We start from the raw sequence: 54,451 nt of genomic DNA, 5'->3' as shown, positions 1-54,451 counted from the left end.
ACGGCGCGCCGCATGGCGCGCCAGGGCTTTGACGCCGGCATCCCCGTGATCTGCGTCGGCAACTACCATGTCGGCGGTGCCGGCAAGACGCCGACCGTGCTGGCGCTGACCAAGCTCCTGCGCGAGCTCGGTGAGACCCCGGTGGTGCTCAGCCGCGGCTATGGCGGAAGCCTGAAGGGGCCGGTGATGGTCGACCGGATGCGCCACACCGCTGCCGACGTCGGCGACGAGCCGCTGATGATGGCGCGCGAGGTCCCCGTCGTGGTCGCGCGCGATCGCCTCGACGGCGTCGCGCTGGCGAAGTCGCAAGGGGCCACCGTGATCCTGATGGACGACGGCTTCCAGAACCCGAGCCTGCTCAAGGACGCCTCGCTGATTGTGATCGACAGCGAGCGCGGCGTCGGCAACGGCATGGTGTTTCCCGCCGGTCCCTTGCGCGCGCCACTGCAGGCACAGCTCGCGCGCACCGATGCGCTGGTCCTGATCGGCGACGGCCGTGCCGCGAACGATGTCGCGGCCGAGCTTGCCAAGCGCGACAAGCCGGAGCTGCGCGCGCGGCTGAAGGCGGATGCGGCCTTGCTCGCGCAGCTCCTTGGCAAGCGGGTTTTCGCCTTCGCCGGCATCGGCGATCCCGAGCGCTTCTTCCGCAGCTTGCGCGCCAGCGGCGTCGACGTCGCGCGCGCGCGTTCCTTCGCCGATCACCACATGTTCTCGGAGAACGAGCTCGCCGCACTTGCGGCTGAGGCCCAGCGCGAGCAGCTCACGCTGGTGACCACGGAGAAAGATCTCGCGCGCTTGCGCGGCCGTGCGGGCGTGCCAACAGGCATCGTGCCGTTCGCCGTGCAACTCGAGTTCGACGATCCGGTAAAGCTGCGGCAGCTGATCAGCGATCATCTGTACAAGGCGCGCGAGCGGCGGTTCAGCACGCGTTGATCTCGTGCGTTAAAGCATGATCCGGAAAAGTGCGCAGCGGTTTTCCGAAAAGATCATGCTCAAACAACAACCTAAAGCGCGATGACGATTCATCCTAATCTCATCGTGCGTTAGGCAAGCGTCTCTGCCGTAGCCCCAAAGCGAAGTGTAACGGTCGACGAATTCTCTTCCGCACGTTTGGGACTTGATGTAGCCTTTCACGAGAGCCGTCACCGGGACGTGCCGAACTCCCGGCAATCATCGACGGCGTTTATGCCCACGGCGGGCACTATCTTCATCATTTCAGATGCGACGGCCGCAACGACGAGTTCGGGGCGGCATCGAAAGTTATTTCCAAGAGTCACAGAGGAGAACATGCCATGCATTTTTGCCTCACCGGACAATACACACAACGCTCTCTCACGGCCATTTTGGAAAATCCCACGACCGATCGCCAGGAGGCGGCTCGAAAGCTCATCGAAGCGGCCGGCGGTAGGCTGATCTCGATGTACAGCGTTGCAACCGACGGCCCCGGCGTTTTGGTGATTTTCGACGTGCCTGACCCGAGTGCCGCTCCCGCCATTTCCGGCCTGACCGTCGCGGCGGGCACCCTGCAGAACGTGAAACTGACTCGGCTGTTCACGCAGGACGAGATCAAGCAGGTCCGCCAGAACGCGGCAAAGCTGCGTTCTTCGTATACCCCGCCTGGAAGCTGACATCCGGGTCCGAAGCGAAGCCGCCGCAGCACCAAGCGGCGGCAAAGCTCACGTCACAGCAACAATCAAATCTGCAAGCCGAGAAGGGCCTTTCGGCGTCCATTGACTGACAATGAGATGCGGCGCGTGCCGCGTTCGACGCCATACGCCGATCGAACTTGCTTGCCAGCGGCATCGGCAACGGTCTGGATCGCGGTGCAGCATTCAGTCATGCTCACCACGCCCCGATGGCGATCAATCCAATAATGGTCAGGCATGAGGCGCAGGCTACCATCACAGTATAGCATTCGGGTGTATTCATCGCTGCCTCCCAAGCTGCAATTTGCTTGGTCATCGCTACGCGGGAGAGATCGTGGTCCTGGAGCCGCTTCAATTCGACATGCCGCAATCGGTCTTGCGCTGCGCGTCCGTCCTCTCATCATCACCCTGGTCCGCAGGCGGATAGTGCGCTTCGAGAGCTTCAGAGCGTTTGGCTGAGATCAGAAGCTGTTTCCGCATTTCAGCGAGGCGGGCGCGGCAATATTCACGATAGAGCATGTCGAATATGGTGGGCATGATACACCCCCATCGCTTGACCCTGATTTACAGATATTCCACCGCGAATTTTCGAGGTGATCGTAGCCCGCCAGATGGCTCTTCGATATGAGCCCGTTCACAGACTGCGCCAATTCCAAAGCTCGATCGCCGTTTGGCTGACTTGATTGTCTGCGCGATAAAAAGAGCAGGGCTAATTACCTAACACGCAATATAGCAGCCCTTTGTTTCACCAAGACTTCGTCAAACAACTTAAGAGCGCCGATCTGCAACAAAGAATCCAACTACAGCGCGAAATGACAAACTACGGAGTGCAAGCACCGTTCGATGCAACGTCGGATCGGAACGACGGAAAATCATTTCGGCTGCGGGAGCAGCGCGCACACGCGGCGAGCCGCGTACAAGGTGCGCGAACGGCGGTTCAGCGCACGATGATTCCGTAGGCGGCAAGGCGACCCACCCACGGCCTCAACTCGGAAAGCATGCCCGGGCGGTCAGCGTCACCGGGGAGAGATTGAGAATCTCCGGAAACGTAAATGCATAACTCGCGCTTACCTCGTTGCCGCATGCTGACGTGGAAAAGGTGAATGTGTCCGCAGGGAGCGTGAGGCCGAACGCCTGCTGGGCAGCGTAGCTCGTTATGGCGCTGCTGCTTGGGCAGAGCGTGCTGTTGACGGTTGCGCAACGCGCCGCCATTTCGCTCCCATGCTGGATCCCCAGCTGAGTCCAGAACAGCAGCCCGCATTCGATGATCCCAAATATGAACAGGAAGAACGCGGGAGCGGTCAGCGCAAATTCCAGCGCCGACGCGCCCCGATTGTCGTGCCACAATGCCGTGAGTTTCACTGCAGCCTCGCAGTGGACTGCGCGCTATAAGTATATGTGGCCGCCACGATCTGGTAATCGATGAGCGTATAGTAGGTCGCTCGCGCCGAGACCGTCGTATATGTTCCAGCCTGCGCGCCGCCGGTGCAGGTCGTCCCGCAAGTGACAGCGCTAACTCCCCCGCTCGTTGGGCATCCGCAAAATTGGACCGGCGGAGGCGAAGCAGTGATGTCCGTGGCGTTGGTGGCGCTCGTTACGGCGTTCGAAATGCCGCTCGTGTCAAAGCCGCGCGCAATTGCGTATTGCGCTCCCGCTTGTGCGGCATTTTCGACCTGCATCTTGCGATAGAGTGCAAGCCCAATGTCTGTCACCGACACGACCATCAGAGACAGTATCGGGATCAAGATGCCGAATTCGGCGGCCGCGACGCCGCGTTTGTCGCCGATAGCGGCGCGCACGTGCCCCATCAGAGAATCGAGCAATCGAGGGCGGCGCCTGGATGAGAAGTTCTGCATTTGCATCGGTCCAAACCTCATTCGATGAGCTGCGCGGTTTGCGAACCTATCGTCGCGGTGCCGAGCGCGGTACAATTGACCTGGAGGTTCGACGTGCCGCTGAACGTCAGCGTATCCGCGATGATTTTGGTGCAGGATGTGCTCGTGCCGTTGCCGCCACTGAAGCTGAGATTGGCCTTTGGCAGGTAGATGGCACCGCCGAAGTTTTGCGTGCTGCCGCCGGTGAGATTGAAAGCAGTTCCGGCTGGCATATTGCGATCGCCGTACATGACGATGCCTTTCGTGGCGCCGCTGGTCGGCGCCGTCAGGTCGACGGTCGCGTTGCTGCCGATTGAAGCGGTGCCCCAGTTGCTTCCCGAGCCGGTAAACACAAGGGTTACGCCGCTGCCCGTGATGGTGGCGTTTCCAGCGACGCTCAAGCTTGCCCCGTCCAGATAATAGATGCCTGGATTGAGGTTCAGGACTGCGCCGGCATTGACCGTAATGCTGCCCGTGTAGCAGCCGGGGTCGAGCGAGGTTGTTTTTCCATTGGAGTTGACCACTATCTTGCCGTTGGTGCAACTCGGCTTCGCGGGGGGAGAGACGTTGGCGTAGGGGTCGGCGACGGGCGATATGTGCGTCTTGACACCGTTGGTCGCCGTGATGCTGCTGGCGCCGGAGACGTCGCCAACCACTCCGACCTGATTTGCAGCGACCGTGGCGCTGCCGGCAACGTTGAGCGAGGGGCTTGCACTCGAGTTGCTGTAAAGGTTGCATTTGATCAAGTTGAGCTGGTTGCCGCCGCTGACGTTGACAGCAGGACTTGCGCTCGAGTTGAGCGCAAGTACGCAGCCTGTCCCGGAATTGGGCAGGGCGACAGAGCGTGCGGTTATGAGGACAGGATCCGAGCCGAACAAGGCTGATAGCAGCCGCTGTTGCGGTTGACTCACGATGACTTCGATGGCCTGCGAATTCGATGCATGATTGCCTGTCTTCGGCGGCTGGTTCACCGCGACCGTGACGTTGTTCGCCCCGTTCGCGTAACCGTAGTTTGCCGTAACCGCTTTGGCTTCGGACGAGGGGTCGGTCCCTGCACTCGCCGCTGTCGCAGCGCTGACCGCGCCAGAGTCAGCCGCGCTCTGCATGTTCTTGTGTTTGTAGTACCACCAGCCCACTTCCGTGCCGAGCCCTGCTGTGCCGACCAGGACCGGCATCAGCAGCGCCGAAATGATCACATAACTGCCCGACTGATCTCGGGCGAATCGTTGAAGCAGGCTAACCGCCCGCTCGCGCCGACGAGCATGTCGCTCTGGGCTCAATGGTGCATCGAACGAACGGCTGCAAAGTCTCCGGCGGTCCATGTGTGTCCTGCCCGCTTGCCACTTTTTCCCGTGGCAATGTGCGGCAGACCGACTTAAACCGGCCCCAACGGAAACGAGACAATTTTAAACATCGGCTGGCATTCAGCCGGCATTCATGGCCGCGCTCCTATCGATATATCTCCGATCAGGAGAATTCGATGAAACTGCGGTCCGCGATCATTGCCGTCAGCCTCACCTGTCTGCCGGTTTTGCCCGCCCTTGCTCAGACCCCCTCGCCGCCGCCTGCGGCCGCTCCGGCAAATCCGACAAGTGCGGTTCCAGTTCCCGCGACCAAGCGCGTCACGTGCCTCGCCACGACGCAAAACCTGAAGGGACAGGATAAACGCGACCAGCTGCAGCTCTGCATGGCGCAGGCGCGGTTCGATTGCCTCAAGCAGGCGATCGATCAGAAGATCGTCGGCGAGGCCCGCAAGACTTTCATCAAGACCTGCGTGGGCGCGGATGGCACCGAGCAACAATAGCCGCGCGGGCGCGGCCTCACGCCTGCGGCTTCGGCGCGCCGGGGAAATGCCGCTGGAGCACGGCGGCAGGCGTGGCGTAGGCTTCTTGCAGATCCACGCTCCAATATTTCAATTCGTCGAGCGGGATGCGCGTGTCGGTGATCGCGCAGCGCACATAGGTCCCCGGCGAGATCACGCGGAAATCGCCGTCGAGATATTGCACCTGCGCTTCGCCATGGCCCGAGGGGCCGAACTTGTTCAGCACGGTCGAAAGTCTCCGTGGAAGGCCTCTCCGTGGAAAATCCTTGGAGGGCACGATGTGTCGGGCTGCATGTAGCATAGATAGGGTGGCTTGTCCGCCCGGTAAACCCACTGGTTTGTGATGTTTTGGCGCCGTTTCCGCGTGGTAGTGCTTGGGCGAAGGGTCTTGACGCCGAGTCCGATGCGCCTTCGACTGACCGCCTTGTTCCTGACGCTCCTGATGTCGGCCGCGCACGCCGCGCCTGTGCCGCAGCAGGTCGACATCCCGCTGTCGTCGGGTGTCCTGCATGCGCAGCTCTACAAGCCCGAGGGCGAGGGGCCGTTTCCGGCCGTGATCGCGCTGCACGGCTGCGGCGGGCTCAGTGGCCATTCCGATTCCGTCCTGCCACGCTATCGCGATTGGGCCGAGCGGCTGCTGAGGGCCGGCAATGCCGTGCTGCTGCCTGACAGCTACGGCTCGCGCGAGCTCGGGCCGCAGTGTCGCGTCAAGGAGATGCACGTCAAGGCGCGGCGCGAACGCGTGACCGACATCGCGGCGTCACGCGCCTGGCTAATGAAGCAGAGCTGGGTGGCGCGCGACCGCGTCAGCCTGATCGGCTGGGCCAACGGCGCCAGCGCGCTGCTGTGGGCCGTGCGGCCACAGAGCGCGGCGCGCGATTTGGGCCCGGATTTTCGCGCCGCGGTCGCCTTCTATCCCGATTGCCGGATCTCCGCCGGCCTCGGCTGGAGCACGCGGGTGCCGACCTTGGTGCTGATCGGCGCCGATGACGACGTGTCGTCGCCGCCGGCCTGCCGCCAGATGGTGGATGGCGCGCGCGGCCGCAGCGCGCTCGCGCGCATCGTGGTCTATCCCGGCGCCTATCATGATTTCGACCGCGCCAACACGCCGCTGCACGCAGCTGCCGGCGGCACCGACGTGGCCGCGCCCGAGCACGGCCATCTCGGCACCGATGCGCAGGCGCGTGCGGAGTCGCAGAAGGACGTCGCGGAATGGCTGGCGCGGTGAGGATGGTGCCGTAGATCGTAGCTCGGACTTGTCCCGCCGTAGCTCGGTAGAGCGAAGGCGGAAGCGGGGCTGGCCGAGGAACAACGTCAGGCGGACAGCCCCGCATCGACCACCGCCCTGCACGGACCATGATGGCCGACCGGGAATCTACGGATCGCGCGTGGCGCCGGTTTCAGCATGTCGCGACGCCATCATTCGACCACGATGTCGATTAAACGCAATCAGTATGCGCAACCGCATCGTCCTGCTCTCCTCCGCCGTGATCGTCTTCACCGTCGCGATCTTCCTGTATGAAGCCCACGCCGGCGCGCCACAGTTCGCGCCGGAACATTGCGGCTTCTGGACCACGATCGACGCGGGATTGTCCTGCCGGTAAGGCGGACTGCCGCCGCAGTCGTCATTCCGAGCGTAGCGACTTGTCCGCCGAAGCTTCAGCGAAGGTGGAAGCAATCCAGAATCTTTCCGCAGAAGGACCCTGGATTGCTTCGTCGCAAGGGCTCCTCGCAATGACGAGGTTGTGGCTACACTCGCCTCCACACACGCGCTGTCATCGCCCGGCTTGCCGCCTTCGCTGAAGCTTCGGCGGCCAAGCACCCTTGTGGCCCCGGCGTAGCCTTGGCGGAGCCGGGACCGGGCGATCCAGTACGCCGAGACGTCTGTGGTTCACCGAGAAGCCGCGGCGTACTGGATTCCTCGCCTGCGCGGGGAATGACACCGAGGGTGGAGCGCCGCCCTCGCGCCTCAGAACAAGCTGCCCTGATCCACCGGCTTGGCCACGCGCTTCGGCGCGGGTTTTGCGTCTTGCGCGGCCGGCTTTGGCTGTGAGGGCGCACGCTTCGCCGTCGGTGCCGGGCGGTCCGCATCCGCAGTCGCGGCCACACGGCCATCGGCAAACTCGATCTCGAGCCGCGCATTCGGCCCGACGCTGTCGGCCGCATGCAGGGGGTGGCCGGCTTCATCGCGCACCAATGCAAAGCCGCGCGCGAGCACGCTGCGATAGGACAGCGCGGAGAGCAGCTTGCCGCTGTTCTCGACACGCGCATCGAGCCGTTGCAGCAGCGTGACAAGCGCGCGTTGCGCGCGCTCGGCGAGCCGATGCGTGTGCTCGCGCTGGCGGAGAATCGCGTTGCGCTGCGCCTGTGCGTTGGAAAGCTTTGAGGCGCGCAAGCGAACCTCGAGCCCGGCAAAGTGGTCGCGCCGCCGCCGCAGCAGCGAGCGCGCGGACAGGCCGAGCCGCTCGCCGCACACGGTGAGGCGGTGATCGGCCTGCGCGATCTGGCCGTGCAGCACCCGCAGCGTCAGCTTGGCGCTGGCGGCGGTGAACCTGCGGAAATGCGCATGCGTGTTGGCTTTGAGGCAGCGGGGCAGGGATGCGCCCGCCGAATCCAGCCGCTGCCGCGGGATCGCCAGCAAGTCGCCGGCCGCCGGCAGCGCGCGCGCGGCCGCGCGCAACTCGTTGCGCCGGCTTTCTTGGCCGCGCTGCCAGCAGGCGCGAGTGCGCCGTCCGAGATCGGCGACCTCGACGAAGAGGTCGCTGCGCACCGGCACCGCCATCTCGGCCGCCGCCGTCGGCGTAGGCGCGCGCTTATCGGCGACGAAATCGATCAGCGTGATGTCGGTCTCGTGCCCGACCGCCGAGATCAGCGGGATCATGCTGTCGCTAGCCGCGCGCACCACGATCTCCTCGTTGAACGACCAGAGATCTTCCAGCGAGCCGCCGCCGCGCGCGACGATCAACACATCGGGCCGCGGAATCTTGCCGCCCTCGGGCAGCGCGTTGAAGCCGCGGATCGCGGCCGCGACCTGCTCGGCCGAGCCTTCGCCCTGCACCTTGACCGGCCACACCAGCACGCGGCGGGGAAAGCGGTCCTCCAGCCGATGCAGGATGTCGCGGATGACGGCGCCGGTCGGCGAGGTGACGACGCCGATCACCTCCGGCAGCCAGGGCAAGAGCTGCTTGCGCGCCTGGTCGAACAGGCCTTCGGCGGCAAGCTTCTTCTTGCGCTCCTCCATCAGCGCCATCAGCGCGCCGATGCCGGCCGGCTCCAGCGCCTCGATCACGATCTGGTATTTCGAGGAGCCTGGATAGGTGGTGAGCTTGCCGGTGGCGATCACCTCGAGCCCCTCCTGGGGCTTGAAGCGCATGCGGCCGTGCACGCCCTTCCAGATCACCGCCTCGATCTTGGCGCTGTCGTCCTTGAGCGCGAAATAGCAATGGCCGGAGGAATGCGGCCCGCGAAAGCCGGAGATTTCGCCGCGGACCCGGACATGGCCAAAGGCGTCCTCGACCGTCCGCTTCAGGGACAGCGAGAGCTCGGAGACGGTGAATTCGGGCGCGTTGAGCAATTGTTCCGCAGGCGGCATCGGCAAACGATTCGGCATTTTGGGGTCAGACCCGACGTTAAGGATTTTCGCGCCGCGGCGCCAATCCCAGGATTGATTGGAAGAGTACTCTGTAATATAGAGTTCTCTATTGCTTGATGAGTTTAGGGAGATGAGCCATGGCGATCCGGCTGCTGCGCGGCGTTTTGACCGGCCTGAAATGGGCGTTGTGTGCGCTCGGCGGCGTGGCGCTGATCCTGGGCGCCATGATCGCAACGCCGCTGGAGCGGCCGCCTGAGATGCGATCGGTCTCGGATTCAGCCAAGGGCATCGACTGGTCCACGTTGCCACCGCTCGAACGTTTTCAGGCCCGCGATGGCACCTGGATCGGTTATCGCCACTATGCGCCGAAAGGCCCGGAGACGGGCCGCGGCGCGATCTTCATCCATGGCTCCTCCGGCTCCAGCGGCACCGTCAATCACGCGCTGACCCATGCGATCGCCGCGCGCGGGGTGGAGACCTGGGCACTGGACATCCGCGGCCATGGCGGCTCCGGCACGCGCGGCGACATCGGCTATGTCGGCCAACTCGAGGACGACCTCGTCGACTTCGTCGCTCATGTCCGCAGGAACGCGCCTGATCTGCCGCTGACCCTGATCGGCCATTCCGCCGGCGCCGGCTTCTCGCTGCGCGTCGCGGCCACGCCGATCATGCAGGACATGTTCGTCCGCACCGTGCTGCTCGCGCCCTATCTCGGCTATGACGCGCCGACCAACAAGCCGCATTCCGGGGGCTGGGCCAATGCCGATATGCCGCGCTTATTCGGGCTTGCCGCGCTGCGCAAGCTCGGCATCGATTGCTGCGCGCAGCTGCCGGTGCTCGCCCTGGCGGTGCCGCCGGCCTCGGCGAAGTACCTCGTCTCCACCTATTCCGACCGCCTGATGCGCAATTTCGCGACGCGTGGCTATCGCATCGATCTTCCGGCGACGACACGTCCGATCACGATCTTCGGCGCCGCCGAGGACGAGATGATGATCTCGGACAAATATGCCGAGACGGTTCAGGCCATCAAGCCGTCGATCGACGTCAAGATCATCGACGGTATCAACCACATGGGCATCGTCACCAATCCGAAAGCGGTCTCCGCGATCGCCGAGGACGTGGCGACGCGCGGTGCGGCGGGGAGCTGACCATGATCGCGCATTTGACGCCCACAGGTGCAATTCATGCCGTGCTGGCGACGCTGTGTCTCGTTGCCGGGCTAGTTCAGTTTCTGCGCCCGAAGCGCGGTGCAGGCCATCGCGCGCGCGGCTACTTCTACGTCTACGCCATGCTGGCCTCGGACGCCGCGACCTTGCTGGTCTATCGGTTCACCGGCCATTTCAACGCGTTCCATGTCGCCGCGATCGTGAACTTCACCCTGATCGTCCTGGCGATCATTCCGCTGCTGCGCACGCCGCGACCGGCGAACTGGCGAAGGACTCATTATAACTTCATCGCCTGGTCCTATGCCTCCCCTGTCTCGGCGGCAATCACGAACATCGCGGCGCGGTTGCTGCCTGTGACCACGCGGGAGCAGGTCGCATTGATTGCGCTCGTCGCGTCGCTTGTGACCATGATGATCGCGTACATCCTGATCCGGAAGCATCGGCCCCCAGTGGAGGCACCAGCGATGTCCACCGGGCTGGTCGAGCAGAGCGGAGCGCCATCGTGATCGACAGCAAGCAGGCTTCCGAAGCGCTGAACGATATCGACGACACCGTCCGCCGCGTGCGGCAGTCGCAGATCTACGAGGTCTCCAGTCTCGCCCTGCTGATGTGGGGCGTGCTGGCGTTCGTCGGCAACATCTCGGGCTGGCTCTGGCCGCGCTACGGGCTCTACTTCTGGTTTGCAGTGTACGGGGTGTCGGCCATAGGCCTGATCGCTCTCGGTGCGTATCACCGTTCGAAGAGCCGCATTCGCGTGTTCGACGGCCGCTATTTTCTGACGTTTGGGTTGATCGCCGCCTTTGGCATTTTCTGCTGCTATTTCGGTCATTTCACGCCGCGCCAGCAGACGGTGTTCTGGCCGATCTACATCATGCTGTTCTACATGATGGCAGGGGTCTGGTTCGGCTATGCATTCCTGGTGATCGGAGCGACCATCATTGCACTGACGCTGATCGGATATGCCTACATCCCCGGCATATCGCTGCTGCTGTGGATGGCGGCCGTCAATGGCGGCGGGCTGACCCTCGGCGGCCTCTGGATGCGGCGGAGCTAGAATTGGCCGCGCTCGACGACATCATCCACCAGCCGCTGCGCCTGAAGATCATGGCGGCGCTGAACGCGCTGCCGCAGTCGACCGGCCTGGAGTTCGCGCGGCTGAAGAAGCTCACCGGCGCCACCGACGGCAATCTCGGCGCACATATCGAGACCTTGGCCAAGGCCGGTTACGTCTCGGTGGAAAAGGCCTTCGTCGGCAAGAAGCCGCAGACCACGGTCACCGCCACCGCCGCCGGCCGCGGCGCCTTCGCGCGGCATGTGGCGATTTTGCAGGAGATCATCGCGGGGAAGCAGGTTTAATCTCTGCGGTGCCGATTGTTGCGCCCTCTCCCCTTGTGGGAGAGGGCATGACGCCGGGCGCCCAGGGCTCGCTTGGGTGAGGGGTTTATCTCCGCGGATGGAGACCCCTCATCCGTCTCGCCGCTACGCGGCGAGCCACCTTCTCCCACAAGGGGAGAAGGGACCGCAGCGGAGTATGCCGCGCGCTCGGAATGGCGGGGAGTTTGGGCCGTTTCCCCTTGAGACCCGCCGCGATTCGTGCGACCTCCGCGGCCAGCAAACCCCTTATCCTGAGCCTTCGATGCACATTCTCCTGCTCGGTTCCGGCGGCCGCGAACATGCTCTGGCATGGAAGATCGCGGCCTCCCCTCTGGTGACCAAATTCTGGTGCGCGCCCGGCAATGCCGGCATCGCGCGGGAGGCGGAGTGCGTGGCGCTCGATATCGCCGATCATGCGGCCGTGATCGACTTCTGCAAGACAAACGCGGTTGAGCTCGTGGTGGTCGGGCCGGAAACGCCGCTGGCGGCCGGCATCGTCGATGACCTCACCGCCGCCGGCATCAAGGCGTTCGGGCCGAGCAAGGTGGCGGCCCAGCTCGAAAGCTCCAAGGGTTTCACCAAGGCGCTCTGCACCGAATTCGGCATTCCGACCGGCGCCTACAAGCGCTTCACCGATGCCAATGAGGCGCGCGCCTATATCCAGAGCCAGGGCGCGCCGATCGTGGTCAAGGCCGACGGTCTTGCCGCCGGCAAGGGCGTCGTGGTCGCCAAGACCGTGCGCGAGGCGGAGGACGCTATCGCCATGATGTTCGAGGGCGCGTTCGGCGAGGCCGGCGCTGAAGTCGTGATCGAGGAGTTTCTGCCGGGTCGCGAGATCAGCTTCTTCGCGCTGTGCGACGGCGAGACGGCGATCCCGCTGGCCTCGGCCCAGGACCACAAGCGCGTGTTCGACCATGACGTCGGCCCGAACACCGGCGGCATGGGCGCCTATTCGCCGACGCCACTGGTGACGCCTGCGATCCACGACGCGATCATGGCCAAGATCATCCTGCCGACGGTTGCCGGCATGAAGCAGCGCGGCACGCCGTTCCGCGGCGTGCTCTATGCTGGCATCATGCTGACGACGCAGGGCCCGAAACTGTTCGAGTTCAACGTGCGCTTCGGCGATCCCGAGTGCCAGGTCCTGATGCTGCGCATGATGTCGGACATCGTGCCGGCTTTCCTTGCAGCCTGTGACGGCGAGTTGAAGCATTTCGATCTGCGCTGGCATCCGGAATCCGCGCTCACCGTGGTGATGGCGGCGAAGGGCTATCCCGGCGACTACCAGAAGGGCACGCGCATCGGCGGGCTCGATGACGCCGCCAAGGTCGACACCGTCGAGATCTTCCACGCCGGCACGGTCGCGAAGGACGGCGCCATCCTCGCCAATGGCGGCCGCGTGCTCAATGTCTGCGCGCTCGGCAAGACCGTGACCGAGGCGCAAGGCCGTGCCTATCAGGCCGTCGACCGCATCGACTGGCCGGAAGGCTTCTGCCGCCGCGACATCGGCTGGCAGGCGGTGGAAGCGGAGAAGGCCAGGAATTAACGCGACTGGCTCGCGACCCCGGGCGATGCGCAAAGCGCACCAGTCCGAAAATCTCGAAGCTTGGTGTCACCGCGCCGCCACATCGATATTCCAGAATGTGCAATCGGCTGTTGGGGTTAGCAGCCCCGCCGATAATACCGCTACTGTGCATGGGGTTGTTTTCGACATTTTTGCTGTGTCGGGCCGGCTCCGGGACTGACCCATAAGGATGCAGAAAGATGTCCGATCTCGCCGACCTCTATCCGGGCTTTGCCGCCGAATGGATCGACACTTCCTTCGGCCGCATCTTCGCCCGCGTCGGCGGCAGCGGGCCGCCGCTGCTCCTGCTGCACGGCTTCTCCGAGACCCATGTGATGTGGCACCAGGTGGCGCCGCAGCTGGCCGATAGGTTCACGCTGATCATTGCCGATCTGCCGGGCTATGGCTGGTCCGACATACCCGCGAGCGATGCGCTGCATATCCCCTACAGCAAGCGCGCCATGGCCAAGGCCATGGTCGAGGTGATGGAGCGGCTCGGCCACGTGCATTTCGCGCTCGCCGGCCACGACCGCGGCGGCCGCGTCTCCTACCGCCTCGCGCTCGACCATCCCGGCCGGCTGTCGCGCCTAGCCGTGCTCGATATCCTGCCGACCTACAATTACTGGGAGCGGATGAACCGCGCCTACGCGCTGAAAATCTATCACTGGACCTTCCTGGCGCAGCCCTATCCGCTGCCCGAGACCCTTATCGCGAGCAATGGCGAGTTCTTCCTGCGCTTCAAGATGGCAAGCCAGACCAAGTCGAAGACGTTGGACGCGATCGACGAGCGCGCGCTCGAGCACTACCTTGCCCCGTTCCGCGATCCCGCCCGGGTGCATGCGATGTGCGAGGACTATCGCGCCGGCGCTTATTTCGACTACGACCTCGACAAGGCCGATTTCGAGGCCGGCAAGAAGATCACCGTTCCCATGCTGGCGCTGTGGGGCAATGCCGGCATCGCCCAGGCCGCCGCCACCCCGCTCGACACCTGGAAGGAATGGGCCACGAATGTCGTGGGTATGCCGGTGGATTCCGGCCACTTCCTCACCGAGGAGAACCCGGACGTCACCGCGAGCGCGTTGCGCGAGTTTTTCATAGCTTGAGAGCCGCGCTGTGTGCCCAGCACTCAACTGTCATCGTCCGCGAAGGCGGACGATCCAGTACGCCGCGGCGGCTACGATGAATCTCGATGTCTCTGGAATACTGGATTCCCCGCCTTCGCGGGGAATGACGGCGGAGTCCGGGGCCACCTACCGCCGCTCGCGAAAGAACTCCCGCAGCAGCCGCGCCGCCTCGCTCTCGCCGACGCCGGAATAGACCTCCGGCGCGTGATGGCAGGTTGGGGAAGCAAAGAACCGCACGCCGGACTCGACCGCGCCGCCCTTGGGGTCGGCGGCGCCGTAATAGAGCCGCCTCACCCTTGCAAAGGAGATCGCGCCCGCACACATGGTGCATGGTTCGAGCGTCACGTAGAGGTCGCAGTCGACGAGGCGCTCGCTGCCGATCTTCTTCGCCGCCTCGCGCAGCGCGATGATCTCGGCATGGGCCGTGGGGTCGTAGTCGGTCAGCGTCCGGTTCGCCGCGGTGGCGATGACCTCGTAATTGCGGACCACGACGCACCCGATCGGAACTTCGCCCGATTTTCCGGCATTTTCGGCCGTCCTAAGCGCCAAATCCATGAAAGAAGGGGCTTTCATGCCTCGTATCATCGCCAGAAACCTGCTACTAGCTCCGCCTTCAGCAAGAGTGGATACCGATTTTGCCTGAGCATGCGGCTCGGAACGAGCGCGCACAATGCTCATCGCGCCACCCCTAAGTGAGATTATTCATGCCCCGCGACAGCGACAAAGACAACGATTCCCGGGGCCGGCGTGATCGTGGCCCGTCCAAGGGCCGCACCGGCAAGCCCCGGGGGCCGGACAAGAAATTCGCCAAGCGCGGCTTCGAGGGCAAGCGCGATCGCGACAGCCGCCCGCCCCGCGAGGGTCGTGAGGGCCGTCCGTTCCGCCGCCGCGAGGAGGGCGATGCGCCGCGCCGTGATTTCAGCGACCGTCCGCGCTTCAAGCGCGACGACCGCGGCGGAGAGGGCCGCGGCGAGCGCAGCTTCAAGCCGCGGAGTGACCGGCCGTTCAAGCCGCGCGGCGACCGTCCGAAGTTCGATCGTGATGAGCGCGCGCCGCGCGGTGAGCGGTCGGAGCGGCGGTTCGAAGACCGCAAGTTTTCGCGCGGCGACTCCGACCGGCCGCGCAAGGATTTTGGCCGCGACCGCGACTTCCGGGATAGCAAGCGCAGCTTTGGCGACCGTCCGAGAGATCGTGGCGAGCGAGGCGATTCAAAGCCGTGGCAGAAGCGCGACGATCGTCCGCGCGGTGACCGGCCGCACAAGAGCTTCGACAAGGATTTCGGCGGCCGTGATCGTGGCGATGAAAAGCCCTGGCGTCAGCGCGACGACCGTCGTGAAGGTGGCCGTGGCGACGACCGTCCGCGTTTCTCCCGGCGCCGCGACGAGGGCGATGATCGCCCGCGTTTCTCGCGTCCGCGCGAGGAGCGGTCCGGTGACGATCGTCCGCGCTTCAATCGCTCGCGCGAAAGGCGGCCGGAAGGCCGCATGGACTGGCAGGAGCATCCCCGCAGCGAGGGTCGCTTCCGCGACCGGCCGCGCCGCGACAACGAGGACGACAGCAGGATTTTCGAGAAGCGCCCCGCCTTCGGCGGCCGCGGCGCCTATCGCGAGCGCGATCGCGATTTCGAGGGTCGTCCGCGCCGTGAAGACGCGCCAAAGCCGAAGAAGGCCGGCGAGCGCATTGCAAAAGTGCTGGCGCGCGCGGGCCTCGCTTCGCGGCGCGATGCCGAGGAATTGGTCACGCAGGGCCGCGTCACCGTCAACGGCCGGGTGATCAATTCGCCGGCGCTCGACGTCACCCAGAACGACGTCGTCGCTGTCGACGGCAAGCCGTTGCCGCCGCGCGAGCGCACGCGGCTGTTCCTCTATCACAAGCCGCGCGGGTTGATGACAACACATGACGACCCCGAGGGTCGTCCGACCGTGTTCGACAATCTTCCCGAAGGTCTGCCGCGCCTGATCAGCGTCGGCCGGCTCGACTTCAACACCGAGGGCTTGTTGCTGCTCACCAATGACGGCGGCCTCGCCCGTACGCTCGAGCTGCCGGACACCGGCTGGCTGCGCCGCTACCGCGTCCGCGCTCATGGCGACGTCACCCAGGCGCAGCTCGACGAGCTCAAGGGTGGCATCGAGGTCGAGGGCGTCAAATACGGTCCGATCGAAGCGACGCTGGAGCGCGATCAGGGCGCCAATGTCTGGCTGGTGTTCGCGATCCGCGAGGGCAAGAACCGCGAAGTGCGCAATGTCTGCGCCCATCTGGGGCTCGAGGTGAACCGGCTGATCCGCGTCTCCTATGGCCCGTTCCAGCTCGGCGAGATTCCGGAAGGCCAGGTCGAGGAGATCAAGTCGCGCGTGCTGCGCGAGCAACTCGGCGACAAGGTCATCGAGAAGTCGGGCGCCGAGTTCGACGTGCCCGCGAAATCCGCCGCGCGCGAGGGCGATGCGCCGAAGAAGCCGATGAAGCGCGCCGTCATCAACGACCGCAAGGGCCGCCGCGTGCTGGTGCAGCGTACCGGCAGCGAGGAGGCGCGCGAGCGCAACGAGTTGGAAGCGAACGGCTACGGCCCGCCGCGCCGTCCCAAGCGCGGCTATCACGGCAAACGCGACCTGACGCCGCGGGAGGATTAACTTGCGCGTGGTCGGCGGTCGTTTGAAGGGGCGCAATCTCGCCTCACCGTCTTCGCGCGACATCCGCCCGACGGCGGACCGCCTGCGCGAATCCGTGTTCAACATCCTCGTGCACGCCTATGGCGATCCGATCGAGGACGCGCGCGTGCTCGATCTCTTCGCCGGCACCGGTGCGCTCGGCATCGAGGCGTCGTCACGCGGGGCGAAGTTCACGTTGTTCGTCGACAATGGGGCCGAAGCGCGAGCATTGCTGCGCAACAATGTCGAGTCGCTGGGCCTCGGCGGCGTAACCAAGGTCTATCGCCGCGATGCAACCGACCTCGGCCCCGCGCATCCCGTCGAGCCGTTCTCGCTGGTGTTCCTCGATCCGCCCTATGGCAAGGGTTTTGCGGAGAAGGCGCTCGCGAGCTTGCGCGACGGCGGTTGGCTCACGCCGGGCGCACTGCTGGTGGTGGAAGAGGCGAAGGCCGCGCAGTTCGTGACGCCGGAGGGTTTTGAGGAATTGGAGCGGCGGGCTTATGACGACACGGAGTTCGTGTTTCTGAGGAAGCCGTAGTCTCGCTGCCGTAGGGTGGGCAAAGGCGCGCTCTTCGCGCGCCGTGCCCACCGCTTCTATTGCTCTCGTGGAAAGATCGTGGGCACGGCGCTTTGCGCCTTTGCCCACCCTACGGCACCGTCACCTCCGCCCGAACAGCTTCTCCACATCGCTCAGCTTCAGCTCGACATAGGTCGGGCGGCCGTGATTGCACTGGCCGGAGTTCGGGGTGTCCTCCATCTCGCGGAGCAGGGCGTTCATCTCCTCCGGCCGCAGCCGGCGGCCGGCGCGGATCGAGCCATGGCAGGCCATGGTGGCGGCGACATGCATCAGGCGGCGCTCCAGCGGCAAGGCCTCGTCCCACTCGGCCATGTGCTCGGCGAGATCGCGGAGCAGCCCGCCTGCATTGGTCCTGCCCAGCAGCGACGGCGTCTCGCGCACCGCGACCGCGCCGGGGCCGAAGGACTCGATCGCGAGACCGAACGATGCCAGCTCCCCGCTGCGATCGAGCAGGCGCTCCACCGTGGCCTCGTCCATCTCGACGATCTCGGGGATCAGCAGGATCTGCCGCTGCACGCCGTTCGCCGCCAGCGAGGCCTTCAGCCGTTCATAGACAATGCGCTCGTGCGCGGCATGCTGGTCGACGATGATCAACCCGTCGCGAGTTTGCGAGACGATGTAGGTCTCGTGGATCTGCGTGCGTGCTGCGCCGAGCGGGCGGTCGATGAGATCGCCGGCGGGTTGCGTCTCGATCCGCACGTCCGCACTGGGCGCACCGACATCGAAGGCGGCCTGGGCGGGCTCGGCGAAGGCGGGTGCTGCTGAACCTTCGAACGACGGCAGTGTCCCAACCGGGACCGATGGCGATTGGCGCCAGTCCCAACTGGCAGGCCGTTGTGGCGTGAAGGCAGGGCGGAACGAGGACAAGGCGGCGCCGCCGCTGTTGGCCGCCGTGCGCCGTCCCTCGCGCGCAAGCCCTTCCTTCAATCCATGCACGATCAGCGCGCGCACCAGACCCGCGTTGCGGAAACGTACCTCGGTCTTGGCCGGATGCACGTTGGCGTCGACCTCGCGTGGATCGAGCGTGACGAACAGCGCCACCACGGGATGGCGGTCGCGCGGCAGATAGTCGGAATAGGCCGCGCGCACCGCGCCGAGGATCAGCTTGTCGCGCACCGGACGGCCGTTGACGAAGAGATATTGCCCGAGCGCGTTGGCTTTGGTCAGCGCAGGTGCGGCGGCATAGCCGGCGACGACGACGCCCTCGCGCTCGGCATGGACCTCGATGGCGTGGCTGCGAAACTCCGCGCCCAGGATATCGCCGAGCCGCGTCAGGCGTCCCGCCGCGCCGGGCAGCGCCGCGGCCCAGGTCACCGGCGCGCGCTCTTCGCCCGCGAGCGTGAAGGCGATATCGGGCCGCGCCATCGCGAGGCGCCGGACCACTTCGCGAATGGCCTCGGCCTCGGTGCGGTCGGTCTTCAGGAATTTCAGCCGCGCCGGCGTCGCGTAGAAGAGATCGTTGACCTCGACCCGCGTGCCATGCGCCAGCGCCGCCGGCATGATCTCGGACTTCTCGCCGCCTTCGACAGTCAACGCCCACGCGTGCGGCTCGCTGGCGTGCCGCGTCGTGATGGAGAGGCGCGCGACCGACCCGATCGAGGGCAGCGCCTCACCACGGAATCCGAGGGTGCGGATCTGGAGCAGGTCCTCATCGTCGAGCTTGGAGGTGGCGTGGCGCTCGACTGCGAGTGCGAGATCCTTTGCAGTCATGCCGCCGCCGTCATCGGTGATGCCGATCCGCCTGCGCCCGCCACCGTCGGTGAAGACGTCGATGCGGCTCGCGCCGGCATCGATCGCGTTTTCGACGAGCTCCTTGACCACGCTCGCCGGACGTTCGACCACCTCGCCGGCGGCGATGCGGTTGACGACTTGCTCTGGAAGCTGGCGGACGGGCATGAACTCGATCTTGAGGCTCGAACGGGGATTCGCAGACGACGCTATTCTAGGCCGTGTTGCGTCAAAAGCATGGGCTGGGCAATACCGGAGTGACGGGTTGGGGAAGAGGGCTCACTATCACATTGAAGACATTGGCCGTTCGAGAAAATTCCGCAACCGGGATGAACGCATCTCCGGCCACCGTCCTGATTGTGAGGTGCCAGGGAGCGGTGTAGCATCGTGAAAAAATGGCAACAGGACGGGAGGACGCCATGTGCCATCTCTTCGCGCACCAGCCCCAACGCGACTACGAATCACAGACCCGTTCTCTAAGGATCGGCGGGCACTGCACCTCGATCCGGCTGGAAATGGCGTTCTGGGACACGCTGGAGGAGATCGCGGCCAAGGAGAGCATGAGCCTCGGCAAGTTCCTGACGACACTCTACAACGAGGTGCTCGACCATCATGGCGAGGTCAACAATTTCGCCTCGCTGCTGCGTTGCTCGTGTCTGATCTACCGCTCCCGGAGCATGGTGCCGGAGTTCAAGGCCACGGTGGAGCCGATTCTCGACGCGGCGGAATAGACGTTCCAACAAAAGTGCGTAGGCCGGATGGAGCGAAGCGCAATCCAGGATTCGAGCCACAGGTGAAAGCGGCCCCGGATTGCGCTGCGCTCCATCCGGGCTACGGGACTACAATACTCCCTCTGGCGTCATTGCGAGGAGCTCTTGCGACGAAGCAATCCAGACTGTCGCTGCGGAAAGATCCTGGATTGCTTCGCTGCGCTCGCAATGACGGCGAGGGCGCCCGGCCTCAAATCTCCTTCTTCTGCATCGCGCCGGCGATGTAGTCGGCCTGCCGGATGGCCAGCGCGACGATGGTCAGCGTCGGGTTGCAGGCCGCGCCGCTGGTGAACTGGCTGCCGTCGGAGACGAACAGGTTCTTGATGTCGTGGCTCTGACCAAACTTGTTGACCACCCCGTCCCGCGGTTTCTCGCTCATCCGGTTGGTGCCAAGATTGTGCGTGCTCGGATAGGGCGGCGTCGGATAGGTCACGGTGGCGCCGACGGCGTCGTAGACTGCAGCGCCTTGCTTGTAGGCGTGGGCCCGCATTGCGACGTCGTTGGGATGATCGTCGAAATGCACGCTCGCGACCGGCTGCCCGAACTTGTCCTTCACGACAGGGTCGAGCGTGATGCGGTTGGTCTCCTGCGGCATGTCCTCGCCGACCAGCCACATGCCGGCCATCCTGGGATAACCGTCGAGTGCTGAGGTGAACGGGCGGCCCCAGGCGCCGGGATTGAGGAACGCCGCCATGAAGGGCAGGCCGATCGACAGCGTCTCCATCTCGTAGCCGCCGACGAATCCGCGCTTCGGATTGTTAGCGGCCTCATCGCGGATGATGCCGGCCATGGTGGTGCCGCGATACATGTGCACCGACTTTTCGAACACGGCGTAGACGCTGCCGGTCATGTGGCGCATGTAGTTGCGGCCGACTTGGCCGCTCGAATTGGCGAGACCATCGGGGAACATGGTCGAGGCGCTGTTGAGCAGCAACCGCGGGCTTTCGATCGAATTGCCGGCCACCGCGACGATGCGCGCCTTCTGGCGCTGCATGGCGCCATTTTCGTCGGCGTAGACGACGCCGGTCACCTTGCCGCTCGCATCGTGCTCGATCTTGACCACCATGCTGCCGGGGCGGACTTCGAGATTGCCGGTCGCCTCGCCCTTCGGGATCTCGGTGTAGAGCGTCGACCATTTCGCGCCGGATTTGCAGCCCTGGAAGCAGAAGCCGATCTGCTGGCAGGAGCCGCGCCCGTCGCGCGGCTGGCTGTTGATCGCCATGTTGCCGGTGTGCACGGTCTTGTAGCCGAGCTTTTTCGCGCCGGCCTCCAGCACCTTGAAGTTATTGTTGCCGGGAAGCCCGGGAATTCCGTTGGTGCGGGTCACGCCCATCTTGTTCTCGGCCTTGGCGTACCACGGCTCCATCTCCGCGAGCGTGACCGGCCAGTCCAGCAGATTCGCGCCGGGAATGTTGCCATAGGTGCTCTTCACCTTGAACTCGTGCTCGTCGAAACGCAGCGAGGCGCCGGCCCAATGCACGGTGGAGCCGCCGACTGCCTTGACGATCCAGGCGGGAAGACCCGAAAAATCCTTGGCGACGCGCCATGTGCCTGACGTCGTGCGCGCATCGGTCCAGGCGAGCTGCGAGAAGCTCTCCCATTCGTCGTTGATGAAGTCGTGGTTCTCGATGCGGGGACCTGCCTCGAGAATGACGACCTTGACGCCCTTCTGCGCGAGCTCGTTGCCCAGCGTGCCGCCGCCGGCGCCGGAGCCGACGATCACCACAACGCTGGAGTCGTTCAGATCGAATTTTGCCATATGCGTTCTCCTGAACCGTTGGGTGACGTTAAGCCTTCGGCAGCCAGTCGATGTCGGCAAAGCCGCGGTTGATGTATCCGCCATGCTCGGCCGAGGAGCCCTCGTAGCCGAACCGCGGCCAGACCTCTTTCTGGTTGTAAAGCGAGACGACGAGGTCGCCGCGCACCTTCTGGAAGAACTCGCTCTGCTCGATCTCCTTCAGCAGCACCACGCGGTCGGCTTCCCAGGGCACCTCGGCGTAAGCCACCTTGTGGCGATCGCGCGCGTTCTGGTCGAGCCGCGCGATGCCGTCGCTGATCAGCGTCTTGACGGCGGGATCCTTGGCCGCCTTGCCGTCCCACGGCCTGATTGCGGTGATGTAGTAGCTGTCGCCGAGCACATCGTGCGGATAGATGTCGCGTGCGACCTTCAGCAGTGTCTTCATTGTCGCAGGCGACAGCGTGCTCGCTTCATCTGCCCAGGCATTGTCGATGCTGACACCGACGCTGCTCGCGACGGCCGCAACCGGTACGGCGGTTGCCGCGCCCTTGAGAAAGACGCGGCGGCTGTGCTTGCTTCGACGGTCGACTTCTCTCATGGCATGTCCTCCTTCAATTCTTGTGATTGGGATTATCGTGATTTGGTCAATTGAAACGGCCGCCCCGCTGGATCACCTCGATCTTGTAGCCATCGGGATCGTTGACGAAGAAGAAGCGCGCCAGCGTCCTGCCGTCGTGCTTGAAATCGCGTAAGGGGCCCGGCGCGAGCTGCTCGCGCTCGAAGCGGGCATGTTCGGCGTCGAGGTCTTCGACCACGACGGCGAGATGGCCGTAGCCGTCACCGAGCTGGTACGGCTCCTTGCGATCGAAATTCACCGTCAGCTCGACCTCGAAAGGTGAGGAGGGATGACGCAGATAGATCAGGGCGAAATCCGCGAATTTCAGATGGTCGACGACCTCTAAGCCGAAGGCGCGCCTGTAGAAGTCGAGCGATCGTGCTTCGTCGCGCACACGGATCATGGAATGGACGGGCTTTGCCATTCAGTTCTGCTCCTTGAGATAAGTGATGATGGCAGCGCGCGTCTCCGGCATTGCCTGCCGGTAGGCCATGACCACGCCGGGGACGACCGCCTGAGGATTGGCCAGCCAGGCGTCGAGCTTTGCTTCGTCCCAGGCGAAGTCGACCTTCGCGAGACTCTCCGAGTAGCGAAAGCCATCGAGCTTGCCGGCGGGCCGGCCCACGATCTTGACCAGAGGCGGACCCTGCCGCATCGGCTCCGACAGGCTGATGGTGTGGCACACTGCGCATTGCTGCTTGAAGAGTGTCGCGCCATCCAGCGGTCTTGCCGCCGGCAATGGCATCTGCGCGTCGGCAACCCGCATCATCAGCACCATCGCGGTGCACAATCCCAGCACGACTGCGCGCATCGCCAAGAGCTCGCCCCATCCACTTCGAAGTCAGCGTGCGCAAACTCTAGGCGGCGTCAGAGATGCGGTGGTAGTAGCGGGCTGTTTCGCTGCAAACGGGGGCTCGCGCGTGGCGTGTGTTCCGCGCTGCCGCATATGAGGAGCACAATTCCGCGAAACCGCCCAGAAATCCCTAAACGATGACCACACGACGCAGGTTGCATCACAGCCGCGCCGTTCAAACTCTCTTTGCGATGAACTGGTCCGGTGCAGGCGAGCGGCGCAGGGATGCCGCCGTGCCGTTCATCGCGAAAAAATCCAGGAGAAATGGATGAAGTTGGTGAAGACCTCTGCAATCGCATGCGCTCTCTCGGCTCTCATTGCGACGCCTGTTCTCGCGCAAGGTACGTCATCTGGCGTCAAGCCCGGAGGCACCGTGCAAAGCAAACCCATGCAGGGCGGCACGGTGGGCAGCGAGGATGATGATGTCGGCGCGCAGCAGGGGGCTGCCGGCGAGAAGGCCGGCATGAAGTCGACCAAGGGTAAGGGTACCGCCGGAACCACTGGCAGCGCGACGCGTAAGGGCACGGCCGACGATGCGGCTACGGGCGGTGCTGCGACCGGCAAGCGCTACTGACGACTATCCTTGAAACAGCAAATCTCCGGTCGCCCTGCGGCCGGAGATTTTTTTCGGTGCCTCAAGCACGATGCGATTGGGATGAATCGCAATCGCACCTTTCGGTCATTGTTTTGAGCATGACCTTATCGGAAGGCCGCCTTTCCGGATCATGCTCTAATCGTCGAAACCGCGCCCGCGCTTCGCCTTGATGTCGCTGCGGCGCTTCTTGCCTTCGAGCCGGCGCTGCTTGGACGCGAAGGTCGGCCGTGTCGCGCGTCGTGGGATCGGGCGTACCATCGCCTCGCGCAACATTTCGACCAGCCGGTCGATGGCATCCTGCCGATTGCGCTCCTGGGTGCGGAAGCGCTGGGCGTGGATCACGATCACGCCGTCCTTGGTCATGCGCTGTCCGGCGATGCGGGCAAGCCGGATGGCGGCATCCTCCGGCAGGGTCAGCTTGCGCGTGTCGAAGCGCAGTTGCGCTGAAGTCGCGACCTTGTTGACGTTCTGTCCGCCGGGCCCGGAGGCGCGGACAAAGCCGATCTCGATGTCGTCCTCGTCGATGACGAGATCGCGGGATATCCGCAGCATGATGGCACCATTCGTGACGTCCGGACATATCGCGAACGTCTACGTTCGGCAATGGTGCATCGTGGAAACGCAAATGGCGGGGACCCGGCTCCGCCATGGCTTCGCCGGGCGGCGAAGCCGCAGGCGGAGACGGCGAGCCCGGCCATTTCAGGAGACGCTTTATCGGATCGTCAGTTCGACTTCGTCGCCGGTACCGCCACCGGCTGCGCGGCGGCCTGCGGGGCGCGGCCGACGATGACGGTGAGGAGGCCCTGATCCCACAGGCGCTTCGCGGCGGCCTTGGCGTCGTCCAGCGTCACCGCATCGACAATGGCGTTGCGCTTCTCGATATAGTCGATCGGCAGCTTGTCCTGCTGATACTGCAACAGCGCCTGCGCCAGCTTGGAGGAGGTGTCGAGCGCCAACATCTGCGAGCCCTTGAGGTAGGACTTGGCCTCGTCGAGCTCCTTCTGTGTCGGGCCCTCCTCGGCGATGCGGCGGACTTCCTTCTCGATGGCGTCGATGGTGTCGCCGGCGCGGTCGGCGCGCGTGCCGGTATTGCCGATGAACAGCGCCGAATGCTCCATCCACAGCAGCGATTCGTACACGGAATAGGCCAGCCCGCGCTTCTCGCGGACCTCGCGATAGAGCCGGGAGGACAATCCACCGCCGCCGAGGATGTGGTTGACGACATAGGCCGCCATGAAGTTGGGATCGCTGCGCTTCACGCCGGGGCCACCGAAGGTGATCACGGTCTGCGGCACGTCGAGCGTCACGAAGGCGCGTTGCGGCGGCTTTGCGGCCTCGACGTCGGGGACCGGCGTGAGATTGGCCTTGGCGGGGAGGCTACCAAAGGTGTGGTCGAGCAGCTTGCCGAGCGTGGCCGGATCGATGTCGCCGACGACCGCGATCTTCAGCCCATCCTTGGCGAGCACGCGGCCGACATAATCCTTCAAGTCGGCGACCGCGATGGTCGGCACGCTATCGAGGTTGCCGTTGGTCTGCCGGCCGTACGGGTGATCGCCGAAGGCGACCTCGAGGAACTTGCGGCTCGCCAGCGATGTCGGATTGGTGGTCTCGCGGCGCAGTCCCGAGATGACCTGCGAGCGGATGCGCTCGACATCGGCGGTGTCGAAATGCGGCGAGGTCAAAGCCATCCGTAGCAGGTCGAAGGCCTCGTCCTTGTTGTCGCGCAACATGCGCAGGCTGCCGCGGAGGGTGTCGCGGGTGGCGTTGAAGGAGAGCTCGATGGCGCGGCGGTCGAGCCGTTCATGGAAGGTCTTGGAGTCGAGATCGCCGGAGCCCTCGTCGAGGAGGTCGCCGACGAGGTTGGCGACGCCCGATTTGTCCTTGGGATCCTGCGCCGAGCCGCCGGCGAAGGAATATTCCATGGCGATCAGCGGCACGGTTGCGTCCTGCACGAACCAGGCTTCGATGCCGCCCGGAGAGGTCAGATGCTGGATCTTTGCGGCTGCATGCGACGGCGAGACCGCGGCCAGTGCGAGGGCCGCGCCGGTAACGAAGGACAGCGCGAAGTGACGCGCGCGAAGGAAGGGATAGGTCACGAACGCTTCTCCTCGCGCTTGGCGGTGGCGGTGTCCTTGATCAGATAGCCCGTCACCGAGCGCTTCTTTTCGAGCCATTTCTGCGCAACGGCGCGAACCTGCTCGGCAGTGACCGCGCGGATGCGGTCGGGCCAGCTCCTGATGTCCTCGATCGACAGGCCCGTGGTCAGCGCGCCGCCATACCAGCGCGCCAGCACTGCCTGGTTGTCCTGGGCATAGATCGCTTCCGCAATGAGCTGGGTCTTGACCCGCTCCAGATCCTCGGCGCGGATCGGGTTCTGCGCGACATTGGCGATGACGCCGTCGACCGCCTGCTCGACCTCTGCGAAGCTGACGCCGGGTTTCGGTGCGGCCGAGATCGCGAACTGGGTCGGGTCGAGCGAGATGCTCGAATAGCTGGCGTTGGCCGAGACCGCGAGCGGCTTGTCGACGACGAGGGCGCGGTAGAGATAGGAATTACTGCCGCTGCCCATCAGCTGCGCGAGCACGTCGAGGGCCGCGCTCTCGCCGGCTGCGGCCGTGGTCGCCGAGGGCACGAGATAATAGCGCCGCATGTTCGGCTGCTCGACCCGCGGATCGGCCAGCGTGACGGTGCGCGGTGCGGCCGGCTCCGGCTCCTGCGGACGAATGCGCCGCGCCGGGATGGCGGGCTGCGCCGGGATGGCGGCGAAATTGCGCTCGACCAGCGGGCGGATTTCAGCGGCGTCGACGTCGCCGGCGATCACCAGGATCGCATTGTTCGGCGCGTAGAAGCGGCGGTAGAAGGCGAGCGCATCCTCGCGATCGAGTTTCTCGATCTCCTGGTGCCAGCCGATCACCGGCCGGCCGTAAGGGTGGTTGAGATAGAGCGCGGCCATGATCTGCTCGTTCAGCCGTGCGTCCGGATTGTTGGCGACGCGCATGTTGTACTCTTCGAGCACGACGTCGCGCTCGGGCAGCACGTTCTCGTCCTTGAGGATGAGGCCGGTCATGCGATCGGCCTCGAACTCCATCATGGTCGGCAACTGCTCGCGCGGAACGCGCTGGTAGTAATTGGTGTAGTCGACCGAGGTCGAGGCGTTCTCGTTGCCGCCGACGCGGAGCACGGTCTGCGAGAATTCGCCGACGGGATGCTTCGAGGTGCCCTTGAACATCAGGTGCTCGAGGAAGTGGGCGAGGCCGGATTTGCCTGGCGTCTCGTCGGCCGAGCCGACCTTGTACCAGATCATCTCCGTGACCACGGGCGTGCGGTGATCCGCGATCACCACGACCTGCATGCCGTTGCTGAGCGTGAAGCTGGCGGGCGGGGCCGATGTTACCGTGGTCTGGGCGAGGGACGCGCCGGCTGTCAGGACACTCGTCGAAAGCAGCGCGGCAAGGAGGCAGGCAGCCGATCGGTAAGAGGACATCATGATCCCTAGTGAAAGGCCGAGATCCGGATGTCCGGCTCGGAAGCACGGCATGCTACACCGTGCGGCTGAGGCTTCGCGTCACGAAGCAGAGAACTCAACGCGGAGGCAAGTTACTGATAAGCAATTTAGGAACCACGTCCGGCGTGCACGAGCCGCCGGCGCAGGGTGCGGTTCTGTCAGGATGTCGCGGCGCGACAGGAACGTTATTGTTCCTTCTCCTTGCCGGACATGATGTCGAAATAGGTCCGTCGCGACTTGTCAGGCCCGGCGCCATAGGCGTAGTTCGGCGACGGCGTCTGATAGCCCGGCGGGGGCTCGACCAGCGATTGGCGCGGCGGCTCGCTAACGAATTTCTTCTCTTCGGAGCTGTTGCCGCCCTTCATCATGTTCCACAGACCACCGCTGTATCCGAGCTCGGCGGGGCTGAGTGACGGGTTGCCGTTGGTACCCGGCTGGATGGGATCATTGCTGGTGCGGGGGGCCGCGGCGACCTCACCCGCTTTCATCTCAGCGGGGGTCAGGGGCCGGGCGGCCTGCCAGTTCTCCGTCGCCTTGGTGGCTTTCTTGCGCGCGGCAATCGCTTCCTTGCGGCGCTTCTCGTCGGGGTCCTTCGGCCAGTTCGGCGCATTCGTGGCCTGGGTGGCGACCGGCGGCGGCAGGTCGAGCTTGGGCGGCACGACCAGCGGCGAACGCTCGCGGTACTCGATGCCGGGCTTCTCCATGCTCTTGGCGCCGAGGCCGGACATCAGATTGTCGATGAGCTTCTCTTCGAAGGTCATGTCGTCTTCCTCGTCGTCGTCACCGGCGCGGGCGGCGCCGGTCGACATGACGAGACCGATGCCGAGCGCGACAGCGGACAATTTCAATGCCCGCCAGAACCCCCATTTGGGGTCTCGAACCATTGAACCGCTGGTCTTCGAGCTGCGCATCACCATACCTGTTCCATATTGTGGCAGATTGCCGCTCGCACGCGGCCTGACCCCTTGCAAAAACGGATTCCACCTGCCGGTCGTATCGGCCGGGATCAGGGCGCTTTTGCGGCGGGTGCCCCCAGGAAGGAATCATACAATACCGCCGCCACCCCAGCAACGATGGCCACGTCGGCGAGGTTAAACACGTACCAATTATAGGTATGTCCGCCGATTTCGATGTGAAACAGGGCGAAATCCACCACCGCGCCATAGGCCAGGCGGTCGATGCCATTGCCGATGGCGCCCCCGATGATCAAGCCTAGCGCGATGGTCGCGAGAAGGGTGTGGGAGCGGGCCATCCAGATCGCCAGCGCGACCACCGCGATAGCTTTGACGGCCATCAGCGCGAGCTGCGCCGCCTGGCCGTCGTTCTGGAGCCAGCCGAAGCTGATGCCGATGTTCCACGCCAGCACCAGATCGAAGAACGGTGTCACCCGCACCACGTCGCGATGAGCGAGGTCGAACACGTTCAGCAACCAAAGTTTGGAGGCCTGGTCGAGGACGAGTGTGACCAGGGCGGAGGTGATGCCGGCGCGGAGCGGGGTCATGCCGGGATGCCTGCCGTTAGCACCGGTGTCGTCCCGGCGAAGGCCGGGACCCATACCCCGAGGCAGCGGTTGTTTGAAAGACTCGGAGTCATCAGCCTTCGCGACGATTAGCTGCGGTGGTTATGGGTCCCGGCCCCCGTGCGCAATTGCGCACTAGGCCGGGACGACGGCTTGTTAAATCCCCACCCCCAGCGCCTTCCATTCGCGCAGCGCCCGAGCGTCCCGCGGGGTGACGTCGGGGTATTCGGGGTCTTCGCCCACCGTCGGTGAGATCTTCCAGGAGCGGGCGCATTTGGTGCCGACCGCCTTCTCGACGACGACTGCGACGCCGGGCACGGCATCGAGACGGAACGCGGAAGCCGGCGCCTCGCCCTCACGCACCTCGTAGTTCGAGGTGATGCAGACTTCGGCGAGATCGACGTCGAACAGCGTCGCCAGCATGGCCCGGTCGGCGACATAGATCACCGGCGAGGCCTCCAGCGACGAGCCGATATTCTTGGCGGCGCGTTCGAGCTCGAGCGCGCCGGTGACGACGCGGCGCACGTTGCGGATCGTCTCCCACTTCGCCGCGAGCTTGTCGTCGCGCAAGGCTTCGAGATCGTGCGGGAACAGCGTCAGATGCACGGACGGCTCGGCGTCGGGCCGGTACATGCGCCAGCCTTCCTCCGCGGTGAAGCTGAGGATCGGGGCCAGCCATTTCAGGATCGAGGCGCACAACAGGTCGATGGTTGTCAGCGCCGCCTTGCGCGTCAGCGAAGAGGGCGGATCGCAATAGAGCGTGTCCTTGCGGATGTCGAAATAGAACGCCGACAGCTCACTGTTGAGGAAGGCGGACAGGACAGCGACCGCCGTCTTGAAATCGAACTCCCGATAGGCCTTGTCGATAGCGGCAGCGCGGATCGCGAGCTCGTGCAGCATCAGCCGCTCGAGCTCGGGCATGTCGGCAGGGGCGACCGCGTCGGCCGGCTTATAGTGATGCAGCGTGCCGAGCATCCAGCGCACGGTGTTGCGCAGCTTGCGATAGGTCTCGACGGTGTTCTTCAGGATTTCGGGGCCGATGCGCTGGTCGTCGGTGTAGTCGCAAGATGCGACCCAAAGCCGCAAAATGTCGGCACCGGATTCCTTGATGACGGCCTGCGGCTCGATCGTGTTGCCGAGCGACTTCGACATCTTGCGGCCGTCCTCGGCCTGGGTGAAGCCGTGGGTCAGCACGATGTCGTAAGGAGCCCGACCGCGCGTGCCGCAGCTCTCCAGCAGCGAGGAGTGGAACCAGCCACGATGCTGGTCCGAGCCTTCGAGATACATCACCGTGTCGGTGCCGCCATCGACCTTGCGCTTGATGCCGGCGAGGCCCGGGAAATGCACGGGGTCTTCGAGCACGAAGGCGTGCGTCGAGCCAGAATCGAACCAGACGTCGAGAATGTCGTCGACCTTTTGCCAGTCTTCATTCGCGCGGGACCCGAGGAAGCGCTCGCGCGCTCCCTTCGCATACCAGGCGTCCGCGCCTTCCTTCTCGAAAGCTTCACCAATGCGCGTATTGACGGCCTCGTCCTGGAGGATCTCGGCCGATCCGTCGCCCTTCTCCCGTACGAACACGGCGATCGGCACGCCCCAGGCGCGCTGGCGCGAGATCACCCAGTCCGGGCGGGCCTCGATCATGCCGTTGATGCGGTTCTCGCCCGACGGCGGCACCCATTGCGTCACCGAGATCGCATGCAGCGCGCGCGCGCGGAGCGTGTCGCCGGACTTGGTCTTGCCGTCAGCGGCAACGTCCTTGTCCATCGCGATGAACCATTGCGGCGTGTTGCGGAAGATCACCGGCTTCTTGGAACGCCAGGAGTGCGGATATTGATGCTTCAGCCGACCGCGCGCGAGCAGCATGCCTCTTTCGACGAGCGCCTTGATCACGGCCTCGTTGGCGTCGCCCTTCTCGCCCTTGTCGTTGATGACGCGCTTGCCGGCAAAGCCCGGCGCATGATCGGTGTAGGCGCCGTTCTCGTCGACGGTATAGGGGATTGCCGTGTTGATGCCGCGCGCATCGAGATCTCGCGCCTGCGCCATCCACGCGTCGAAGTCCTCGCGACCATGGCCGGGTGCCGTGTGTACGAAGCCGGTGCCGGTGTCGTCCGTGACGTGGTCGCCGGGCAGCAGCGGCACGATGAAGTCGTAGCCGCCGGCGAGGCCCTTCAGCGGATGGGCACATTCGATCGCGTCCATGGTGTCGCCGGGGACCTCGCGGACCTTCTCATAGGCCGTCACGCGCGCCTGCTTGAAGACTTCTTCAGCGAGCGCGTCGGCGAGGATGAGGAGATCGCCGGTCTTGGCCCAATTGTCGGCGGGTGCCTCGGTCACCTTGTACAGGCCATAGCCAATCTTCGGCGAGAACGAGATGGCGCGGTTACCCGGCAGCGTCCATGGTGTCGTGGTCCAGATCACCACGCTTGCGGAGGCGAGCGCGCCGTGCGCGGGCGAGGTCACCGGAAACTTCACCCACACCGTATCGGAGGTGTAGTCCTCGTATTCGACCTCGGCTTCGGCCAGCGCGGTCTTCTCGACCACGCTCCACATCACCGGCTTGGAGCCGCGATAGAGCGTGCCGTTGGCGGCGAACTTCATCAGCTCGCGCGCGATCTGGGCTTCGGCCGGAAAGCTCATGGTGGCGTAGGGATGGTCCCAATCGCCGATCACGCCAAGGCGCTTGAACTCCTCGCGCTGCACGCCGAGCCAGTGCGTGGCATAGGCGCGACATTCCTTGCGGAAGTCGATCATTGCGGCAGAGTCGCGGAAGTCGGGCTTCTGCTTGCCCTTCTTGCGATAGTGCTCTTCCTCGACCTTCCACTCGATCGGCAGGCCGTGGCAGTCCCAGCCCGGCACGTAGTTGGAATCGAAGCCGAGCATCTGCTGGCTCTTGGTGACGAGATCCTTCAGGATCTTGTTCAGCGCCGTGCCGATATGGATGTTGCCGTTGGCATAGGGCGGGCCGTCATGCAGGACGAACTTGGCGCGACCCTTGGCGCTCTCGCGCAGCTTCTCGTAGAGGCCGATCTCGTACCAGCGCTTGAGGATCTCCGGCTCGCGCTGCGGCAGGCCGGCGCGCATCGGGAATTCGGTCTGCGGCAGGAACAGGGTTTTCGAATAGTCTTTGACTTCAGACTTTTGGGACTTCTGCGGCTTTTCGGACATGAGGCTGACTGGCTCGGAAGGGGCGCGGGAAAACGGATAGCGATAAGGAATCGCGGGGGTGAAACGACAACATCCCGGTCTTGCGCCGAGCCGAAGGCTCAGGCGGAAGCCGGGCCGCTAATCGCTATGATGCGCCGCGCAAACATGGGCTCTCCATAGCAGCCGGGCGGGGGAAGCGCAAAGGTTCGGGTGGCCCGGTTTCCGGCTCAATCGATCGCGCCAAGCTTCGGAAACGCGTCCGGGGCGGCGGCCAGCATGGCGCGGGCGCGGGCGGAATCGTCGTCCATCTGGCGGATCAGGGCCTCCAGACTGTCGAATTTCAGCTCTTCGCGGATGAAGCCGACGAAGGCGCAGTCGAGCGCCTGCCCGTAGAGATCGCCCTTGAAGTCGAACAGGAAGATTTCCAGCAGCGGCGCGCCATTGTCGAAAGTCGGTCGTCGGCCGAAGCTTGCCACGCCGTCGAGGCGCTCGGCGCCGCGGCCGACCCGCACGGCGTAGATGCCGTGCTTCAGGCCGCAATTGGCGTCCAGACGGATGTTGGCGGTGGGATAGCCAAGGTCGCGGCCGCGCTTCTCACCGTGGATCACCTCGCCGGTGATGAACCAGGGGGCTCCCAGCATGGTGGTGGCTTCGTCGAGCTGGCCCTCGGCGAGGGCGATCCGGATCGCGCTGGAGGAGACCGGCCGCTCGTCGATATCGACATGGGGCTGCACGTCGACCTCGATGCCGAGCCGGGGCGCCTCGTTGACCAGCAGGCTCGGCGAGCCGACGCGACCTTTGCCGAAATGAAAGTCGTATCCGACGGCGATGCCGCTGACGCCGAGGCGCCCGATCAGGTCATGGTGAATGAAGTCTTGCGCGCTGGTTCCGGCGCGCGCCTTGTCGAAAGTCATGACCACGGCGCCGGCAAGGCCGGTGCCGGCCAAAAGTCGCAGTTTGGCCGGCTCATCCGTCAGGCGGAATTGCGGGGTGTTGGGGCTGAAAAACCGCCGCGGATGGGGTTCGAAGGTCAATGCCAGCGCAGGACGGCCATGCGCCCGGCCCATTTCCAGGGCGGCCGCGATCACGGCGCGGTGACCGAGATGGACGCCGTCGAAATTGCCCATGGCGACCACAGCACCCCTCGGAATCGCAGAGTCCGGCGTGGTGTCGCGGATGACGGTAAAATGCGGAGCCATCAGGGGAATTCTCGAAGCGGCAGGACCGGTCGGGACCGTGGCTCGACCGGCCCGACGAAGTCAAGCGGGGGGAGCCGGGACATTGAACACGATTTCAGTCCTTTAGAGGCGTCCGCAGTTAACGCGCTGTTTAACGCCTTGATGCTAGTCCTTTGGCGTGGAACTGCCGGGCTCCCGGCCTGGCAGGTCCGATCGTAATATTCCTGGGTTTGCGTTGGGGGAGTCGAGATGGCGGTTGATTTGTCGATGCCGGTTCTGGTGGTGGATGACTACAGCACCATGATCCGTATCATCAGGAATCTGCTGAAGCAGCTTGGCTTCGAGAATATCGACGATGCCAGCGACGGTTCGGCAGCGCTGAACAAGATGCGCGGCAAGAAGTACGGGCTCGTGATCTCCGACTGGAACATGGAGCCGATGACGGGTTACGACCTCCTGCGCGAAGTGCGCGCGGATCCGAACCTCGCCACCACGCCCTTCATCATGATCACGGCTGAGTCCAAGACCGAGAACGTGATCGCGGCCAAGAAGGCCGGCGTGAACAATTACATCGTCAAGCCGTTCAACGCGGCGACGCTGAAGACCAAGATCGAGGCGGTCTTCCCGGACATGGCGAGCGCGTAAGGGCGCCTGGCCTGAAAACAGTCATCCATTGAGATCGTCGTGCCCGGGCTTGTCCCGGGCATCCACGTTCAGGGACATGCGAAGGACGGCGTGGATGGCCGGGTCAAGCCCGGCCATGACGAGGTCTGGAGCCCTGCAATTCGTCCAAGCTCGTGGTCGTGTCACCACTTCAATTCGCGCATCAGCGCCTTCGGCGGATGGCCGAACAATTCCATCACGGATGCCGGGTCGAGCTGGTCGAGACCCTCGAACTCCTCGGCATGGATGCCGCGGGTGACGAACAGGCAGTCGATGCCGAACTCGCGCGCGCCGGTGAGATCGGTGCGGACGGAATCGCCGATCGCCAAGACCTTTTTGCGATCAATTTGGTGGCCCTGGCGTTCGCCGGCGAGCGCCATCGCGCGCTCATAGATCGGCCGGTGCGGCTTGCCGTAGAAGATCACCTCGCCCCCGAGCTCACGGTAGAGCTCGGCGATGGCGCCGGCGCAATAGATCAGCCGGTCGCCGCGTTCGACCACGATGTCGGGGTTGGCGCAGACCAGCGTCAGCTTGCGCTCGCGCGCCTTCAGCATCATGCCGCGATAGTCTTCCGCCGTCTCGGTCTCGTCGTCATAGAGGCCGGTGCAGACGATGTAATCGGCTTCCTCCAGCGGCGCGGTCGTCGCATCGAGGCCACGGTAGATCGAGTTGTCGCGCTCGGGGCCGAGCCAGAACATCTTGCGGCCGGGATGCTCGGCGACATAGAGCCGCGTCAGGTCGCCCGACGAGACGATCGCGTCATAGGTCTCGTCCGCGACACCGAGCTTGCGCAATTGCCGCTGCACGGAGTCGGCCGGGCGCGGTGCGTTGGTGATCAGGATCACCGTGCCGCCGCGGCTGCGATAGGTATGCAGCGCCTCGCAGGCCTCGGGGAAGGATTCGAGACCGTTATGGACCACGCCCCAGATGTCGCTGAGCACGACGTCAACGCCACCCACGAGCTCGCGCAGGCTTTCGGCAAAATGCAACGTGGTCATGATGCGCGCGGCCAATCAGATGCGGCGCGCGAGCGCCGCGTTGCCGGTGATGCGTTGTGGCGGAGGCGCTGAAGACGTTGCGCCTGAGCTGGGTGTGCCGGAGCCATTGGATCCCTGGATGTCCTGCGCCTGGGTCGGCGAGGCCCCGCCGGTAGCAGATGCCCCTTCCGGCCGCAATGGCCGGGGCGGTGCGAACAGAAAGCCCTGGCCGAACCGCACGTCATAATCGAGCAGGTCGACCACCGCGCGCTCGCCCTCGATCCGCTCGGCGATCAGGTCTATGCCGAAGCGGCCGAGCAGATCGGAGAGGTCGGACGGATGGATGTCCGAGGCCGAGGCCTGCTTCGGATCGAGCAGCAGCGTGGCCGGCACCTTGATGAAGCGCACGCCGCGGTCGGCGAGCTCGCGCGGCTCGATGCGCAAATCCGTGACATGGTCGATCGAGAAGCGGTAGCCGCGCTGGGCGAGTGCGGCGAGATTCTCGGTCTCGGCCGGGCCGAGGTTGCGGAAGGTCGACTGCTTGAACTCCAGCACCAGCGAGGGCGCCAGCGCCCGGTTGGCTTCGAGGAAGTCGAGGCATTGCGCGAAGGTGGTGGAATTGCCGAGCGTGGAGGCCGCGACATTGCAGAACACGCCGACATCCTTGTTGCGCACCATCAGGCGCCGCAGCACCTGCACACAGCGCAGCATCACCATATTGTCGATGCGCCCGATCAGCCCGGAGGCTTCCGCGATGCTGATGAACTCCTCGGCGGCGATCAGCTGGTCGCGCTCATCGCGCAGGCGCGTCACCGCCTCGTAGAACCGCACCTTGCGCTGCGGCAGCGTCACCATCGGCTGGAGGAAGATGTCGATGCGGTTCTCGTCGATCGCGTTGCGCAGCGTCGCCAGCAATTGGGTCTGGTTGCGGCCGTTGGCGACCTGGGTCGGGACCGCCTGTGCGGGCCGCGGCTGCGCTGCGGGAGGCGGGGGCGCCACGGGCAACGGTGACGGGGCAGCCGGCCGCTCGTCGATCGTCGCGATCAGATCGAGCGGCGCCACCGGATCCTGCCTCTCGACCGGGCTTGCGGCTGATACCGGAGCGGCAGCCAGCAGGTCCTCATGCGCCGAGACGGTGGTCGCGAGCTGCCTGACCAGTCCGCCGAGCTCGTTGATCTCGCCGACCACCGACTGGATGCGGTCGGAATTGGTCGAATTGGACGAGGCGATGCGTCCCTCGACCGCCGCAAGCCGGCGGCCGAACTCGGCCACCTGACGGGCGAGGTCGGCGGTGCCGCGCGAGAGGTCGGCGATCTGGCCGCCGACGTCGCTGCGGTCGCGCAGCCGCATCGACACCGCGTTGTAGAGGATCAGGAAGGTCAGCGCGGTCAGCGCCACGATCGCGGACTCGGTTCCGCTGATGCCGGCGACCGAATAGAGCACCAGCCCCAGCGAGGCCGCGACCAGAACCATGCAGATGGCGATGAAGATCGTCGAAATGCGAATCATGCCGCGCGTTACGCCTCAAGAGCTGACTGTCTTACCCGGGAAAACACGGGCCGCCGTCCGACCCGTCACGCCTCATGCTCCCCCCAAGCAGCATGACCTTAACATCATTGTTGATTCGAGGGGATAGCAGCCTCCAGCACGCGCGTTCAGGACCGTCATGGCCTCAGGCCGGCGCGGCGGCGCCGACCGTATCGGCCGAGACGGCTTCGCGGCTGCCGAGCGGCTTCGGCCGCCCGGTGGTCGTGTCGCGCAGGGTCTGCCGTTCGATCTCCGAGTTCAGCTCGGCTCCGAACATGATCACGATCGCCGACATCCACATCCACATCATCAGACCGATCGCCGCACCGAGCGAGCCGTAGGTCGCGTTGTAATTGGCGAATTCCGAGAGATACCAGGAGAGCAGTGCCGAGCCGGCGATCCAGAGGATGGCCGCCATCACCGCGCCGAGGCTCAGCCATTGCCAGCGCGGCGCATCGCGGCTGGGCGCAAACCGGTAGAGGATGGCGAGCGCAACGAGCAGGATCAGGAACAGCAGCGGCCATCGTGCCAGCGCCACGATCAATTTGCTTTCAGGCGCCAGGCCGAGGTGATTGAGCACGAGCGGGAGGGCGACGACGGCAGCCACCATCAGCAACAGCGCCATGATGCCGCCGACCGTGAAGGCCAGCGACACCATGTTCAGCCGGACGAAGCTTCGCTTCTCGCGCTCCTCATAGGCGACGTTGAGTGCGTCGAAGATCGCCTTGACGCCGGCATTGGCGCTCCAGATCGCGAGCACAAGGCCGAACAGGAAGGTGGCACCCAGCGCCGTGCTGCCCTTCGACACCACGCGCCCGACCTGTTCCTCGACGATCTGGAAGGTGCCTTCGGGAAGCATCATCGCCAGCTTCTGGAGGTTATCGCTGATCGTGGAGGGATCGGCGAACAGCCCGTAGGACGAGACCAGCGCGGTCACGGCCGGAAAGATCGCGAGCAGCCCGAAGAACACGACGCCGCCCGCTGTGGCGAGCAGGCGATCCTCGTCGATGCGCTGATAGGTGCGCCAGAAGATATCCTTCCAGCCAGCCCAGGGGATCGTGAGGGGGCTCTTCGCGCGGCGGCCATGGCCGGGCTGCACGGCTGCGCGCCCCGGGTCGGTTTCCGGTGAATTCGCCTCGCCTTTGCGATGGTCCTGCGGGGGCCCCGAGCGGACCAGGCCGGAGTCCTGGAAGTAGCGCTCGGCGGTGAGCACGAACACGGCCGTGGCCGCCACCAGCAACCAGCTGTCCATCTGCTCGGAGCGCCGCACCAGCATTCACGTCTCCAGACCGTGCCTATGGCGCCGCCGGCGTGCGGCCGTCAGCCCGACCAGGCCGACGGCTGCGAGCATCAGGCCCAGTTGCACGGGACGGTTGGCGCGGTTCGACCAGACTTTGCTGCCATGACCGCGTTCGCCGGGCGCAAGCGGCACGAGGGGGATCGTCGTTGCGACCTCCTTCACGGCCTCCTTGACCGTTCCACGAGGAATCCGCGGGGTGGTGATCGCAACGCGCACGCGGCTCGCAAGCGGCACGACCGGCTTGGCCGGCCGCTTCATCATCGTCATGGCGATGCCGGCACAGACCGCCGCCAGCACCAGCAGCACTGCACCGACAGCACCGAAACTCCAGAATTGCCCGTAGGTGATCTCAACCCAGCGATACAGGGCGATCAGACCGACAAAGAGGGCCGCGATGACGAACAGCCCGGCCACCGCAAACAGGCCGGTTGCAACCGCGTAGGACGTCGCCCGTCCGGTGGCCTGGCTGGTGCGGTCGCGCAAGTACGATTGCGTGGCTCGCTTGAGATGGTTGAGCTTGAGCGCCACGCCGGCGCGCAGCAATTCGCCCGATGGCGCGAGCATGCGGACATCCTCCGAGAGCCACGAAATTCGTCGGGGGATGAACGTGGCGGAATTTGACTTGTTCCGAGGGAGCGGGCCCGCCGTAGAGGATCAGCCGAGATCGGCGGCTGCGATCCAGAACACTTCGGCCTCGGAGTCTTCGGTGTCCAGCCAGAGCAACGGCAGTTCCGGAAAGGCCTCGTCGACCAACTCGCGGCCGCGCCCGATCTCGCAGATCAACCCGCCATCCGGCGTCAGGTGATCGGGCGCCTCGCGCAGGATGCGGCGCACCACGTCGAGGCCGTCAGCGCCGCCGTCGAAGGCGAGTTTTGGTTCGGCCCGGCACTCCGGCGGCAGCGCGGCCATGCCTTCGGCATCGACATAGGGCGGATTGGTGATGATCAGGTCATAGCGTGCATCGCCGAGCGGGGCGAACAGGTCGCCGCGATACAGGCTGATCCGGTCCCCGAGCCCGTATTCGCCGACATTCCGCGTGGCGACCTCGATCGCGCCCTTGGAGATGTCGACGGCATCGACCGCAGCGTTCGGAAAATGATGCGCGGCGAGGATGGCGAGGCATCCCGATCCCGTGCAGAGATCGAGCACGCGCTCGACGGCGGTGGGATCGTCGATCAGCGATCCGGCAGCGCCGTCGCTGCCGAAATGCGAATCCAGCAGCTCGCCGATGAAGGAGCGCGGAACGATGACGCGCTCGTCGACATAGAAGGGCAGGCCGCGCATGTAGATCTTGTTGACGAGATAGGCGGCCGGTTTGCGCGTGGTGACGCGCCGATGGATGAGATCGAGGATCGTCTTGCCCTCGGCGACCGTGACGCGCGCCTTGGCAAAAATCTCGAACTGTTCGGGATTGAGATGCAGCGCCTCGCTGACCAGGAAGGCCGCCTCGGCAACCGGATCGGTCGTGCCGTGGGCAAAGGCGAGCTCGGCTTCGACAAAGCGGCTCACCGCATAGCGGACGAAATCGAGCAGCGTGAGAAGCTCACCCGCACCGACCTTCGCAAGTCTTGGCGCGGCGCGGCCGCGCGCGGTCTTTTTGGATGCTCTTGCCATCAGGATCGGGTCCAGCGCGCGGCGGCTTCGTCGTCACGCGCCTGGGCCTCGACCCAGCCGGCGCCGGCTTCGCTCTCTTCCTTCTTCCAGAACGGCGCGCTTGTCTTGAGATAATCCATCAGGAACTCGGCCGCTTGGAACGCGGCCTGGCGGTGTTGCGAGGCGGTCAGCACCAGCACGATGTTCTGGCCGGGCATGAAGCGGCCGACACGGTGAATCACCGTGACGCCGTTCAGCGGCCAGCGCGAAATCGCCTCGTCGACGTGACGCTTGATCTCTTCTTCCGCCATGCCCGGATAATGTTCGAGCGTGAGCGCGGCGATCTTCGCGCTGTCCTCGTCGGCTCGGCAGATGCCGGAGAAGCTCACGACCGCGCCGATGTCGGTACGGCTCTTGGTCAGGATCGCGATCTCGCGCGCAATGTCGAAATCATCCTCCTGGATGCGGATGGTGACGGGGCAGGTGGTGACAGCGGAGGTCATGGCCTAGCCGCCGGTCATCGGCGGGAAGAACGCGATCTCGCGGGCGCCCGCGATCGCGGTGTCCTGCTTGACATGGGCATGATCGATCGCGGCGCGGATCACCTTCGGCTTCTCGAAGGCGTAGGCATAGGCCTCGCTCCGGCCGGACAGCCAGGCGATCAGCTCCTCGATGGTGCGCACCGTCGCGGGCGGCTCGATCATCTCCTCGGCCTTGCCGACGCGCTCGCGCACCCAGGCGAAATACTTCACCTTCATCCCTCGTCCTCCTTGATGAGGTGATGGATGCCGGCACGGAAATAGTCGTAGCCGGTGTACATGGTGAGGATCGCCGAAGCCCACAGCAGCGCCAGTCCGATCATCGACACCACCGGCACCACCTCATCGCCGGCCGGGCCTGCGAGCAGGAAGCCGATGGCGACGAGCTGAACCGTGGTCTTCCATTTGGCGAGCTTGGTCACGGGCACGCTGACGCGCAGCGCGGCGAGGTATTCGCGCAGGCCCGAGACCAGGATCTCGCGGCACAGGATCACGATGGCAGCCCACAGCGACCAGCCATGGATGATGCCATCGGCGGCCAGCATCAGCAGGCACGAGGCGACCAGCAGCTTGTCGGCGATCGGGTCGAGCATCCGGCCGAACGCCGATTGCTGATTCCAGATTCGCGCATAATAGCCGTCGAGGTAATCCGTCACCGCGGCGCCGATGAAGATGGCCACAGCCACCCAGCGCAGCCATAGCGGCCCGTCCACGATCGACTGCGCGTAAATGCATCCGACCACGACCGGGATCGCGGCGATCCGGCCGTAGGTCAGGATGTTGGGAAGGGACATCGAGCGCCTGGTTGCCCCTCGTGTCGTTGCGATGTTCATCCGTCCTACCAATACCGCTGGTGCCTGAACGTCAACCGTTCCGCTCCTCAAATGAGGCGCGGACGCAACGATCATATGACCGCGGTCCCCCTTTAGTTCATCCCGGCTGGGGATGGAAATACTCGAAAATCCTGCGGGCGCTCTCGGCGCTTACCCCCGGAACCTTGCCGAGATCGGTGATCGAGGCACGTTCGATCTCCTTCAGGGTTCCGAAATGATGCAGCAAGGCACGTTTGCGTGACGGGCCGATGCCCGGGATCTCCTGCAAACCGGCCTCGCGGATGTCCTTCTTGCGCAGCTTGCGGTGCGAGCCGATGACGAAGCGGTGGGCCTCGTCGCGCAGGCGCTGGATGAAATAGAGCACGGGATCGCGCGGCTCCAGCTTGATCGCCTCGCGCTCCGGCATGAACAGGGTCTCGCGGCCCGCATCCCGGTCCGGCCCTTTCGCGACCGACATCAGCGACACCTGGGTCAGGCCGAGATTGGCAAAGATCTCGCGGACGGCGTTGAGCTGGCCGCGGCCGCCGTCGATGATGACGAGGTCGGGCCATTGCGGGAAATCGTCGTCCTTGGCCTTGGTCACGCCCTCCTCGGGCGGATTGATCAGGCGCTTGAAGCGTCGCTCCAGCACCTCGCGCATCATGGCGTAGTCGTCGCCGGGCGTCAGTCCTTCCGACTTGATGTTGAACTTGCGGTACTGGTTCTTCACGAAGCCGTCCTGGCCGGCGACGATCATGGCGCCGACCGCGTTGGTGCCCTGGATGTGGCTGTTGTCGTAGACCTCGATGCGCTTGGGCACGTGTGGCAGGTTCAGCGTCGCGGCCATGGCCTCGAGCAGGCGGCTCTGCGTTGCGGTGTCCGCGAGCTTGCGGCCGAGTGCCTCGCGCGCATTGGTGAGCGCGTGGGTGACGAGCTCCTTCTTCTCGCCGCGCTTGGGAGCGGTGACCTCGACCTTGTGGCCGGCCTTGATCGACAGCGCATTGGCGAGCAGCTCGCTCTCCTCGATCTCGTGCGAGAGCAGGATGTTCTTTGGCGGCGGCTTGTCGTCGTAGAACTGGGCGAGGAAGGAGCCGAGCACTTCCTCCGGGGTAAATGTCTTTTCCGCACGCGGAAAATAAGCGCGGTTGCCCCAGTTCTGTCCGGTGCGGAAGAAGAACACCTCGACGCAGGAGAAGCCGCCCTCCTGGTGGATGGCGAACACGTCGGCTTCCTCGACCGTGCGCGGATTGATGCCCTGCTGCGACTGGATCGCCGACAGCGCAGCGAGGCGGTCGCGGTAGAGCGCGGCGCGCTCGAATTCGAGCTCGCCGGAGGCCTTCTCCATCTCGCCGGCGAGCTCCTGCTTCACCGCATGGCTCTTGCCGGAGAGGAAGTCGGTCGCCTCGCGCACCAGCGTCGTATAGCCGGGAAAGTCGATCTCGCGGGTGCAGGGGCCGGCACAGCGGCGGATCTGGTAGAGCAGGCAGGGCCGGGTACGGCTCTCGAAGAACGAATCGGTGCAGGAGCGGATCAGGAACGCGCGCTGCAGTGCGGTGATGGTGCGGTTCACGGCGCCCGCCGAGGCGAACGGGCCGAAATAGCGGCCGGGCCGCGTCTGCGCGCCGCGGTGCTTCAGGATCTGGGGCGCCCAATGGTCGCCGGTGATCAGGATGTAGGGAAACGACTTGTCGTCGCGCAGCTGCACGTTGAAGCGCGGCCGCAGCTGCTTGATGAGATTGGCCTCCAGCAGCAGTGCTTCCGTCTCGGTGTTGGTCGAGACGATCTCCACGGTCACCGTGGCGGCGATCATGCGCAGGATGCGCGCCGGCTGCGGCGCACTCTGGCGCGCGTAATTGGACAGGCGCTTTTTGACGTTCTTAGCCTTGCCGACATAGAGCACGTCCGCATTCGCATTGAGCATGCGATAGACGCCGGCCGAGGTGGGGGCGAGCCGGACCGCGCGCTCGATCGCCTCATGACCCGTCGCCAGCGGGCCCTCGCCGACCGCGCCGCTCTCTTCCAGGATATCCGGCAGCCGCGCATCGTCTTCGTCGTCGCCGCTCGCTGTCGCGGGATCGAGGTCGGGTGGCGCCATTTCCGCTTCCCGGGGCGGGGCGTCCGGCGCGGTGACGCGCACCGGCTTGCGCGCGCGTGCGTCGTCCGGGTTGTCGGGGGAATCGTGAACCATGGTGCGAATTTAGGCGCTGGGGGTGCCGATTTGAAGTTCCGGCGGTGGCGCACGCACAGGATGGCGGGCGCAGTTCCCGGTAACGCTTGCTTAAGCCTGTTAACAGCGCGGTAACCCGGCTTAACAGCCCTTTAACTTAGAACTCTCGATAAATCCTACGCGAAAAAGTGGTGGTTCCGTAACCATGCGGTCTGGCCTTGCGCGGCAGCGCAGGCATCGCGGGGGACGGCAGTTGCGTTGGAGTGTGTGATGAAGGGGCTCGTTGTGGGCGCAGCCGCGTTGGCTGCAGCCGGCTGGACAGCTTCGGCAGGGGCCGCCGATCTCAATTACGGGCAGCGCGCGCCCTATACAGTCAATCAGCCGCTCAATGCGTATAGCTGGGCCGGTCCTTATCTAGGTGGCAACATCGGCTACGAATGGGGCTCGGTCGACAACAATCCCTCAAAGCCCTCCGGTTTCGTCGGCGGCGTGCAGGCCGGCTATAATTTCCAGAACGGCCCTTGGGTGTTCGGCGTCGAGGGCGACATTCAGGCCGCCGGTGCCGATGATACCTTCGCGCCGTGGAAGTTCTCCAATCCGTGGTTCGGCACCCTGCGCGGCCGCGCCGGCTATGCCTTCAGCAACGTGCTGTTCTACGGCACCGCGGGCCTCGCCTTCGGCGAGCTGCGCGCGCAGACCTTCGGCTGGACGGAGTCGCACACCACCGCCGGCTGGACCATCGGTGCCGGCGCGGAAGTCGGCCTTGCGCCGAACTGGAGTGCCAAGCTCGAGTATCTCTACATCGACCTGTCGACGAGTCAGTTCGCAATTACGGGCGTGTCAAACGGCTATAGCGCCAGCGTTGTCCGCGCAGGCGTGAACTATCACTTCTGATAGCTGAAGAAGAAAATACCGGACCAACCTCCCGGCCGCTCGCGGCCGGGATTTTTTTTAAGCCAGGCTCGCTAGGAGAGGATGACCAAATTGACCGCCTTCGGTCCCTTCCCCTTCTTGTCCGGTTCGACTTCGAACGTAATACGCTGTCCTTCGGCAAGGTCCTTCAGTCCCGCCCGCTCCACCGCGGTGATGTGAACGAAGACGTCGCGGCCGCCGTCGTCGGGCTTGATGAAGCCGTAGCCGCGCTCACCGTTGAAGAACTTGACCGTTCCCGTCATGGCCATCGGGAAACTCCCCCTCATTGCTCCTCCGCCGCGACGCAGACTCACGTCACGACATGACCGGACCTTACGAAGCCCGGGAGCTGGCCATCCTTGGGCGGACCTCATCGGTCCGGCCGGATCTTTCTTAGGCCTTCACTCCGCCGCAACCATTCGCGGAAGCGGAACGTAAAGCCAGTCACGGCAACAGCATAATACGGTTCTTCGCAGATTGACTACCGCTCCTGCATATTTTTCCCAAGAATGCCGGAGTGTTACGGCCTCGGCAGCTCCAATCGGAATCTGGCAGCGCCGCCCTGGCCGAGCGGCATTTCGAGCTCCGGCAGGATCGTCTTGAGCTCGCCGTGCAGCGTGTAGGGCGGGTTGACGATCAGAAGACCGGCGGAGGTGAGGGCGGCACCATCGAGCTGCGGCGCCACACTGAATTCGAGGCGCAGGCATTTTCCGGGCGGCTTTGCTGCGGCTGCGAGCCGAGCCACCATTTGAGCCAGTGTGTCCGTGGCGCGCCGGTTCTTGGCCGGATACCAGATTACGTAGATACCGGTCGGCCATTTCGCGAAAGCCGTCGCGAAGGCCTCGCCGAGCCGCTCGAATTCGTCCTTGGCCTCGAACGGCGGGTCGATCAGCACGAGGCCGCGGCGCTCCTTCGGTGGCACGAAGGCCGGCAGTGCCATCCAGCCGTCGAGATCGACCACGCGCGCCTGTTCGTCGCGGCGCAGCACGTCGATCAGCGCCTTGCATGCCTTCGGCTCGAGCTCGCAGGCGACGAGGCGGTCCTGCGGCCTGAGCAGGCCGCGCGCGATCAGCGGCGAGCCCGGATAGGCCTTGAGCTCTCCCTTCGGATTGAAGGCGCGGACGATGTCGAGATAGGGCTTGGTCAGCGCCGCGGTCTCGTTCGACAGGCGCGCCTGCATCAGCCGTGCAATGCCGGTCAGCCACTCGCCGCCGCGGCGTGCCTCGTCGCTGCCGAGGTCGTAGAGACCGGCGCCGGCATGGGTGTCGATGACGCGGAACGCCGCCGGCTTGTCCTGCAAATAAGTGAGGATGCGCGCCAGCACGATGTGCTTGATGACATCGGCGAAGTTACCGGCGTGGAAGGCGTGGCGGTAGTTCATGGGATCGGACTATGTTGTCTCGCGCGATCCCAACCCCTTGTCATTGTGAGCGCAGCGAAGCAATCCAGAATCTAACTCCGGAGGCAGTCTGGATTGCTTCGTCGCCAGCGCAAAATTGCTTCACAATTTTGTCGCGGGCTCCTCGCAATGACCGGAACTATCCACCCCTGATCGGCGGCATCGTCACCTGGTCGCGGCGGCAGGCGCGGCGTTCGATCTCGTCGCAGGCGCGGAATTGCAGGTCCTTGCTGAGGCAGATGCGGACCTCGGAGAGCCGGGTCCGGTTGCAGGTGACCGAGATGGCGGCATCGCTGAGGCCGGGGTTGGCCTTGATGAACGCGTCCTCGATCTCCGCCGGCGCCACGGTCTTGGCCTGCGACAGATCGAGATATTCGGCCGGGATCTTGATCGCGGCGCGCGCCTTGCGGATCGTCTCGAAATAGCTGCGGCCCTCGAGCCCGGAGCAGGTGCCGTGCTTGTCCCATTCGTTGAAGATCAGGCCCGGCGCCGGCATCAGGTCGAGCATCGAGGAGACGATGCTGCGGTTCAGCCGCGGTGCCGGCCGCTGGCAATATTCGGGGAAGCCGCTTTCATATTGCGGCCACAGCCCATGCACCACGAAGGCATAGGGGCGTCCGCTGCACTGCATCTGTGAGCGGCCGCCGCGCTCGGCCGCTTCCTCGCAGAAGGAGGGCGACCATGACAGCGACAGCACGTAGAAATCGAACTCGCCTGGCGCGTTCTGCCGCTTGTCCTGGGCCTTTGCGTCACCGGCGAACGAGGCCAGCCCCGCGGCAAGGATCAGGGAAAGGGTCAGCGAGATCACCAGGCGGGAGAACGAATGCAATCTGGAATGAAACATGGCGACGCCCCTCAACTAGACTGTGCAAGGAAGCCTAGCAGGCGATAAGAACATTTCAAGAACAAAATTCAGGCGACCGCCATTCAGCCGCCAGTTCGACCCGAATCAGGGCTTTGCGGCGCGGCAGGCCGGATTATAGGCCCAGTTGCGGTCGACACCGACGACGCACCATTCGACGCCATTGCCGTAGCCGGCGAAGCCGCCATCCTCGATGATCGAGAAATGCACCTTGCGCACCTTGCCGTCATTGAGCAGGGCATCACCGGTGCAATAGCGGCGCGGGATGTTGTCGGACTGCCAGGGGCGGAACGCGATTTCGCGAACGGCGGAGAAGCCGGTGATTTTCAGCGAGGAATTCCAGAACGAGCTTTCTTTTTCCCAGAACTGGTTGGCGATCGTCGGCAGCGCCTTGTCGCAATCGGCGACGGCGCCGTCGTAGCGCGGTCCGCTGAGCCAGAAATTCAGCTCCAGCGGATTGGCGGCCCTGGCCTCACCGAGCGACAGCGCCCCGAACATGAGGCCGAGCACGGCGGCAAAGCGGAGCGATTTCAGGGAGGGGGCGCGCATGGTCAATCCGGACAGCTAAAGTCTTGCGAAGGTCGGACGGTGCCGCGAAGGCCGGGAGAGGTCAAGTGCAGCGCGGCAACACTTCGCCAGGAGTTGACCATATCGTCGCAGCCGGCAGGTCTTCCGTTCTTTTCACTTCCAGTCCGGCACCGTAAACTGGGGCCAGCCAATTGGAGTGACGGGAATGCGAATCATTGCGGCCGCGGGCCTTCTTGCCTTGGGTATGATGGCGAGCCAGTCGGCGCGCGCCGATATCCTTCCAGTGCCGCCGTTCAAGGGCAACGACACCGGCGGCATCATCGCCTATTCGATGGCGACCCAGGCCGATGCGCGACAGGTCGCGGTCGATCATTGCGCGCGCTACGGCAAGGTCGTCAAATTCCTCGCGGTGCAGGCCTATGAGGGCGGCTACATCTCGTTCTCCTGCCGCTGGGTGCCCTATGGCGCCGCCGAGCGGCCGATCCGCACGCTCTACTGAGGCGTTGTCGTAACGCCCAAAGCTCTCAAGCCGGGAGTCTTCCACATGACGCGCAAACTCGCTTTGCTCGGCTCGGTCGCTTGTCTCGTGCTGTCGGCAGGCGCAGCCGGCGCCGACGATCTGCCGATGCGCAAGGCCGGGCTATGGGAAATGAAGCTGGTCACGACTGGCTCGCCCGTGCCCGAGATGACGATGCAGCACTGCACCGACGAGACCGTCGATAAGGAGATGAGCAACAACGTCTCCCCGATGGCAAAGCAGATCTGCGCCAAGCAGGAGATTAAGAAAACGGCGACCGGCTATGTCAGCGATTCCGAATGCAGCGTCGCCGGCGTCAGCACGTCCTCGCATGCCGAGATCACAGGCGATTTCAATTCAGCCTACACCGTGAAGACCACCTCGCACGCGCAAGGCGGCGTCGCCGGCGCGGCCGGTCGCGATAGCACCATGACGCTGCAAGCCAAATGGCTCGGAGCCTGCAAGCCGGACCAGAAGCCCGGCGATATCGTGATGCCCGGCGGCTTCAAGATGAACGTGCGCGATGTCGATAAGCTGAAGGCGCTGCTGCCGAAGTAGGCGAGATCGTAGCCCGGATTACGCTTGCAGCGAAATCCGGGACCAACTCGTCGCTGTGGGTATAGGGTTGCGCTCTATCCTGCTGGCTTCTAGCCCTTCGGCAAAGTCATACTTCGGCGTCGAGGCTCGCAACGAATCGTTTGAAGTCTTGCAAGCCAGCATCCTTCGTGCCTTCGAGCAGCTCAACGCTTTCCCTCGCTCTCGCTGACAGCTCATCCGTTCGGCCAAGAAGCTTGGCCAGCCCCACGATGTGCTTTGCGCGAGAAAGGTGGATTGGGCTGTGCAGGGCCGCGCTACTCAGTAGTTCATAGGCGCCTTCCAGGGTCGACGCCCTGTCGAGATACGGAATGCCAATTTCCTTGAGTGCTGCAACAAGACGATCTGCCACTGGCTCAACGTCCGCGGACGATGTCACATTCCAGCGCATCTGATCCTGTCCCGAGATGTTTCCGAGTTCTGCGCCCAAAGAGTATGTTTGAAGCTTTTCCGACTTGCTGAGCATTGCGTTGTTCGCATTGATCATAATTTCAAGTTTATCAAACCTGACCGCAACATCGGCAACGATATCAAAGTCATCGCGGTGATCAATGAACGCCAAGTGTAGGCTCGATCTTCCTTGGGAGAATGGGCACCAATATGCCTGTTGCTTCGGCTTATATTTGTATCCAAGCTCGCCAACGCGGACACCGACCGCGTCCAGCAATGCGCGTCTCAACTCTTTCATCAACACACCTGCTCGGGAGAAGACATGCTTACCGGAAGACGTAGGATAGGCAGAACGAAGCAAAACTCATCCTGCGAATCCCCCGCTACACCGGAATCCGCACGCTCGCCCGCAATCCACCCATCGGGCTGTCGCCGAGCGTGATGTCGCCGCCATGGGAGCGGGCGATGTCGCGGGCGATCGCAAGACCAAGACCGGTACCGCCTTCGTCCTGATTGCGGGCGTTGTCCAGCCGCAGGAACGGCTTGAACACCTCTTCGCGCAAATGCGCGGGAATGCCGGGGCCGTCGTCGTCGACAGTGACGGTGAGATAACGGTGATCGCGCTGGCCGGTGATGGCAATGGCCTTGCCGTAGCGCGCGGCGTTGGTGACGAGGTTGGCGAGGCAGCGCTTGAACGAGGCCGGCTTCACCGTCACCACCGGCAGGCCGTGGAACGCCACGGTCGCGGTATGGCCGTGCCGTTCGGCGTCGCTGCGCAATTCTTCCAGGGCCTGGGCCATGTCGGTTGGCTGCGACTGCTCGCCGGAATCGCCGCGGGCAAAGGCCAGGTAATCCTCCAGCATCATCGACATCTCGTCGACGTCCTTGCGCATGCCCTCGAGCTCGGGACTGTCGCCGATCAGCGCCAGCTCGAGCTTGAAGCGGGTCAGGATGGTGCGCAGGTCGTGGCTGACGCCGGCGAGCATCGCGGTGCGCTGCTCCATCGTGCGCTCGATGCGCGATTTCATCTCGAGGAAGGCGACGGAGGCGCGCCGCACCTCGCGCGCGCCGCGCGGTCTGAAGTTCGGCGCCTCGCGGCCCTTGCCAAAGCTTTCGGCGGCATCGGCGAGCCGCAGGATCGGCTTGATCTGGTTGCGCAGGAACAGCACGGCGACGATCAGCAGGATCGAGGACGTACCGACCATCCAGAACAGGAATATCTCCGAGTTCGATGCATAGGCGGCGCTGCGCTGTGCGAACACGCGCATCACGGCATCGTCGAGCTGGATGCGGATCTCGACGAGGTTGGAGCGGCCGACGGTGTCGATCCAGAACGAACGCCCGATCTGGCGGCCGAGCTGCACCGACAGCGTCTGGTCGAGCAGCGAGAAGAACGGCTTCGGTCCCGGCGGCGGCATGTCGCCGGCGGGCAGGAAATCGACGACGAGGCCCAGCCGCTGCTGGGCGATGCGGCGGATCTGGTCGCGATCTTTGTCCTGCGGATAGCCCTTGTAGACGTCGATCAGCGCGGCGATGTCCTGCACCACTGCGGCCGACAGGCGGCGCGTCACCGTGTTCCAGTGCCGCTCCATGAACACGAAGGCGACGACCGATTGCAGGATCACCATCGGCACGATCATGATCAGCAGCGCGCGAGCGTAGAGGCCGGTCGGCATCCAGCCCTTGAACGCGTTGCCCATCCAGCCATTGGCGGCGGAGACGCGGCCGGCGGCGCTCTTCAGAAGCGTCAGGCCGGTATCGATCGTGCTCATCGGTCGCGCTTCACTGCGATTTAAGGCGAGGCCACCAGCCGGTAGCCGATGCCGCGTACCGCCTGGAGGAACAGTGGATTGGCGGGATCGGTCTCGATCTTGCGCCTGAGGCGGTTGATCTGCACGTCGACGGCGCGCTCGTTGACGCTGCCATTGCCGGTGAGCGCGCTGCGCGGCACGGTCTCGCCCGGCGTCTCCGAGAGGATGCGCAGCATCTCGCGCTCGCGGTCGGTGAGGTGAATGACCTCATCGCCCTGGCGCAGCTCGCCGCGATCGAGATGGTAGACATAGGGGCCGAAGGCGATCTTCTCCACCGCCGCGGCCTGCTGCGGCGGCGCGGTGCGCTTGAGGATGTTGTTGATGCGCAGCGCGAGCTCGCGCGGCTCGAACGGTTTTGCGACATAGTCATCGGCGCCGATTTGCAGGCCCTCGATGCGCGCTTCTGCCTCGTGCCGCGCCGTCAGCATCACGATCGGCACCGAGGACGAGGTGCGGATGAAACGGGCGAGCTCGAACCCGGTCTCGCCGGGCATCATGACGTCGAGGATCAACAGATCGAAATGCAGACCGGTGAGCTTGGCGCGCGCATCGCTGGCGCTGGCGGCGGTCGAAACGCGGTAGCCTTCGCTGGCGAGGAAGCGCGAGAGCAGATCGCGGATGCGGCGGTCGTCATCGACCAGCAGCAGATGCGGGGCATCGTCGGCGGGTTGCACCGGTGGGCGGGCGAGCGTGGCAGCGAGCGGCACGGTCACTCCTTGGCGTCTTGGTTGACGGAAGCGAAGATCGTCTCGAGCACCTTGTCCGGATCATCGCGATCGATCATCGCGCGCAGGAAGCGCTTGACGGTCTCGGCATCCTGCGGACCCATCTCGGCGAGCGCCTTGGTGATCCGCGTGGTCTGGAGCCCGGCAAGCTTCTGCACCAGCGCTTCGCCCTTCGGCGTCGCGTAGAGCAGGCGCTGGCGACGGTCATTGTCGCCGGTCTTCTGCACGATGTAGCCCTCGTCGAGAAGCTGCTTGAGCACACGGCCGAGCGACTGTTTTGTGATGCGCAGGACGTCGAGGAGATCGGCGACCTTGAGGCCGGGATAGCGATAGACAAAGTGCATGACCCGGTGATGGGCCCGGCCGAAGCCGAAGGCTTCCAGCTCCTGGTCGGGATCGCCCACGAAATCGCGATAGGCGAAGAACAGCAGCTCGATGATATCCCAGCGCAAATTGCCTCCATCCCCTGCGGCCGGCCGAGGCTCGGCGGCATCTTGAGAGGGATTTACGAAATTTATGTCAGGCATATTGACGTATCTTGGGTTCAATGTTACAAAACGATCGACCCGCACGAAATTTTAGATCGTTTCGCGACGGGCAGCGTCGAAGCAGGAACGGCGGAAAGAGCCGGACAGGCGACGACGGGCGATCAGATCTACCGTGCGATTGTCGAGCGGCATTTCGGCAAAACATACTGGACTTCCGCCTTCGGCAAAAGCATGTCCTCGGCGACATGCTGGCCACGGGAAACCGGCCGTAACAAGGCTGGCGGTGGTCCAGACAGACACCTAATGAAGCCAGCCGGCCCCGAGCAGGGGCAGGCGGTGCCAGAACAGCGCCGATACCGGCAGCGGGAGCCAAGGACATGAGTATGACATTCGACATCCAGCCCGCATCCAATCCGACTCCAGAGAAGGACCGCATCGCCAAGCTGGTGGACCCCGGGTTCGGGCGGGTCTTCACCGATCACATGGCGATCGTTCGCTACAACCAGGCCAAGGGCGGCTGGTACGAGGCCAGAATCGAGGCGCGCGCCAACTTCCAGCTCGATCCTGCCGGCGCGGTCCTGCATTACGCCCAGGAAATTTTCGAGGGCCTGAAGGCCTACAAGCGCGACGACGGCGGCGTGAACCTGTTCCGCCCCGATGCCAATGCGCGGCGCTTCAAGGATTCGGCCGACCGCATGGCGATGGCGCAATTGCCCGAGGACGTCTTCATCGAGGCGGTCGAGCAGGTCGTGCGCATCGACCGCGCCTGGATGCCGGGCGGCGAGGGCAGTCTTTACTTGCGCCCCTTCATGATCGCGAGCGAGACCTTCCTCGGCGTCAAGCCGTCCTCCGAATACATCTTCGCGGTCATCGCCTCGCCGGTCGGCTCCTATTTCAAGGGCGGACCTGCGCCGGTGTCGATCTGGGTTTCGGAGAACTACACGCGCGCAGCCATCGGCGGCACCGGCGCGGTGAAGTGCGGCGGCAATTATGCCGCGAGCCTGCGCGCCCAGGCCGAAGCGATCCAGCATGGTTGCGATCAGGTCGTGTTCCTCGATGCGGTCGAGCGCCGCTACATCGAGGAGCTCGGCGGCATGAACGTGTTCTTCGTGTTCGACGACGGCTCGCTGTCGACGCCGCCGCTCGGCACCATCCTGCCCGGCATCACCCGCGACTCCATCATCACGCTCGCCCGCGATGCTGGAAAGACGGTGCGCGAGGAGCCCTATTCGCTCGACCAGTGGCGCAAGGACGCCGCAAGCGGCAGGTTGAAAGAAGCCTTTGCCTGCGGCACCGCGGCCGTGATCTCGCCGATCGGCAAGGTGCGCTCGGTCAGCGGCGATTTCGACATCAGCGGCGGCGCGGCCGGCCCCGTCGCCATGGGCCTGCGCAAGCAGCTCGTCGACATCCAGTACGGCCGCACCAACGATCCGCACAATTGGATCCGCAAGGTGTTTTGAGGCGGAGTACTCGGCTGCGCTCTTCCTTCTCCCCTTGTGGGAGAAGGTGGCGCGCGAAGCGCGCCGGATGAGGGGTCTGCTTCCGCGGATAGAACCCCTCACCCGTCTCGCCGCTAGCGCGGCGAGCCACCCTCTCCCGCAAGGGGAGAGGGGAAAAGCCAGCGGTTGCCGCACCGCGCGTCGGCTGGTAAACGCCGCGGATGGCCGAGAAACCCAAAAAACCCCAGAAGCTGAAGGCGCGCCTGCCGCGCGGGCTCGAGGATCGCGATCCCGCCGCGATCCGGGCGACGCGCGAGATGGTCGAGAAGATCCGCGCCGTCTACGAGCTCTATGGCTTCGAACCGGTGGAGACGCCGGCGATGGAATTCACCGACGCGCTCGGCAAATTCCTGCCCGACCAGGACCGCCCGAACGAGGGCGTGTTCTCGTTCCAGGACGACGACGAGCAGTGGATCAGCCTGCGTTACGATTTGACCGCGCCGCTCGCCCGCTATGTCGCCGAGAATTTCGACACGCTGCCAAAACCCTATCGCAGCTACCGTGCCGGCTACGTGTTTCGCAACGAGAAGCCCGGCCCCGGACGCTTCCGCCAGTTCATGCAGTTCGATGCCGACACGGTCGGCTCCGCGACGCCGGCGGCGGACGCCGAGATCTGCATGATGGCGGCGGACACGATGGAAGCGCTCGGGATTGCGCGCGGCTCCTATGTCGTGAAGGTGAACAACCGAAAAGTGCTGGATGGGGTTCTCGAAGAAATTGGGCTCGGTGGGGATGAGAACGCCGGTCGTCGGCTAACGGTCCTGAGAGCTATCGATAAATACGATCGGCTCGGTGCTGAGGGCGTGGAGCTTCTGCTCGGATCAGGCAGAAAAGACGAGAGTGGCGATTTCACGAAGGGTGCTGGTCTAGATAAGCACCAAATACAGAAGGTCTTGGTGTTTACGCTCTTGCAGAGCGGACAGATGACCGAATTGGAGCATGTTGGGCAGGGGACATTTGTCGAAAGCAACAAGGGTGTGCTCGACGGCATGATGACCCACTTCGGGGCAAATGAAACGTCCCGGGCGGGTGTCGAAGAACTCCGAATGATTTCGGAACTGGTTGAGGCCGCCGGCTATGGTCGAAATCGCATCAGCATCGATCCCTCCGTCGTGCGCGGCCTCGAATATTACACCGGCCCGGTCTATGAGGTCGAACTCCTGCTCGACACCAAGGACGAAAAGGGCCGCCCGGTGCGCTTTGGCTCGGTCGGTGGTGGCGGACGTTATGACGGTCTCGTCTCGCGCTTTCGCGGCGAGCCGGTGCCGGCGACCGGTTTCTCGATCGGCGTGTCTCGCTTGCAGGCCGCGCTGACGTTGCTCGGCAAGCTCGACACGCGGCCGGAGTTCGGCCCCGTCGTCGTCACCGTGTTCGACCGAGATCGCGTCGCCGACTATCAGAAGATGGTCGCATCCTTGCGCACTGCCGGCATCCGCGCCGAGCTCTATCTCGGCAATCCCAAGAACATGGGCAATCAGCTCAAATATGCCGATCGCCGCAACGCGCCCTGCGTCATCATCCAGGGCTCGGATGAAAAGGCGCGCGGCGAGGTGCAGATCAAGGATCTGATCGAGGGTGCCAAGGCCGCCGCCGCGATCGCCTCCAACCAGGAATGGCGCGAGAGCCGCCCGGCGCAGTTCTCGTGCAGCGAGGCCGATCTCGTCGCCAAGGTGCGCGAGGTCTTGGCGCGCCATGACGTGAGCTGGGGCTAGCCATTCGCTGACGCCGTCATGCCTGGGCTTGTCCCGGGCAGCCACGTCTTGTTTGATGGCGGCCGTCAATGGCCGGTGTTCGGCCGCAAGGGAGAGAAAAATGCCTGAGATCACCATCAGCATGGCCGAAGGCCGCACCGACGAGCAGAAGGCCGGCATGATGCGCGACATCACCCAGGCGCTGGTGAAAAATCTCGGCGTCGACGCCGATGCCGTCGTCATCCAGATCAACGAAGCCCCGCTGCGCCATAAGATGAAGGGCGGCAAGACCTTCGTGGAGCGCGCGGCGGCTGCGAAGAAGTAGCCGACGCTGCGGCTCGTAGTGCAGCCGCAGCTACAATCACAACCGTCGTCCCCGGGCATGTGCCGGTTGGGGGACAGGGCCGGGACGCACACGGGGTTTTTG

Annotated in this window: 60 protein-coding genes (1 of these 60 cut by a window edge); 23 read left to right on the top strand and 37 right to left on the bottom strand. The window is 64.6% G+C overall.

The window, feature by feature from the left end; genetic code table 11:
• Positions 1-933 carry the 3' portion of a tetraacyldisaccharide 4'-kinase gene (lpxK, locus tag AAE027_RS26015; RefSeq protein ID WP_370986341.1) on the top strand. Its footprint begins 84 nt before the window's first position, so 933 of the gene's 1,017 nt are visible here — the last part of the coding sequence; its start codon lies off the left edge, out of view; its stop codon occupies positions 931-933.
• Between the two features lie 359 nt (positions 934-1,292).
• Positions 1,293-1,628 (top strand): GYD domain-containing protein, encoded by a 336-nt coding sequence (locus AAE027_RS26010; RefSeq protein WP_128946400.1) that lies wholly within the window; start codon positions 1,293-1,295, stop codon positions 1,626-1,628.
• Positions 1,629-1,693: 65 nt separating this feature from the next.
• On the opposite strand, the gene AAE027_RS26005 is transcribed toward AAE027_RS26010, so the two are convergent.
• From AAE027_RS26005 to AAE027_RS25985, 5 genes are all read right to left on the bottom strand, one after another.
• Positions 1,694-1,885: a hypothetical protein gene (locus AAE027_RS26005; RefSeq protein WP_370986340.1), complete on the bottom strand. Its 192-nt coding sequence runs from the start codon at positions 1,883-1,885 to the stop codon at positions 1,694-1,696.
• 112 nt (positions 1,886-1,997) lie between these two features.
• The gene (locus AAE027_RS26000; RefSeq protein WP_370986339.1) at positions 1,998-2,183 is read right to left on the bottom strand and encodes a hypothetical protein; all 186 of its coding nucleotides are present in this window, start codon (positions 2,181-2,183) and stop codon (positions 1,998-2,000) included.
• Between the two features lie 447 nt (positions 2,184-2,630).
• Positions 2,631-3,008 (bottom strand): TadE/TadG family type IV pilus assembly protein, encoded by a 378-nt coding sequence (locus tag AAE027_RS25995; protein WP_245471468.1) that lies wholly within the window; start codon positions 3,006-3,008, stop codon positions 2,631-2,633.
• Positions 3,005-3,508, bottom strand: a complete 504-nt coding sequence (locus AAE027_RS25990) for a TadE/TadG family type IV pilus assembly protein (protein ID WP_370986338.1) — start codon at positions 3,506-3,508, stop codon at positions 3,005-3,007. Before AAE027_RS25990 ends, AAE027_RS25995 begins: the two co-directional genes overlap by 4 nt.
• An 11-nt stretch (positions 3,509-3,519) precedes the next feature.
• Positions 3,520-4,716 carry a pilus assembly protein TadG-related protein gene (locus AAE027_RS25985; protein ID WP_370986337.1) on the bottom strand — a complete coding sequence of 399 codons (1,197 nt, stop codon included), beginning with the start codon at positions 4,714-4,716 and terminating at the stop codon, positions 3,520-3,522.
• A gap of 284 nt (positions 4,717-5,000) precedes the next feature.
• Here AAE027_RS25985 and AAE027_RS25980 point away from each other — a divergent pair, with 284 nt between their 5' ends.
• Positions 5,001-5,324 (top strand): hypothetical protein, encoded by a 324-nt coding sequence (locus tag AAE027_RS25980; RefSeq protein ID WP_091886897.1) that lies wholly within the window; start codon positions 5,001-5,003, stop codon positions 5,322-5,324.
• A 16-nt stretch (positions 5,325-5,340) separates the two neighbouring features.
• Here the strand turns inward: AAE027_RS25980 and AAE027_RS25975 are convergent, their stop codons facing one another.
• Positions 5,341-5,568 carry a DUF2093 domain-containing protein gene (locus AAE027_RS25975; RefSeq protein WP_195800562.1) on the bottom strand — a complete coding sequence of 76 codons (228 nt, stop codon included), beginning with the start codon at positions 5,566-5,568 and terminating at the stop codon, positions 5,341-5,343.
• A gap of 177 nt (positions 5,569-5,745) precedes the next feature.
• Between AAE027_RS25975 and AAE027_RS25970 the strand changes: the two genes are divergently transcribed.
• Together AAE027_RS25970 and AAE027_RS25965 are read left to right on the top strand one after the other, a co-directional pair.
• Positions 5,746-6,570, top strand: a complete 825-nt coding sequence (locus AAE027_RS25970; RefSeq protein ID WP_249759560.1) for a dienelactone hydrolase family protein — start codon at positions 5,746-5,748, stop codon at positions 6,568-6,570.
• 226 nt (positions 6,571-6,796) lie between these two features.
• Positions 6,797-6,946, top strand: coding sequence for a hypothetical protein (locus AAE027_RS25965; RefSeq protein ID WP_370986336.1), 150 nt, complete (start codon positions 6,797-6,799; stop codon positions 6,944-6,946).
• 365 nt (positions 6,947-7,311) lie between these two features.
• Here the strand turns inward: AAE027_RS25965 and xseA are convergent, their stop codons facing one another.
• Positions 7,312-8,934 (bottom strand): exodeoxyribonuclease VII large subunit, encoded by a 1,623-nt coding sequence (gene xseA, locus AAE027_RS25960; protein WP_370986516.1) that lies wholly within the window; start codon positions 8,932-8,934, stop codon positions 7,312-7,314.
• Between the two features lie 137 nt (positions 8,935-9,071).
• Between xseA and AAE027_RS25955 the strand changes: the two genes are divergently transcribed.
• The 6 genes from AAE027_RS25955 (at position 9,072) to AAE027_RS25930 (ending at position 14,141) form a co-directional block, all read left to right on the top strand.
• Complete coding sequence (locus AAE027_RS25955; RefSeq protein WP_370986335.1) at positions 9,072-10,082, top strand: alpha/beta hydrolase; 1,011 nt, start codon at positions 9,072-9,074, stop codon at positions 10,080-10,082.
• Between the two features lie 2 nt (positions 10,083-10,084).
• Positions 10,085-10,606, top strand: a complete 522-nt coding sequence (locus AAE027_RS25950) for a DUF2306 domain-containing protein (RefSeq protein ID WP_370986334.1) — start codon at positions 10,085-10,087, stop codon at positions 10,604-10,606.
• The gene (locus AAE027_RS25945) at positions 10,603-11,154 is read left to right on the top strand and encodes a hypothetical protein (RefSeq protein ID WP_370986333.1); all 552 of its coding nucleotides are present in this window, start codon (positions 10,603-10,605) and stop codon (positions 11,152-11,154) included. Before AAE027_RS25950 ends, AAE027_RS25945 begins: the two co-directional genes overlap by 4 nt.
• 2 nt (positions 11,155-11,156) lie before the next feature.
• Positions 11,157-11,456: a winged helix-turn-helix domain-containing protein gene (locus AAE027_RS25940; protein ID WP_370986332.1), complete on the top strand. Its 300-nt coding sequence runs from the start codon at positions 11,157-11,159 to the stop codon at positions 11,454-11,456.
• A gap of 280 nt (positions 11,457-11,736) precedes the next feature.
• Positions 11,737-13,020 carry a phosphoribosylamine--glycine ligase gene (purD, locus tag AAE027_RS25935; RefSeq protein ID WP_370986331.1) on the top strand — a complete coding sequence of 428 codons (1,284 nt, stop codon included), beginning with the start codon at positions 11,737-11,739 and terminating at the stop codon, positions 13,018-13,020.
• Positions 13,021-13,238: 218 nt separating this feature from the next.
• A complete protein-coding gene (locus AAE027_RS25930) occupies positions 13,239-14,141 on the top strand; it encodes an alpha/beta fold hydrolase (RefSeq protein WP_370986329.1) in 903 nt (300 codons plus the stop codon).
• Positions 14,142-14,288: 147 nt separating this feature from the next.
• On the opposite strand, the gene AAE027_RS25925 is transcribed toward AAE027_RS25930, so the two are convergent.
• On the bottom strand, positions 14,289-14,747 hold the full coding sequence (locus AAE027_RS25925; protein ID WP_130221193.1) for a nucleoside deaminase: 459 nt from the start codon (positions 14,745-14,747) through the stop codon (positions 14,289-14,291).
• Positions 14,748-14,866: 119 nt separating this feature from the next.
• Here AAE027_RS25925 and AAE027_RS25920 point away from each other — a divergent pair, with 119 nt between their 5' ends.
• Both AAE027_RS25920 and rsmD read left to right on the top strand, forming a co-directional pair.
• Positions 14,867-16,789 (top strand): pseudouridine synthase, encoded by a 1,923-nt coding sequence (locus tag AAE027_RS25920; RefSeq protein ID WP_370986327.1) that lies wholly within the window; start codon positions 14,867-14,869, stop codon positions 16,787-16,789.
• 1 nt (position 16,790) lies between these two features.
• On the top strand, positions 16,791-17,345 hold the full coding sequence (rsmD, locus tag AAE027_RS25915; protein ID WP_091886852.1) for a 16S rRNA (guanine(966)-N(2))-methyltransferase RsmD: 555 nt from the start codon (positions 16,791-16,793) through the stop codon (positions 17,343-17,345).
• 120 nt (positions 17,346-17,465) lie between these two features.
• Here the strand turns inward: rsmD and mutL are convergent, their stop codons facing one another.
• The gene (mutL, locus tag AAE027_RS25910; RefSeq protein WP_370986326.1) at positions 17,466-19,280 is read right to left on the bottom strand and encodes a DNA mismatch repair endonuclease MutL; all 1,815 of its coding nucleotides are present in this window, start codon (positions 19,278-19,280) and stop codon (positions 17,466-17,468) included.
• 251 nt (positions 19,281-19,531) lie between these two features.
• Between mutL and AAE027_RS25905 the strand changes: the two genes are divergently transcribed.
• Positions 19,532-19,843, top strand: coding sequence for a ribbon-helix-helix domain-containing protein (locus AAE027_RS25905; protein ID WP_370986325.1), 312 nt, complete (start codon positions 19,532-19,534; stop codon positions 19,841-19,843).
• 229 nt (positions 19,844-20,072) lie between these two features.
• Here the strand turns inward: AAE027_RS25905 and AAE027_RS25900 are convergent, their stop codons facing one another.
• The 4 genes from AAE027_RS25900 to AAE027_RS25885 are packed head-to-tail and all read right to left on the bottom strand — an operon-like array spanning position 20,073 to position 23,047.
• Positions 20,073-21,641, bottom strand: a complete 1,569-nt coding sequence (locus AAE027_RS25900; protein ID WP_370986324.1) for a GMC family oxidoreductase — start codon at positions 21,639-21,641, stop codon at positions 20,073-20,075.
• 28 nt (positions 21,642-21,669) lie between these two features.
• Positions 21,670-22,218 carry a gluconate 2-dehydrogenase subunit 3 family protein gene (locus AAE027_RS25895; protein ID WP_370986323.1) on the bottom strand — a complete coding sequence of 183 codons (549 nt, stop codon included), beginning with the start codon at positions 22,216-22,218 and terminating at the stop codon, positions 21,670-21,672.
• 46 nt (positions 22,219-22,264) lie between these two features.
• Positions 22,265-22,660: a VOC family protein gene (locus AAE027_RS25890; RefSeq protein ID WP_091886837.1), complete on the bottom strand. Its 396-nt coding sequence runs from the start codon at positions 22,658-22,660 to the stop codon at positions 22,265-22,267.
• Positions 22,661-23,047, bottom strand: a complete 387-nt coding sequence (locus tag AAE027_RS25885) for a c-type cytochrome (protein WP_370986322.1) — start codon at positions 23,045-23,047, stop codon at positions 22,661-22,663.
• A gap of 415 nt (positions 23,048-23,462) precedes the next feature.
• Here AAE027_RS25885 and AAE027_RS25880 point away from each other — a divergent pair, with 415 nt between their 5' ends.
• The gene (locus AAE027_RS25880) at positions 23,463-23,663 is read left to right on the top strand and encodes a hypothetical protein (RefSeq protein ID WP_370986321.1); all 201 of its coding nucleotides are present in this window, start codon (positions 23,463-23,465) and stop codon (positions 23,661-23,663) included.
• Positions 23,664-23,819: 156 nt separating this feature from the next.
• Here the strand turns inward: AAE027_RS25880 and arfB are convergent, their stop codons facing one another.
• The 7 genes from arfB to AAE027_RS25845 form a co-directional block, all read right to left on the bottom strand.
• Complete coding sequence (gene arfB / locus AAE027_RS25875) at positions 23,820-24,236, bottom strand: alternative ribosome rescue aminoacyl-tRNA hydrolase ArfB (RefSeq protein ID WP_091886828.1); 417 nt, start codon at positions 24,234-24,236, stop codon at positions 23,820-23,822.
• A 170-nt stretch (positions 24,237-24,406) separates the two neighbouring features.
• Positions 24,407-25,780 (bottom strand): M16 family metallopeptidase, encoded by a 1,374-nt coding sequence (locus tag AAE027_RS25870; protein WP_370986320.1) that lies wholly within the window; start codon positions 25,778-25,780, stop codon positions 24,407-24,409.
• Positions 25,777-27,171: a M16 family metallopeptidase gene (locus AAE027_RS25865; protein WP_370986319.1), complete on the bottom strand. Its 1,395-nt coding sequence runs from the start codon at positions 27,169-27,171 to the stop codon at positions 25,777-25,779. The genes AAE027_RS25870 and AAE027_RS25865 overlap by 4 nt, the downstream gene beginning before the upstream one ends.
• 203 nt (positions 27,172-27,374) lie before the next feature.
• Positions 27,375-28,100, bottom strand: coding sequence for a hypothetical protein (locus AAE027_RS25860; RefSeq protein ID WP_370986515.1), 726 nt, complete (start codon positions 28,098-28,100; stop codon positions 27,375-27,377).
• Positions 28,101-28,195: 95 nt separating this feature from the next.
• Positions 28,196-28,690 carry a signal peptidase II gene (gene lspA / locus AAE027_RS25855; protein WP_370986318.1) on the bottom strand — a complete coding sequence of 165 codons (495 nt, stop codon included), beginning with the start codon at positions 28,688-28,690 and terminating at the stop codon, positions 28,196-28,198.
• A gap of 174 nt (positions 28,691-28,864) precedes the next feature.
• Positions 28,865-31,873 carry an isoleucine--tRNA ligase gene (ileS, locus tag AAE027_RS25850; protein WP_370986317.1) on the bottom strand — a complete coding sequence of 1,003 codons (3,009 nt, stop codon included), beginning with the start codon at positions 31,871-31,873 and terminating at the stop codon, positions 28,865-28,867.
• A gap of 206 nt (positions 31,874-32,079) precedes the next feature.
• Positions 32,080-33,051 carry a bifunctional riboflavin kinase/FAD synthetase gene (locus tag AAE027_RS25845; RefSeq protein WP_091886817.1) on the bottom strand — a complete coding sequence of 324 codons (972 nt, stop codon included), beginning with the start codon at positions 33,049-33,051 and terminating at the stop codon, positions 32,080-32,082.
• Positions 33,052-33,279: 228 nt separating this feature from the next.
• On the opposite strand from AAE027_RS25845, the gene AAE027_RS25840 reads away from it, so the two are divergent.
• The gene (locus AAE027_RS25840) at positions 33,280-33,675 is read left to right on the top strand and encodes a response regulator (RefSeq protein WP_008567674.1); all 396 of its coding nucleotides are present in this window, start codon (positions 33,280-33,282) and stop codon (positions 33,673-33,675) included.
• 161 nt (positions 33,676-33,836) lie between these two features.
• Here the strand turns inward: AAE027_RS25840 and AAE027_RS25835 are convergent, their stop codons facing one another.
• The 9 genes from AAE027_RS25835 to uvrC form a co-directional block, all read right to left on the bottom strand.
• Complete coding sequence (locus AAE027_RS25835; RefSeq protein ID WP_370986316.1) at positions 33,837-34,691, bottom strand: TIGR01459 family HAD-type hydrolase; 855 nt, start codon at positions 34,689-34,691, stop codon at positions 33,837-33,839.
• Positions 34,692-34,706: 15 nt separating this feature from the next.
• Entirely contained in the window at positions 34,707-36,179 is a 1,473-nt protein-coding gene (locus AAE027_RS25830) for an EAL domain-containing protein (RefSeq protein ID WP_370986315.1), read from the bottom strand.
• A gap of 163 nt (positions 36,180-36,342) precedes the next feature.
• The gene (locus tag AAE027_RS25825; RefSeq protein ID WP_370986314.1) at positions 36,343-37,473 is read right to left on the bottom strand and encodes a YihY/virulence factor BrkB family protein; all 1,131 of its coding nucleotides are present in this window, start codon (positions 37,471-37,473) and stop codon (positions 36,343-36,345) included.
• Positions 37,474-38,061 carry a phage holin family protein gene (locus AAE027_RS25820; protein ID WP_370986313.1) on the bottom strand — a complete coding sequence of 196 codons (588 nt, stop codon included), beginning with the start codon at positions 38,059-38,061 and terminating at the stop codon, positions 37,474-37,476.
• Positions 38,062-38,151: 90 nt separating this feature from the next.
• Positions 38,152-39,111 carry a 50S ribosomal protein L3 N(5)-glutamine methyltransferase gene (prmB, locus tag AAE027_RS25815; protein ID WP_370986312.1) on the bottom strand — a complete coding sequence of 320 codons (960 nt, stop codon included), beginning with the start codon at positions 39,109-39,111 and terminating at the stop codon, positions 38,152-38,154.
• Positions 39,111-39,593 (bottom strand): molybdenum cofactor biosynthesis protein MoaE, encoded by a 483-nt coding sequence (locus tag AAE027_RS25810; RefSeq protein WP_370986311.1) that lies wholly within the window; start codon positions 39,591-39,593, stop codon positions 39,111-39,113. The genes prmB and AAE027_RS25810 overlap by 1 nt, the downstream gene beginning before the upstream one ends.
• Before the next feature lie 3 nt (positions 39,594-39,596).
• The gene (gene moaD, locus AAE027_RS25805; protein WP_091886798.1) at positions 39,597-39,848 is read right to left on the bottom strand and encodes a molybdopterin converting factor subunit 1; all 252 of its coding nucleotides are present in this window, start codon (positions 39,846-39,848) and stop codon (positions 39,597-39,599) included.
• Complete coding sequence (gene pgsA, locus AAE027_RS25800) at positions 39,845-40,462, bottom strand: CDP-diacylglycerol--glycerol-3-phosphate 3-phosphatidyltransferase (protein ID WP_091886795.1); 618 nt, start codon at positions 40,460-40,462, stop codon at positions 39,845-39,847. The genes moaD and pgsA overlap by 4 nt, the downstream gene beginning before the upstream one ends.
• Positions 40,463-40,559: 97 nt before the next feature.
• Positions 40,560-42,629 carry an excinuclease ABC subunit UvrC gene (gene uvrC, locus AAE027_RS25795; RefSeq protein WP_370986310.1) on the bottom strand — a complete coding sequence of 690 codons (2,070 nt, stop codon included), beginning with the start codon at positions 42,627-42,629 and terminating at the stop codon, positions 40,560-40,562.
• 249 nt (positions 42,630-42,878) lie between these two features.
• Between uvrC and AAE027_RS25790 the strand changes: the two genes are divergently transcribed.
• Positions 42,879-43,502 (top strand): outer membrane protein, encoded by a 624-nt coding sequence (locus tag AAE027_RS25790; protein WP_176945544.1) that lies wholly within the window; start codon positions 42,879-42,881, stop codon positions 43,500-43,502.
• Between the two features lie 71 nt (positions 43,503-43,573).
• Here the strand turns inward: AAE027_RS25790 and AAE027_RS25785 are convergent, their stop codons facing one another.
• The 4 genes from AAE027_RS25785 to AAE027_RS25770 all read right to left on the bottom strand — a co-directional run bounded on the left by AAE027_RS25785 (position 43,574) and on the right by AAE027_RS25770 (position 46,330).
• Positions 43,574-43,789, bottom strand: a complete 216-nt coding sequence (locus AAE027_RS25785; protein WP_008544396.1) for a cold-shock protein — start codon at positions 43,787-43,789, stop codon at positions 43,574-43,576.
• 251 nt (positions 43,790-44,040) lie between these two features.
• Positions 44,041-44,901, bottom strand: coding sequence for a 23S rRNA (adenine(2030)-N(6))-methyltransferase RlmJ (locus AAE027_RS25780; protein ID WP_370986309.1), 861 nt, complete (start codon positions 44,899-44,901; stop codon positions 44,041-44,043).
• Between the two features lie 157 nt (positions 44,902-45,058).
• A complete protein-coding gene (locus AAE027_RS25775; protein WP_249759585.1) occupies positions 45,059-45,763 on the bottom strand; it encodes a ribonuclease T2 family protein in 705 nt (234 codons plus the stop codon).
• A gap of 105 nt (positions 45,764-45,868) precedes the next feature.
• Positions 45,869-46,330, bottom strand: a complete 462-nt coding sequence (locus AAE027_RS25770; protein WP_091886782.1) for a hypothetical protein — start codon at positions 46,328-46,330, stop codon at positions 45,869-45,871.
• A 184-nt stretch (positions 46,331-46,514) separates the two neighbouring features.
• Between AAE027_RS25770 and AAE027_RS25765 the strand changes: the two genes are divergently transcribed.
• Positions 46,515-46,808, top strand: a complete 294-nt coding sequence (locus AAE027_RS25765) for a hypothetical protein (RefSeq protein ID WP_091886779.1) — start codon at positions 46,515-46,517, stop codon at positions 46,806-46,808.
• A 45-nt stretch (positions 46,809-46,853) separates the two neighbouring features.
• The gene (locus AAE027_RS25760; RefSeq protein WP_370986308.1) at positions 46,854-47,384 is read left to right on the top strand and encodes a DUF3617 domain-containing protein; all 531 of its coding nucleotides are present in this window, start codon (positions 46,854-46,856) and stop codon (positions 47,382-47,384) included.
• 106 nt (positions 47,385-47,490) lie between these two features.
• On the opposite strand, the gene AAE027_RS25755 is transcribed toward AAE027_RS25760, so the two are convergent.
• The 4 genes from AAE027_RS25755 to AAE027_RS25740 all read right to left on the bottom strand — a co-directional run bounded on the left by AAE027_RS25755 (position 47,491) and on the right by AAE027_RS25740 (position 50,873).
• A complete protein-coding gene (locus AAE027_RS25755; protein ID WP_370986307.1) occupies positions 47,491-48,108 on the bottom strand; it encodes a hypothetical protein in 618 nt (205 codons plus the stop codon).
• 85 nt (positions 48,109-48,193) lie between these two features.
• Positions 48,194-49,582, bottom strand: coding sequence for an ATP-binding protein (locus AAE027_RS25750; protein WP_128931428.1), 1,389 nt, complete (start codon positions 49,580-49,582; stop codon positions 48,194-48,196).
• 20 nt (positions 49,583-49,602) lie between these two features.
• Positions 49,603-50,334 (bottom strand): response regulator, encoded by a 732-nt coding sequence (locus AAE027_RS25745; protein WP_091886766.1) that lies wholly within the window; start codon positions 50,332-50,334, stop codon positions 49,603-49,605.
• Positions 50,331-50,873 (bottom strand): MarR family winged helix-turn-helix transcriptional regulator, encoded by a 543-nt coding sequence (locus AAE027_RS25740; RefSeq protein ID WP_244551117.1) that lies wholly within the window; start codon positions 50,871-50,873, stop codon positions 50,331-50,333. The genes AAE027_RS25745 and AAE027_RS25740 overlap by 4 nt, the downstream gene beginning before the upstream one ends.
• Here AAE027_RS25740 and AAE027_RS25735 point away from each other — a divergent pair.
• The 4 genes from AAE027_RS25735 to AAE027_RS25720 all read left to right on the top strand — a co-directional run bounded on the left by AAE027_RS25735 (position 50,841) and on the right by AAE027_RS25720 (position 54,349).
• A complete protein-coding gene (locus AAE027_RS25735; RefSeq protein WP_370986526.1) occupies positions 50,841-51,215 on the top strand; it encodes a hypothetical protein in 375 nt (124 codons plus the stop codon). The two genes, AAE027_RS25740 and AAE027_RS25735, sit on opposite strands and share 33 nt — an antisense overlap.
• Positions 51,212-52,294, top strand: a complete 1,083-nt coding sequence (locus tag AAE027_RS25730) for a branched-chain amino acid aminotransferase (protein WP_128931431.1) — start codon at positions 51,212-51,214, stop codon at positions 52,292-52,294. Before AAE027_RS25735 ends, AAE027_RS25730 begins: the two co-directional genes overlap by 4 nt.
• Before the next feature lie 200 nt (positions 52,295-52,494).
• Complete coding sequence (hisS, locus tag AAE027_RS25725; protein WP_370986306.1) at positions 52,495-54,045, top strand: histidine--tRNA ligase; 1,551 nt, start codon at positions 52,495-52,497, stop codon at positions 54,043-54,045.
• Positions 54,046-54,100: 55 nt separating this feature from the next.
• Entirely contained in the window at positions 54,101-54,349 is a 249-nt protein-coding gene (locus tag AAE027_RS25720; protein ID WP_128937147.1) for a tautomerase family protein, read from the top strand.
• Positions 54,350-54,451: the final 102 nt, after the last annotated feature.

The organism is Bradyrhizobium sp. DN3, assembly GCF_041357655.1.
Taxonomy (GTDB): domain Bacteria; phylum Pseudomonadota; class Alphaproteobacteria; order Rhizobiales; family Xanthobacteraceae; genus Bradyrhizobium.
Note: the sequence above shows the minus strand (reverse complement) of the source record. Positions and strands in the feature narration are given on the sequence as shown.

Excerpts from the sequence above, each read along its gene's own strand:
- AAE027_RS25760 (WP_370986308.1), top strand. The coding sequence starts at position 46,854 with ATGACGCGCAAACTCGCTTTGCTCGGCTCGGTCGCTTGTCTCGTGCTG.
- AAE027_RS25720 (WP_128937147.1), top strand. The coding sequence starts at position 54,101 with ATGGCGGCCGTCAATGGCCGGTGTTCGGCCGCAAGGGAGAGAAAAATG.
- AAE027_RS25845 (WP_091886817.1), bottom strand. The coding sequence starts at position 33,051 with ATGGCTCCGCATTTTACCGTCATCCGCGACACCACGCCGGACTCTGCG.
- moaD (WP_091886798.1), bottom strand. The coding sequence starts at position 39,848 with ATGAAGGTGAAGTATTTCGCCTGGGTGCGCGAGCGCGTCGGCAAGGCC.
- AAE027_RS25770 (WP_091886782.1), bottom strand. The coding sequence starts at position 46,330 with ATGCGCGCCCCCTCCCTGAAATCGCTCCGCTTTGCCGCCGTGCTCGGC.
- AAE027_RS25900 (WP_370986324.1), bottom strand. The coding sequence starts at position 21,641 with ATGGCAAAATTCGATCTGAACGACTCCAGCGTTGTGGTGATCGTCGGC.
- AAE027_RS25765 (WP_091886779.1), top strand. The coding sequence starts at position 46,515 with ATGCGAATCATTGCGGCCGCGGGCCTTCTTGCCTTGGGTATGATGGCG.
- AAE027_RS25950 (WP_370986334.1), top strand. The coding sequence starts at position 10,085 with ATGATCGCGCATTTGACGCCCACAGGTGCAATTCATGCCGTGCTGGCG.
- AAE027_RS25840 (WP_008567674.1), top strand. The coding sequence starts at position 33,280 with ATGGCGGTTGATTTGTCGATGCCGGTTCTGGTGGTGGATGACTACAGC.
- AAE027_RS25895 (WP_370986323.1), bottom strand. The coding sequence starts at position 22,218 with ATGAGAGAAGTCGACCGTCGAAGCAAGCACAGCCGCCGCGTCTTTCTC.
- mutL (WP_370986326.1), bottom strand. The coding sequence starts at position 19,280 with ATGCCCGTCCGCCAGCTTCCAGAGCAAGTCGTCAACCGCATCGCCGCC.
- pgsA (WP_091886795.1), bottom strand. The coding sequence starts at position 40,462 with ATGAACATCGCAACGACACGAGGGGCAACCAGGCGCTCGATGTCCCTT.
- AAE027_RS25730 (WP_128931431.1), top strand. The coding sequence starts at position 51,212 with ATGAGTATGACATTCGACATCCAGCCCGCATCCAATCCGACTCCAGAG.
- AAE027_RS25925 (WP_130221193.1), bottom strand. The coding sequence starts at position 14,747 with ATGATACGAGGCATGAAAGCCCCTTCTTTCATGGATTTGGCGCTTAGG.
- AAE027_RS25955 (WP_370986335.1), top strand. The coding sequence starts at position 9,072 with ATGGCGATCCGGCTGCTGCGCGGCGTTTTGACCGGCCTGAAATGGGCG.
- hisS (WP_370986306.1), top strand. The coding sequence starts at position 52,495 with ATGGCCGAGAAACCCAAAAAACCCCAGAAGCTGAAGGCGCGCCTGCCG.
- AAE027_RS25965 (WP_370986336.1), top strand. The coding sequence starts at position 6,797 with ATGCGCAACCGCATCGTCCTGCTCTCCTCCGCCGTGATCGTCTTCACC.
- AAE027_RS25890 (WP_091886837.1), bottom strand. The coding sequence starts at position 22,660 with ATGGCAAAGCCCGTCCATTCCATGATCCGTGTGCGCGACGAAGCACGA.
- AAE027_RS25980 (WP_091886897.1), top strand. The coding sequence starts at position 5,001 with ATGAAACTGCGGTCCGCGATCATTGCCGTCAGCCTCACCTGTCTGCCG.
- AAE027_RS25920 (WP_370986327.1), top strand. The coding sequence starts at position 14,867 with ATGCCCCGCGACAGCGACAAAGACAACGATTCCCGGGGCCGGCGTGAT.
- prmB (WP_370986312.1), bottom strand. The coding sequence starts at position 39,111 with ATGGCAAGAGCATCCAAAAAGACCGCGCGCGGCCGCGCCGCGCCAAGA.
- AAE027_RS25860 (WP_370986515.1), bottom strand. The coding sequence starts at position 28,100 with ATGCGCAGCTCGAAGACCAGCGGTTCAATGGTTCGAGACCCCAAATGG.
- lspA (WP_370986318.1), bottom strand. The coding sequence starts at position 28,690 with ATGACCCCGCTCCGCGCCGGCATCACCTCCGCCCTGGTCACACTCGTC.
- AAE027_RS25820 (WP_370986313.1), bottom strand. The coding sequence starts at position 38,061 with ATGCTCGCGCCATCGGGCGAATTGCTGCGCGCCGGCGTGGCGCTCAAG.
- AAE027_RS25865 (WP_370986319.1), bottom strand. The coding sequence starts at position 27,171 with ATGATGTCCTCTTACCGATCGGCTGCCTGCCTCCTTGCCGCGCTGCTT.
- AAE027_RS25755 (WP_370986307.1), bottom strand. The coding sequence starts at position 48,108 with ATGAAAGAGTTGAGACGCGCATTGCTGGACGCGGTCGGTGTCCGCGTT.
- AAE027_RS25790 (WP_176945544.1), top strand. The coding sequence starts at position 42,879 with ATGAAGGGGCTCGTTGTGGGCGCAGCCGCGTTGGCTGCAGCCGGCTGG.
- AAE027_RS25990 (WP_370986338.1), bottom strand. The coding sequence starts at position 3,508 with ATGCAAATGCAGAACTTCTCATCCAGGCGCCGCCCTCGATTGCTCGAT.
- AAE027_RS26005 (WP_370986340.1), bottom strand. The coding sequence starts at position 1,885 with ATGCCTGACCATTATTGGATTGATCGCCATCGGGGCGTGGTGAGCATG.
- AAE027_RS25810 (WP_370986311.1), bottom strand. The coding sequence starts at position 39,593 with ATGACCTCCGCTGTCACCACCTGCCCCGTCACCATCCGCATCCAGGAG.
- AAE027_RS25970 (WP_249759560.1), top strand. The coding sequence starts at position 5,746 with ATGCGCCTTCGACTGACCGCCTTGTTCCTGACGCTCCTGATGTCGGCC.
- AAE027_RS25785 (WP_008544396.1), bottom strand. The coding sequence starts at position 43,789 with ATGGCCATGACGGGAACGGTCAAGTTCTTCAACGGTGAGCGCGGCTAC.
- arfB (WP_091886828.1), bottom strand. The coding sequence starts at position 24,236 with ATGCTGCGGATATCCCGCGATCTCGTCATCGACGAGGACGACATCGAG.
- AAE027_RS25930 (WP_370986329.1), top strand. The coding sequence starts at position 13,239 with ATGTCCGATCTCGCCGACCTCTATCCGGGCTTTGCCGCCGAATGGATC.
- AAE027_RS25830 (WP_370986315.1), bottom strand. The coding sequence starts at position 36,179 with ATGATTCGCATTTCGACGATCTTCATCGCCATCTGCATGGTTCTGGTC.
- AAE027_RS25780 (WP_370986309.1), bottom strand. The coding sequence starts at position 44,901 with ATGAACTACCGCCACGCCTTCCACGCCGGTAACTTCGCCGATGTCATC.
- AAE027_RS25885 (WP_370986322.1), bottom strand. The coding sequence starts at position 23,047 with ATGCGCGCAGTCGTGCTGGGATTGTGCACCGCGATGGTGCTGATGATG.
- AAE027_RS26000 (WP_370986339.1), bottom strand. The coding sequence starts at position 2,183 with ATGCCCACCATATTCGACATGCTCTATCGTGAATATTGCCGCGCCCGC.
- AAE027_RS25905 (WP_370986325.1), top strand. The coding sequence starts at position 19,532 with ATGTGCCATCTCTTCGCGCACCAGCCCCAACGCGACTACGAATCACAG.
- xseA (WP_370986516.1), bottom strand. The coding sequence starts at position 8,934 with ATGCCGCCTGCGGAACAATTGCTCAACGCGCCCGAATTCACCGTCTCC.
- AAE027_RS25740 (WP_244551117.1), bottom strand. The coding sequence starts at position 50,873 with ATGCCTGACATAAATTTCGTAAATCCCTCTCAAGATGCCGCCGAGCCT.
- AAE027_RS25835 (WP_370986316.1), bottom strand. The coding sequence starts at position 34,691 with ATGACCACGTTGCATTTTGCCGAAAGCCTGCGCGAGCTCGTGGGTGGC.
- AAE027_RS25825 (WP_370986314.1), bottom strand. The coding sequence starts at position 37,473 with ATGCTGGTGCGGCGCTCCGAGCAGATGGACAGCTGGTTGCTGGTGGCG.
- AAE027_RS25750 (WP_128931428.1), bottom strand. The coding sequence starts at position 49,582 with ATGAGCACGATCGATACCGGCCTGACGCTTCTGAAGAGCGCCGCCGGC.
- ileS (WP_370986317.1), bottom strand. The coding sequence starts at position 31,873 with ATGTCCGAAAAGCCGCAGAAGTCCCAAAAGTCTGAAGTCAAAGACTAT.
- AAE027_RS26010 (WP_128946400.1), top strand. The coding sequence starts at position 1,293 with ATGCATTTTTGCCTCACCGGACAATACACACAACGCTCTCTCACGGCC.
- AAE027_RS25775 (WP_249759585.1), bottom strand. The coding sequence starts at position 45,763 with ATGTTTCATTCCAGATTGCATTCGTTCTCCCGCCTGGTGATCTCGCTG.
- uvrC (WP_370986310.1), bottom strand. The coding sequence starts at position 42,629 with ATGGTTCACGATTCCCCCGACAACCCGGACGACGCACGCGCGCGCAAG.
- purD (WP_370986331.1), top strand. The coding sequence starts at position 11,737 with ATGCACATTCTCCTGCTCGGTTCCGGCGGCCGCGAACATGCTCTGGCA.